General features: G+C 73.4%; 51 protein-coding genes and 3 pseudogenes (2 of these 54 only partly in view). 17 read left to right on the forward strand and 37 right to left on the reverse strand.

The annotated features are described in order from the left end of the window. A protein-coding gene (locus tag Sdia_RS26730; RefSeq protein ID WP_185393393.1) for a class I SAM-dependent methyltransferase crosses the window boundary here: on the forward strand, nt 1-717 show its 3' portion. 90 nt of this gene lie to the left of the window's left edge; 717 of the gene's 807 nt are visible here — the last part of the coding sequence; its start codon lies beyond the left edge, outside the window; the stop codon is at nt 715-717. Between the two features lie 188 nt (nt 718-905). After that, a complete protein-coding gene (locus Sdia_RS26735) occupies nt 906-1436 on the forward strand; it encodes a hypothetical protein (protein WP_115067986.1) in 531 nt (176 codons plus the stop codon). Nucleotides 1437-1458: 22 nt separating this feature from the next. On the opposite strand, the gene Sdia_RS26740 is transcribed toward Sdia_RS26735, so the two are convergent. Then, the gene (locus Sdia_RS26740) at nt 1459-2223 is read right to left on the reverse strand and encodes a hypothetical protein (RefSeq protein ID WP_181843954.1); all 765 of its coding nucleotides are present in this window, start codon (nt 2221-2223) and stop codon (nt 1459-1461) included. Nucleotides 2224-2503: 280 nt separating this feature from the next. On the opposite strand from Sdia_RS26740, the gene Sdia_RS26745 reads away from it, so the two are divergent. The 3 genes from Sdia_RS26745 to Sdia_RS26755 all read left to right on the forward strand — a co-directional run bounded on the left by Sdia_RS26745 (nt 2504) and on the right by Sdia_RS26755 (nt 5672). After that, nucleotides 2504-3775: a magnesium transporter MgtE N-terminal domain-containing protein gene (locus Sdia_RS26745; RefSeq protein WP_100454591.1), complete on the forward strand. Its 1272-nt coding sequence runs from the start codon at nt 2504-2506 to the stop codon at nt 3773-3775. Further along, nucleotides 3768-4385 carry a DUF1003 domain-containing protein gene (locus Sdia_RS26750; RefSeq protein WP_100454590.1) on the forward strand — a complete coding sequence of 206 codons (618 nt, stop codon included), beginning with the start codon at nt 3768-3770 and terminating at the stop codon, nt 4383-4385. The genes Sdia_RS26745 and Sdia_RS26750 overlap by 8 nt, the downstream gene beginning before the upstream one ends. A 150-nt stretch (nt 4386-4535) precedes the next feature. After that, nucleotides 4536-5672, forward strand: coding sequence for an Mrp/NBP35 family ATP-binding protein (locus tag Sdia_RS26755; protein ID WP_100454587.1), 1137 nt, complete (start codon nt 4536-4538; stop codon nt 5670-5672). Nucleotides 5673-5760: 88 nt separating this feature from the next. Here the strand turns inward: Sdia_RS26755 and Sdia_RS26760 are convergent, their stop codons facing one another. From Sdia_RS26760 to sigE, 5 genes are all read right to left on the reverse strand, one after another. Beyond that, a complete protein-coding gene (locus Sdia_RS26760; protein ID WP_115067985.1) occupies nt 5761-6552 on the reverse strand; it encodes a hypothetical protein in 792 nt (263 codons plus the stop codon). A gap of 157 nt (nt 6553-6709) precedes the next feature. Continuing rightward, nucleotides 6710-7153, reverse strand: a complete 444-nt coding sequence (locus tag Sdia_RS26765) for a sec-independent translocase (protein WP_100454582.1) — start codon at nt 7151-7153, stop codon at nt 6710-6712. A gap of 182 nt (nt 7154-7335) precedes the next feature. Further along, nucleotides 7336-9090, reverse strand: a complete 1755-nt coding sequence (locus tag Sdia_RS26770) for a S1C family serine protease (RefSeq protein ID WP_100454580.1) — start codon at nt 9088-9090, stop codon at nt 7336-7338. Between the two features lie 194 nt (nt 9091-9284). Beyond that, nucleotides 9285-10178: an anti-sigma factor family protein gene (locus Sdia_RS26775; RefSeq protein WP_100454578.1), complete on the reverse strand. Its 894-nt coding sequence runs from the start codon at nt 10176-10178 to the stop codon at nt 9285-9287. Continuing rightward, on the reverse strand, nt 10175-10984 hold the full coding sequence (gene sigE, locus Sdia_RS26780; protein ID WP_181843953.1) for an RNA polymerase sigma factor SigE: 810 nt from the start codon (nt 10982-10984) through the stop codon (nt 10175-10177). The genes Sdia_RS26775 and sigE overlap by 4 nt, the downstream gene beginning before the upstream one ends. Before the next feature lie 292 nt (nt 10985-11276). Here sigE and Sdia_RS26785 point away from each other — a divergent pair, with 292 nt between their 5' ends. After that, nucleotides 11277-11960: an O-methyltransferase gene (locus Sdia_RS26785; RefSeq protein ID WP_100455116.1), complete on the forward strand. Its 684-nt coding sequence runs from the start codon at nt 11277-11279 to the stop codon at nt 11958-11960. Nucleotides 11961-12048: 88 nt separating this feature from the next. Here the strand turns inward: Sdia_RS26785 and Sdia_RS26790 are convergent, their stop codons facing one another. Further along, nucleotides 12049-12216, reverse strand: a complete 168-nt coding sequence (locus Sdia_RS26790; protein ID WP_003966491.1) for a DUF3117 domain-containing protein — start codon at nt 12214-12216, stop codon at nt 12049-12051. A 342-nt stretch (nt 12217-12558) separates the two neighbouring features. Between Sdia_RS26790 and chcB the strand changes: the two genes are divergently transcribed. After that, on the forward strand, nt 12559-13359 hold the full coding sequence (chcB, locus tag Sdia_RS26795) for a 2-cyclohexenylcarbonyl CoA isomerase (protein WP_100454575.1): 801 nt from the start codon (nt 12559-12561) through the stop codon (nt 13357-13359). 68 nt (nt 13360-13427) lie between these two features. Here chcB and Sdia_RS26800 read toward each other — a convergent pair. From Sdia_RS26800 to Sdia_RS26810, 3 genes and pseudogenes are all read right to left on the reverse strand, one after another. Next, nucleotides 13428-13897, reverse strand: a pseudogene (locus Sdia_RS26800) (aminoglycoside 6'-acetyltransferase). 8 nt (nt 13898-13905) lie between these two features. Continuing rightward, a complete protein-coding gene (locus Sdia_RS26805; protein WP_100454573.1) occupies nt 13906-14532 on the reverse strand; it encodes a DNA-3-methyladenine glycosylase I in 627 nt (208 codons plus the stop codon). Beyond that, nucleotides 14529-14930: a DivIVA domain-containing protein gene (locus tag Sdia_RS26810; protein WP_100454572.1), complete on the reverse strand. Its 402-nt coding sequence runs from the start codon at nt 14928-14930 to the stop codon at nt 14529-14531. Before Sdia_RS26810 ends, Sdia_RS26805 begins: the two co-directional genes overlap by 4 nt. A 137-nt stretch (nt 14931-15067) precedes the next feature. Between Sdia_RS26810 and folP the strand changes: the two genes are divergently transcribed. Next, a complete protein-coding gene (gene folP / locus Sdia_RS26815; RefSeq protein WP_100454570.1) occupies nt 15068-15928 on the forward strand; it encodes a dihydropteroate synthase in 861 nt (286 codons plus the stop codon). Nucleotides 15929-15961: 33 nt separating this feature from the next. After that, on the forward strand, nt 15962-16906 hold the full coding sequence (locus Sdia_RS26820) for an arylamine N-acetyltransferase family protein (protein WP_100454568.1): 945 nt from the start codon (nt 15962-15964) through the stop codon (nt 16904-16906). A 14-nt stretch (nt 16907-16920) separates the two neighbouring features. Here the strand turns inward: Sdia_RS26820 and Sdia_RS26825 are convergent. Further along, nucleotides 16921-17124, reverse strand: a pseudogene (locus Sdia_RS26825) (DUF2000 family protein); the annotation flags it as partial. Here Sdia_RS26825 and Sdia_RS26830 point away from each other — a divergent pair. After that, nucleotides 17082-17393, forward strand: a pseudogene (locus tag Sdia_RS26830) (helix-turn-helix domain-containing protein); the annotation flags it as partial. The pseudogenes Sdia_RS26825 and Sdia_RS26830 overlap by 43 nt on opposite strands. 51 nt (nt 17394-17444) lie before the next feature. On the opposite strand, the gene Sdia_RS26835 reads toward Sdia_RS26830, so the two are convergent. After that, nucleotides 17445-18236 carry an LOG family protein gene (locus Sdia_RS26835; RefSeq protein WP_100454567.1) on the reverse strand — a complete coding sequence of 264 codons (792 nt, stop codon included), beginning with the start codon at nt 18234-18236 and terminating at the stop codon, nt 17445-17447. A gap of 155 nt (nt 18237-18391) precedes the next feature. Continuing rightward, nucleotides 18392-19471 carry a succinyl-diaminopimelate desuccinylase gene (dapE, locus tag Sdia_RS26840; protein WP_100454565.1) on the reverse strand — a complete coding sequence of 360 codons (1080 nt, stop codon included), beginning with the start codon at nt 19469-19471 and terminating at the stop codon, nt 18392-18394. A 62-nt stretch (nt 19472-19533) separates the two neighbouring features. Here dapE and Sdia_RS26845 point away from each other — a divergent pair, with 62 nt between their 5' ends. The 3 genes from Sdia_RS26845 to Sdia_RS26855 all read left to right on the forward strand — a co-directional run bounded on the left by Sdia_RS26845 (nt 19534) and on the right by Sdia_RS26855 (nt 21730). Continuing rightward, the gene (locus Sdia_RS26845; RefSeq protein WP_203604971.1) at nt 19534-20454 is read left to right on the forward strand and encodes a VldE C-terminal domain-containing protein; all 921 of its coding nucleotides are present in this window, start codon (nt 19534-19536) and stop codon (nt 20452-20454) included. Nucleotides 20455-20506: 52 nt separating this feature from the next. Further along, on the forward strand, nt 20507-20914 hold the full coding sequence (locus Sdia_RS26850; RefSeq protein ID WP_164495058.1) for a pyridoxamine 5'-phosphate oxidase family protein: 408 nt from the start codon (nt 20507-20509) through the stop codon (nt 20912-20914). 402 nt (nt 20915-21316) lie between these two features. Then, nucleotides 21317-21730, forward strand: a complete 414-nt coding sequence (locus Sdia_RS26855; protein ID WP_100454558.1) for an ATP-binding protein — start codon at nt 21317-21319, stop codon at nt 21728-21730. 85 nt (nt 21731-21815) lie between these two features. Here Sdia_RS26855 and dapC read toward each other — a convergent pair whose 3' ends face one another. After that, on the reverse strand, nt 21816-22934 hold the full coding sequence (dapC, locus tag Sdia_RS26860; protein ID WP_100454555.1) for a succinyldiaminopimelate transaminase: 1119 nt from the start codon (nt 22932-22934) through the stop codon (nt 21816-21818). Nucleotides 22935-23097: 163 nt separating this feature from the next. Next, entirely contained in the window at nt 23098-23418 is a 321-nt protein-coding gene (fdxA, locus tag Sdia_RS26865) for a ferredoxin (RefSeq protein ID WP_003950669.1), read from the reverse strand. A gap of 143 nt (nt 23419-23561) precedes the next feature. Here fdxA and Sdia_RS26870 point away from each other — a divergent pair, with 143 nt between their 5' ends. Further along, on the forward strand, nt 23562-24590 hold the full coding sequence (locus tag Sdia_RS26870) for a GNAT family N-acetyltransferase (RefSeq protein WP_428947829.1): 1029 nt from the start codon (nt 23562-23564) through the stop codon (nt 24588-24590). Continuing rightward, complete coding sequence (locus Sdia_RS26875; protein ID WP_100455115.1) at nt 24590-25423, forward strand: transglutaminase family protein; 834 nt, start codon at nt 24590-24592, stop codon at nt 25421-25423. Before Sdia_RS26870 ends, Sdia_RS26875 begins: the two co-directional genes overlap by 1 nt. Before the next feature lie 52 nt (nt 25424-25475). Here Sdia_RS26875 and Sdia_RS26880 read toward each other — a convergent pair whose 3' ends face one another. The 6 genes from Sdia_RS26880 to Sdia_RS26905 form a co-directional block, all read right to left on the reverse strand. Continuing rightward, entirely contained in the window at nt 25476-26576 is a 1101-nt protein-coding gene (locus Sdia_RS26880; RefSeq protein ID WP_115067980.1) for an aldose epimerase family protein, read from the reverse strand. Further along, complete coding sequence (locus Sdia_RS26885; protein ID WP_115067979.1) at nt 26573-27601, reverse strand: LacI family DNA-binding transcriptional regulator; 1029 nt, start codon at nt 27599-27601, stop codon at nt 26573-26575. The genes Sdia_RS26880 and Sdia_RS26885 overlap by 4 nt, the downstream gene beginning before the upstream one ends. 71 nt (nt 27602-27672) lie before the next feature. Next, nucleotides 27673-28743 carry an ABC transporter permease gene (locus Sdia_RS26890; protein WP_100454551.1) on the reverse strand — a complete coding sequence of 357 codons (1071 nt, stop codon included), beginning with the start codon at nt 28741-28743 and terminating at the stop codon, nt 27673-27675. Then, nucleotides 28740-29756: an ABC transporter permease gene (locus Sdia_RS26895; RefSeq protein ID WP_100454549.1), complete on the reverse strand. Its 1017-nt coding sequence runs from the start codon at nt 29754-29756 to the stop codon at nt 28740-28742. Before Sdia_RS26895 ends, Sdia_RS26890 begins: the two co-directional genes overlap by 4 nt. Beyond that, nucleotides 29753-31378, reverse strand: coding sequence for a sugar ABC transporter ATP-binding protein (locus Sdia_RS26900; protein WP_229830141.1), 1626 nt, complete (start codon nt 31376-31378; stop codon nt 29753-29755). Before Sdia_RS26900 ends, Sdia_RS26895 begins: the two co-directional genes overlap by 4 nt. Before the next feature lie 73 nt (nt 31379-31451). Beyond that, on the reverse strand, nt 31452-32534 hold the full coding sequence (locus Sdia_RS26905; RefSeq protein ID WP_100454546.1) for an ABC transporter substrate-binding protein: 1083 nt from the start codon (nt 32532-32534) through the stop codon (nt 31452-31454). Between the two features lie 812 nt (nt 32535-33346). Here Sdia_RS26905 and Sdia_RS26910 point away from each other — a divergent pair. Then, the gene (locus tag Sdia_RS26910; protein ID WP_115067977.1) at nt 33347-35725 is read left to right on the forward strand and encodes an AbfB domain-containing protein; all 2379 of its coding nucleotides are present in this window, start codon (nt 33347-33349) and stop codon (nt 35723-35725) included. A gap of 76 nt (nt 35726-35801) precedes the next feature. Here Sdia_RS26910 and Sdia_RS26915 read toward each other — a convergent pair whose 3' ends face one another. From Sdia_RS26915 to Sdia_RS26935, 5 genes are all read right to left on the reverse strand, one after another. Next, nucleotides 35802-36665 carry a TroA family protein gene (locus tag Sdia_RS26915; protein ID WP_115067976.1) on the reverse strand — a complete coding sequence of 288 codons (864 nt, stop codon included), beginning with the start codon at nt 36663-36665 and terminating at the stop codon, nt 35802-35804. Nucleotides 36666-36855: 190 nt separating this feature from the next. Next, nucleotides 36856-38925: a peptidoglycan binding domain-containing protein gene (locus Sdia_RS26920; protein ID WP_181843951.1), complete on the reverse strand. Its 2070-nt coding sequence runs from the start codon at nt 38923-38925 to the stop codon at nt 36856-36858. A 222-nt stretch (nt 38926-39147) separates the two neighbouring features. Then, complete coding sequence (locus tag Sdia_RS26925) at nt 39148-39606, reverse strand: DUF6113 family protein (RefSeq protein WP_100454541.1); 459 nt, start codon at nt 39604-39606, stop codon at nt 39148-39150. After that, the gene (gene mshB, locus Sdia_RS26930) at nt 39603-40541 is read right to left on the reverse strand and encodes an N-acetyl-1-D-myo-inositol-2-amino-2-deoxy-alpha-D-glucopyranoside deacetylase (RefSeq protein WP_100454539.1); all 939 of its coding nucleotides are present in this window, start codon (nt 40539-40541) and stop codon (nt 39603-39605) included. Before mshB ends, Sdia_RS26925 begins: the two co-directional genes overlap by 4 nt. Nucleotides 40542-40624: 83 nt before the next feature. Then, entirely contained in the window at nt 40625-40819 is a 195-nt protein-coding gene (locus Sdia_RS26935) for a hypothetical protein (protein ID WP_100454536.1), read from the reverse strand. A 214-nt stretch (nt 40820-41033) separates the two neighbouring features. Here Sdia_RS26935 and Sdia_RS26940 point away from each other — a divergent pair, with 214 nt between their 5' ends. Next, the gene (locus Sdia_RS26940; RefSeq protein WP_189499803.1) at nt 41034-43175 is read left to right on the forward strand and encodes a S9 family peptidase; all 2142 of its coding nucleotides are present in this window, start codon (nt 41034-41036) and stop codon (nt 43173-43175) included. A 186-nt stretch (nt 43176-43361) separates the two neighbouring features. Here Sdia_RS26940 and Sdia_RS26945 read toward each other — a convergent pair whose 3' ends face one another. The 11 genes from Sdia_RS26945 to typA form a co-directional block, all read right to left on the reverse strand. Then, nucleotides 43362-44597 carry an ABC transporter ATP-binding protein gene (locus Sdia_RS26945; protein WP_189499804.1) on the reverse strand — a complete coding sequence of 412 codons (1236 nt, stop codon included), beginning with the start codon at nt 44595-44597 and terminating at the stop codon, nt 43362-43364. Continuing rightward, nucleotides 44584-45564, reverse strand: coding sequence for an ABC transporter ATP-binding protein (locus Sdia_RS26950; protein ID WP_100454530.1), 981 nt, complete (start codon nt 45562-45564; stop codon nt 44584-44586). Before Sdia_RS26950 ends, Sdia_RS26945 begins: the two co-directional genes overlap by 14 nt. Before the next feature lie 13 nt (nt 45565-45577). After that, entirely contained in the window at nt 45578-46564 is a 987-nt protein-coding gene (locus tag Sdia_RS26955; RefSeq protein ID WP_100454528.1) for an ABC transporter permease, read from the reverse strand. Then, nucleotides 46557-47480 (reverse strand): ABC transporter permease, encoded by a 924-nt coding sequence (locus tag Sdia_RS26960; RefSeq protein WP_100454525.1) that lies wholly within the window; start codon nt 47478-47480, stop codon nt 46557-46559. Before Sdia_RS26960 ends, Sdia_RS26955 begins: the two co-directional genes overlap by 8 nt. Before the next feature lie 91 nt (nt 47481-47571). Then, nucleotides 47572-49203 (reverse strand): peptide ABC transporter substrate-binding protein, encoded by a 1632-nt coding sequence (locus Sdia_RS26965; protein WP_115067973.1) that lies wholly within the window; start codon nt 49201-49203, stop codon nt 47572-47574. Nucleotides 49204-49403: 200 nt separating this feature from the next. Beyond that, on the reverse strand, nt 49404-50552 hold the full coding sequence (locus Sdia_RS26970) for an ABC transporter ATP-binding protein (RefSeq protein ID WP_100454522.1): 1149 nt from the start codon (nt 50550-50552) through the stop codon (nt 49404-49406). Continuing rightward, on the reverse strand, nt 50545-51603 hold the full coding sequence (locus Sdia_RS26975; RefSeq protein ID WP_115067972.1) for an ABC transporter ATP-binding protein: 1059 nt from the start codon (nt 51601-51603) through the stop codon (nt 50545-50547). The genes Sdia_RS26970 and Sdia_RS26975 overlap by 8 nt, the downstream gene beginning before the upstream one ends. Nucleotides 51604-51614: 11 nt before the next feature. Next, entirely contained in the window at nt 51615-52583 is a 969-nt protein-coding gene (locus Sdia_RS26980) for an ABC transporter permease (protein WP_100454519.1), read from the reverse strand. Beyond that, a complete protein-coding gene (locus tag Sdia_RS26985; RefSeq protein ID WP_100454517.1) occupies nt 52576-53505 on the reverse strand; it encodes an ABC transporter permease in 930 nt (309 codons plus the stop codon). Before Sdia_RS26985 ends, Sdia_RS26980 begins: the two co-directional genes overlap by 8 nt. Nucleotides 53506-53642: 137 nt before the next feature. After that, nucleotides 53643-55265: a peptide ABC transporter substrate-binding protein gene (locus Sdia_RS26990; RefSeq protein WP_100454516.1), complete on the reverse strand. Its 1623-nt coding sequence runs from the start codon at nt 55263-55265 to the stop codon at nt 53643-53645. A 542-nt stretch (nt 55266-55807) separates the two neighbouring features. Then, nucleotides 55808-56023: the 3' end of a translational GTPase TypA gene (gene typA / locus Sdia_RS26995; protein ID WP_100454514.1), read on the reverse strand. 1692 nt of this gene lie beyond the right edge of the window; 216 of the gene's 1908 nt are visible here — the last part of the coding sequence; its start codon lies off the right edge, out of view; it ends in the stop codon at nt 55808-55810.

Raw genomic sequence — 56023 nt, forward strand, 5'->3', positions numbered from 1 at the left:
GAGGGCTGGGACTTCTCCTGGTTCGAGGGGCGGGCGACCGAGGAGCGCCCCTCCTGGGGCTACCAGCGGCTGCTGACCGCACGGCTGGCCGACCCGGCCGTCGGCGCCGCCCTCGACCTCCAGACCGGTGGCGGCGAGGTCCTCGCCGGAGCCGGCCCCTACCCGCCCGCCATGGCCGCGACGGAGTCCTGGCCCCCGAACCTGGCCCGCGCCACCCGGCTGCTCCGCCCGCGCGGTGTGGTGGTCGTCGCCGGCCCCGAGGAGCCCCCGCTGCCCTTCGCCGACGGCGCCTTCGACCTGGTCACCAGCCGCCACCCGGCCACGGTGTGGTGGACGGAGATCGCCCGGGTGCTGGCGCCGGGTGGCGCCTACTTCGCCCAGCACGTCGGCCCGGAGACCGTCTTCGAGCTGAGCGAGTTCTTCCTCGGCCCGCTCGGTCGCGAGGTGCGCCGGCTGCGCCACCCCGAGGTCGAACGGGACCAGGCCGAGCGGGCCGGGCTGGAGATCGCCGACCAGCGCACCGAGCGGCTGCGGATGGAGTTCCACGACGTCGGCGCCGTCGTCCACTTCCTGCGCAAGGTGGTGTGGACGGTGCCGGGCTTCACCGTCGAGGCGTACCGCGACCGGCTGCGCGCCCTGCACGAACGGATCACCGCCGAGGGCCCCTTCGTCGCCCACTCCACCCGCACCCTGGTCGAGGCCCGCCGCCCCTTCTGATCCGGGTGGTTCCGGGGCCGGCCGGCGCACCCGTGCGAGAGCGGCGGTGGTCGGCGCGTGCTCCCGACGCGCCGGACGAAGGTCCTCGGCCGGCCTCCCGCTCGCGGACGAAGCGGAGAGCCGGGGGCGCGTGCCGGGCGCCCTGGGCGCCGTGCGGGACCTGTCGGAAGCCCCCTAGGCTTACCGGCATGACGCGGACGACGCTGCTGGAGCGGGCCCTCATCGAGGAGGCCACCAAGAAGTCGGGGCTCATCTGGGTCCAGGGCGGAGCCGGGGGCCCCCGGCCGGTGTGGCACGCGTGGCTGGACGGCGCCGCGGTACTGGTCGGTGACGGCCCGGGCGAGCAGCCGCTGCCCGGGCTGGCGGACGGCGGCGAGGCGTCGGTGACGGTCCGCAGCAAGGACAAGGGCGGGCGCCTGCTGACCTGGCGGGCCGAGGTCGCCGAGCTGGCACCGGGGAGCGAGGCGTGGGAGGCGGCGGCCGCCGAGCTGAAGGGCAAGCGGCTCAACGCGCCCGACAGCGACCGCCTCACCGGACGCTGGGCCGCCGAGTGCCGGGTGGTGCGGCTCGCCCCGACCGGGGACCTCGACCCGCTCCCGGACTCCAGCCTGGCCGAGCCCCCGGCCGCCACTCCGGCGACCACCCGGGACGCGGTCCCGGCCGCGCTGCCCAGGCTGCTGTTCGGGCTGGGGCGGCGGAAGGCCCGCGGGGAGGGCTGAAGCGGCCGCCCGCGCCGGGGCGTCAGTCGGTGGGGAGTTCGCGGCCGTAGTCGACCATCTCGTCCTCGGCCGGGGCCTTGAGCGTGAAGGTCTTGTTCCAGTCGCTCATGCGCAGGGCGCCCGCGTCCCCGGCCCGGGTCAGGCGCAGCGGGTAGGCGGTGCCCTCCAGCGAGACGTCCAGGGTGCCGCCGGCGCCGCCGTCGCCGGAGACCGCGACGGTGCGGGTGCCGCCGACGCTGCCGCGACTGCCGGTGGCGACCTTGCCGTGCAGGGTGAGCAGCCCCTCCAGCAGGACGTCCTTGTCGGTGAAGGTGGTCAGCTGCTTGTAGGCGGGGTCGCCCTCGGGGACCTTGACGAACATGCCGTCCAGTTTGTCGGCGGCCTCGGAGTCCGCCTCGCTCGGCTTGCCGTCGCCCTGGTCGTGGGTCCAGAAGGCGGCCTTGGCCTTGAGGAAGAGCTGCTCGCCCACCCGCATGAGCTGGAACTCGCCGTTCTTCGAGGTGACCTTGCCGAGGCCGCCGTCCTCCTTCAGCCGCATGTCGAGCTTGAAGGTCTCGCCCTCGCTGATCAGGGAGCCGGTGAGACGGACGGTGGCGGAGGCGGCGGCCGCCTTCTTGGCCTTGGCGTGGATCCGGGTGGCGGAGAGCTTGCCGACACCGTTGGTGCCCTCGTCGGGGTCGGGCGAGGAGCAGCCGGTGAGCACGGTGATCCCGGCGAGCAGCCCGGCGCACAGGGCCGTCGTCCGCGGCGCGGCCTTGCGGGCACGGCCCAGGGAAATCACAGTCACGTCGGTCGCTGCCTCTCGTCGGTGGGCGTCGGGGTCGGCCGGGCGCGGCGGGTCCGGCCGGATGCCGTACGCGGCAGTACGGCAGCGTACCCGGGGTCACAGCCGCCGTCCGGAGCTCCCCCTTCCGCGGTCCGCCGGGGCCGCGCGCGGCACCTGCCCCACGGGCCGGACGGGCCTGCGGGCCGGGCGGCGGGGTTCCGGACGGGCTAGCCTGATTTCGTTCCCGATCTTGGGGAACGCGCGGTAGGTACCGGTCCCCGAGGAGGAGGTGGCGCGGCCCATGGCGGGAGGCACTCCGAGGATCTTCGTCTCGCACCTGTCCGGTGTCGCCGTCTTCGACCCCAACGGCGACCAGGTCGGCCGGGTGCGGGACCTGGTGGCGATGTTGCGGGTGGGGCGCAGGCCGCCGAGGCTGCTCGGGCTGGTGGTGGAGGTGGCGACGCGCCGCCGCATCTTCCTGCCCATCACCCGCGTCACCGGCATCGAGTCCGGCCAGGTCATCACCACCGGCGTGCTCAACGTGCGCCGGTTCGAGCAGCGGCCCACCGAGCGGCTGGTCATCGGGGAACTGCTCGACCGGCGGGTGCGGCTCCTGGAGACCGGCGAGGAGGCCACCGTCCTCGACGTGGCGATCCGCCAGTTGCCGGCCCGGCGCGACTGGGAGATCGACCGGGTCTTCGTCCGCAAGGGGCGCGGTGGCGCGCTGCGGCGGCGCGGAGAGACGCTGACGGTCGAGTGGTCGGCGGTCACCGGTTTCTCGCTGGAGGAGGAGGGCCAGGGCGCGGAGAGCCTGCTGGCCACCTTCGAGCAGCTGCGCCCGGCCGACCTCGCCAACGTCCTGCACCACCTGACGCCCAAGCGCCGTGCGGAGGTGGCGGCGGCACTCCAGGACGACCGGCTCGCCGACGTGCTGGAGGAGCTGCCGGAGGACGACCAGATCGAGATTCTCGGGAAGCTGAAGGAGGAACGGGCCGCCGACGTCCTGGAGGCGATGGACCCGGACGACGCGGCGGACCTGCTGGCGGAGCTGCCGGAGGAGGAGAAGGAGCGGCTGCTCACCCTGATGCGGCCGAGCGACGCGGCCGACGTGCGGCGGCTGATGTCGTACGAGGAGCGGACGGCGGGCGGTCTGATGACGACCGAGCCGGTGGTGGTGCGGCCCGACTCGACGGTGGCGGACGCGCTGGCCCGGGTGCGCAACCCCGACCTCTCGCCGGCGCTGGCCGCCCAGGTCTACGTCTGCCGCCCGCCCGACCAGACGCCGACCGGCAAGTACCTGGGCACGGTGCACTTCCAGCGGTTGCTGCGCGATCCGCCGTACACGCTGGTCAGCGCCATGCTCGACGACGACCTCCAGCCGCTGTCGCCGGACACGCCGCTGCGCGCGGTGGCCGGGTTCTTCGCGACGTACGACATCGTGGCGGCGGCCGTGGTGGACGAGAGCGGGTCGCTGCTGGGCGCGGTGACGGTGGACGACGTCCTGGACCACCTGCTGCCGGACGACTGGCGCGAGACGGAGTTCCTGCTGTCGGGGGAGGCGAACGATGAGTGAGCGGGGCAAGGAGACGCGGGAGGCGAGGGAGGCGCGGGAGAGCCGGGAGCGCGAGCGCCGGGTGAACGAGTCGGCACGCCCCCGCATCCGCCTCGACGTGCCGCGCGCACCGCGCCGCCGGGTGCTGCCGGAGTACGACCCGGACGCGTTCGGGCGGCTCTCCGAGCGGATCGCGCGGTTCCTGGGGACGGGCCGGTTCATCGTCTGGATGACGGTGATCATCATCATGTGGGTGGTGTGGAACGTCTCCGCCCCCGACTCGGTGCGCTTCGACGAGTACCCGTTCATCTTCCTGACCCTGGCCCTCTCCCTCCAGGCGTCGTACGCGGCGCCGCTGATCCTGCTGGCGCAGAACCGGCAGGACGACCGGGACAAGGTCAATCTGGAGCAGGACCGCAAGCAGAACGAACGGTCGATCGCGGACACCGAGTTCCTGAGCCGCGAGGTCGCGGCGCTGCGGCAGAACCTCGGCGAGGTGGCCACCCGGGACTGGATCCGCTCCGAGCTCCAGGACCTGCTGCGCGAGCTGGACGAGCGGGGCCGCCCGGCCGAGGAGGGCGCGGGCCACGGGGAGAACCGTTCCGGCGAGGGCGGCGCGACCGGCTCCTGAGCGGCGTGACGCATCAGACAGCCGGGCCCGGCGCCCGGCGGTGACCGGGGGCCCCGCCTCTACTGACCAGTAGCATCTGTTCCCGTTCCCGCCGGGGGCCCGTCCCCCGCCCTGCCCGAAAGCCTGGACGTCCCCCGTACTATCGGGGGTATGGCTGCTACGGAAGACGCGGTGCGCGAGGCACTGGCGACAGTGGACGACCCCGAGATCCATCGGCCGATCACCGAACTCGGCATGGTCAAATCGGTCGAGATCGGCGCGGACGGAGCGGTCGCTGTCACGGTGTACCTCACCGTCTCCGGCTGCCCCATGCGCGAGACCATCACCCAACGGGTCACCGACGCGGTGCGGGCCGTGGAGGGTGTCACCGCCGTCGAGGTGAGCCTCGACGTGATGAGCGACGAGCAGCGCCGCGAGCTGGCGAACGCCCTGCGCGGCGGCACCGCCGAGCGCGAGGTGCCCTTCGCCAAGCCGGGCTCCCTCACCCGGGTCTACGCGGTGGCCTCCGGCAAGGGCGGCGTCGGCAAGTCCTCGGTGACGGTCAACCTGGCCGCCGCGATGGCCGCCGACGGCCTGAAGGTCGGTGTGGTCGACGCGGACATCTACGGCCACAGCGTGCCCCGCATGCTCGGCGTGGAGGGCCGCCCGACCCAGGTCGAGGACATGATCATGCCGCCGTCGGCCAACGGTGTGAAGGTCATCTCGATCGGTATGTTCACCCCCGGCAACGCGCCCGTGGTGTGGCGCGGACCGATGCTGCACCGGGCGCTCCAGCAGTTCCTCGCCGACGTCTTCTGGGGTGACCTGGACGTCCTCCTGCTCGACCTGCCGCCCGGCACCGGCGACATCGCCATCTCCGTGGCCCAGCTGGTCCCCAACGCCGAGATCCTGGTGGTGACCACCCCGCAGCAGGCCGCCGCCGAGGTCGCCGAGCGGGCCGGTTCGATCGCCGTGCAGACGCACCAGAAGATCGTCGGCGTGGTCGAGAACATGTCGGGCCTGCCCTGCCCGCACTGCGACGAGATGGTCGACGTCTTCGGCACCGGCGGCGGCCAGGTCGTCGCCGACGGCCTGACGCGGACCACCGGCGCCACCGTGCCGGTCCTCGGCTCCATCCCGATCGACGTGCGGCTGCGCGAGGGCGGCGACGACGGGCGTCCGGTGGTGCTCACCGACCCGGAGTCCCCCGCCGGCAGCGCGCTGCGCTCCATCGCGGGGAAGCTCGGCGGCCGTCAGCGCGGCCTGTCGGGCCTCTCGCTGGGAATCACCCCGCGCAACAAGTTCTGACCGCGCGCCTTCGCGCACACGGAGTTCCGGGGCGCCTTCCCGTCGGGGAGGCGCCCCGTCCCGCGCTCCGGGGAGCACGGGAACGGTGTCACCGCGGGTCGGCGTAGTCCGCCACGTCCTTGACGACGGCGAAGCCGAGCCCGTACGCGCTGAGCCCCCGCCCGTACGCGCCGAGGTGGACGCCGCCCGGGGTGGAGCCGGCCAGGACCCAGCCGAACTCCGACTCGCGGTGGTGGAAGGGCGTGGAGACCCCGTCGACCGGGAGCATCAGCGTCGACCAGGCCGGACCGTCGAGGTCGTCGGCGAGCGCCCAGGCGGTCTCCGTCTGCTGCTCCAGCCAGTCGTCGCGCAGGGTGTGGTCCATCTGCGCGGGCCAGGTCACGGCGAGCAGGCCCTGCCCCGCCAGCCAGGCCGCCGACGCCTCGGAGGTCGCCTCCAGGACACCGGTGCCGTCCGCGCTGCGGCGGACCGGGCTGTCGCCGACCGTCACCACCACGGCGAACCTCTCACGGGGGCTGTCGGCGTCGCCGAGGTCGGCCCGGACCACCGGCTCGTCCCCGTGACCGAGCGAGCCGTGCTGGACGGTGCCGTCGGCGTCCTGCCCGATGTGGTGCAGGCGGCGCGGCCCGGTGTACGCCTCGTCCAGCGCGTACCAGGGGAACGGCGCGGCCAGGAAACCGTCGACGGGGACCCGGCGCTTGGGGCGCGCCGGGGCGGGTCGTTCCTCCTCGGGCTCCGGTCCGCCGCCCGCCTCGTCGGGGGCCGTGCCGTCACCGCTCAGCGCCTCGGCGCCGGACGCCTCACCGTTGCCCCCGTCCTCCGTGCCGGGACCGTCCAGGACGGTCGACGACTCACTCTGGGACTTGTCCGTGGTCTCCATCTTGCGGGCCCTTCCTCGCTCTCGTCCGTCCGGAGCGGCCCGCCCCCCTCGGGCGTCCTCGGTCCGGACAACAACAAAGGGAGAATAGCCACCCCGCTTCGGGGACACGGGATTGAACGGGCCGGGCGGGTGCCGGGTTGGTCCGGACGCCGGGCGATCAGGTGGCGTCGATGTCGAACGGCGGACGCTCGCCCGCCGCCACGGGGGCGCTCTTCTCCGGGCGCTTGGTGAGGTCCACGGGGCCGTCGGCGGCGGGCCCGGCGACCGACTCGGCCTCCTCGCGGCCGTTGACCGCGTCGGCGACGTCGCCCATCTCCTTGCGGAGGTCGAAGCTGTCGCGGATGTCCTTCAGACCGAGGTCGTCACTCTCCAGCTGCTTGCGGATGAAGGTCTTCGGGTTCAGGTCCTCGAACTCGAAGTCCTTGAACTCGGGGCCGAGTTCCTCCCGGATGTCCCGCTTGGCGCTGTCGGAGAACTCCCGGATCTTGCGGATGAAGCCCGCGACGTCCTGGATGACCTTGGGAAGCTTGTCGGGGCCGAAGATGAGCACGGCGAGCACGACGATCGTCAGGACCTCGAGTAGACCAATGTCGTTGAACACCTAGCAGCTCCTTGCGGCGGTCCGCGGCCCCACGGCTGGACATCACTCGACCGGGGCCCGGTCCACGTTACCCGGAGCGCCCCGGCGGGCGGTACCGTGCCGCCCCACCCGTCTCACCGTGCACCCCCCGTTCGCCCCCGCGCCGCCTTCCGTACGTCCCCGTGCGCGGGGTGCCGGGCGGCTCAGGAGGCGTCCGAGGAGCCCAGTTCGAGGGTGACCTCGCGGGGTTCGCCGGCGCGCTCGACGGTGAGGCCGAGGCGGTCGCCGGGCCGGTGCGAGCGGATCTTGATGATCAGTTCCTCGCCGGAGGCCACCGGGACTCCGTCGACCTCGGTGATCACGTCGCCGGCGACGATGTCCGCCTTGTCGGCGGGCCCGCCCGGGGTCACGGCGGAGCCTCCCCCGGCCGCCTGGCCGCCGACCTTGGCACCCTCGCCCTCGTACCCCATGTCGAGGGTCACCCCGATCACCGGGTGGGTGGCGCGGCCGTGGTTGATCAGTTCCTCGGCGACCCGTTTGGCCTGGTTGACGGGGATGGCGAAGCCGAGGCCGACGCTGCCGGCGGAGTCGTCCTGGCGGGCGGGGCCGCCGGGGGCGTGGATGGCGCTGTTGATGCCGATGACGCGGGCCCGCTCGTCGACGAGGGGGCCGCCTGAGTTGCCCGGGTTGATCGGGGCGTCGGTCTGGAGGGCGTCGACGTAGCTGATGTCGGTGCCGTCGCCCTTCTCGCCGCCCGCCGTGATGGGGCGCTCCTTGGCGCTGATGATGCCGGCGGTGACGGTGTTGGCCAGGTCGAAGGGGGCGCCGATCGCCACGACCGGGTCGCCGACGCGCACGTCGTCGGAGTCGCCGAGCGGCAGCGGGGTCAGCCCCGAGACACCGGAGACCTTCACCACGGCCAGGTCGTAGCCGGGGTCGCCGCCGACCAGGCGGGCCCGGGCGGTCTCGCCGCCGTTGAAGGTGACTCTTATCGAGCCTCCGTTCCCGGCGGAGTCCACGACGTGCTGGTTGGTGAGGATGTGGCCCCGGTCGTCCAGCACGAAGCCGGTGCCGAGCGCTCCGCCCTCGCCGCCGCTGACGTGCAGGGTGACGACGCCGGGCAGGGTCCGCGCGGCGATCCCCGCGACGCTGTCCGGGGCGCGTTCCCCGGCCTCCCCCGCCGCCTGCTCCAGCTCGACCGCCCCGAGGCCGCCGTGCCGCTCCAGCCGCATCCCGACGTATCCGCCGACCGAGCCCGCGACCAGCGCGAGCACCAGCGCCGCGCCCGCCAGCCGCCCCCGCCCGGCCCGCCGCTCCCGGCGCCGCTGTCCCGGCCCGCCGCCGGCCTCCGCGGCCGGCGCTCCCGGCGCCGCCCAGGGGTCGTAGCGGCCCCAGTCACCGCCGCCGCCCCGCTGGGGGCGGGCGCCCTCGGGGACGGGAGTGCCGTGTGCCGGGGTGCCGGGGTACTGCCCGGGCGGCAGACGGGTGCCGTGGGCCGGGGTCGGCACCGGCCGCTGGACCGGCGGGGCCGGGGCCCAGGGGCCCGGTTCGCCGTAGGGCGGCGTGCTGTACGGGTCGGGGGCGTGCAAGGGGCGCGGGCGTTCGGCGAAGGCCGGGGCGTCGGCCGCGCCGGGGGCGTCCGGGGCGGCCGCCGAGCGGGGGCCCGGAACGGTCGTCGTGCCCGCTGGCTTGCCCAGGTCGAGTCGCGGGGCGGTCGGCTCGGCGGCGTCCGGGGCCGTGTCGGACGTGGTCTCCGCAGCGACGGCGGAGCCGTGCGACGCCGCGCCCCGCTCCTCCCGGTCACCGCTCACCGGCGCGGTCCCGTCGCACGCGCCCCGGTCCGGACCGGGCTCCCGGAAGGCCCCCGGGGAGGTGCCGGTCATGGTGCGGGCCGTCTCGCCCCCGGCCGCCTCGGGGACGGCCTCGTCGGGCGTTCCGGTGGGCTTCGCCTGGTCCATGGTCTCCCCGCAGCCTGATGACGGGTGGGCGTACGGCGGACGCGCGGCGGCCCTGCTCCGTCGGATCGAGTGCCGGGCCCGCCCTGGCACAGGGGTGTCCGACGCGCCCCCGGCGGCCGGGCGCGGCCCCCGGAGAATTCAACCAGGTTCTCCGAGGGCCCGTGGCGGGCTCCGCGGGCGGGGTGGAGCCCGCGTCAGGGCGTGGCGGAGAGGCCGGGTCCGGCGGGGACACCGGCCGGGGGCGCGGCGGCGACCCCGGGGTCGGCGGAGTCCTGGCGCGCGGCGAGGGGCAGCGGTACCGAGCGGAGGTCCAGCGGCGCGGGACCGGGTGCCTTGAGCAGGGCGGCGGAGTACGGGTACGGCTCCAGCTCCTCCAGGAGCGGCGGCGTGCCCGGACGGCGCGGGGCGGTGGCGGAGACCTCGCCCCTGGGTCCGGAACGGGTCTCGCCCTGCGCGGCGAAGGCGGGCGGGGAGCCGCCCCGGCGGCCGCGGGAGTCGGGGGCGGCCTGCCCGGTGCCGGACTGGGTGCGCAGCGGGGTGACGTTGCTCTTGCTGCCGCCCGCGCGCTCCGTGGTGTCAACGGGGGTGCCCGCGGCGACCCCGCCGAGGGCCAGCGCGGCCAGCGAGACGGCCCCCGCGGCGGCGAAGGCGAACCGGCGCCCCCGCGAGGCGGAACGCTCGGCCTCGGCGCGCCCGATGTCGTGGATGCGGAAGCCCTTGCCCGGCTCGTCGGGGAGCGGCGGCGCGAGGGGGGCGTACCGGAAGGCGCTCGGAGCGGCACCGAAGTCGGAGCTGCCGAACGCCGGACCGGAGCCGAAGCCGGAACCCGAGTCGGTCGGCCCGTCGGGGCCGGCCGCCGGGAGCCCCTGGAGGCGGGCGAGGAAACTCTCGGTGGGGGGCGGGGGCGCCGCCGTGGCGAAGACCGACTTCAGACGGCGCTGGGCGTCGGCCTCGGCCTTGCACTTGCAGCAGGTCGCCAGGTGGGCCAGGACCCGCTCACGGGCCTCGTGGCCCAGCTCGCCGTCGACCAGTGCGGCGAGGCGGTCCCCCAGGTGCTGCTCGACAGGTGTCGGACGTGAACCGCTCACGTGGACGCGCCTCCTCCTCCCGGCATCGGAGCCACCGCCCCGGCCAGGGAGCGGCGCTCTGCGCGGGCCTCGGGCGAACGGTGCTTGAGCGCCTTGCGCAGTTGCGAGCGGCCCCGGTGGATGCGGCTGCGGACGGTGCCGAGCTTCACGCCGAGGGTGGCGGCGATCTCCTCGTACGACAGGCCCTCGATGTCGCAGAGGACGACGGCGGCGCGGAACTCGGGCGCGAGGGTGTCCAGCGCCTGCTGCACGTCGGCGTCGAAGTGGGTGTCCTGGAAGACCTGCTGCGGGGAGGGCTCGCGGCTGGGCAGCCGCTCGGCGGCGTCCTCGGCGAGGGCGTCGAAGCGGATGCGCTGCTTGCGGCGCACCATGTCCAGGAAGAGGTTGGTGGTGATGCGGTGCAGCCAGCCCTCGAAGGTGCCGGGCGTGTACGTCGACAGCGAGCGGAAGACGCGGACGAAGACCTCCTGGGTGAGGTCCTCCGCGTCGTGCTGGTTGCCCGTGAGGCGGTAGGCGAGGCGGTAGACGCGACCACTGTGGGTGCTGACGATCTCCTCCCAGCTGGGCGGCGTCCACGTCGGCGAGTCCGCGTCGGCGGCGAAGGTCGCGGTCTGCACGGATTCGGCGGCGGGCGCACCTCCCTGGGCTGCCGTACGGCGGCGCGGAAGGCTTCGGTCAGCGGTGTCGGTCACGGATTTCGGCTCGCCGGCCGACCTGAGAAGACGTCTGAGCACACCTCCCCGGTCACCGGCCGCAGCCGCACCTCCCCTGTCGGCTCTGGTGGTGTCCAGTGGAGCCCCTACCATAGCCACCCCTGCCGTTAGCTCGGGATAAGAGTTTTTACCAGGAATTGGTGCGGGGTGCGCGGACGCGCCCGGAGCCGTCCCGCGGATGCCCTCGCCGGCCTGCCCGGCCCCGGCCGGCATCACGAACGCGCTGCTCACAGCGGTGCGGGGCGCTCCCCGCGCCGCGCGGCAGGTCGTCGTCACCGCCTCCGCCACCGCCGTCATGGGCCACTCCTCGCGTCCGCCCGCCGGGACGCCTCGCGCGGCCCGCTCTCTCCCCTCCTCAACGCCCGGTCCCATCTGCGGGTTCCCGGTGCCAACGGTTACAGTCACCGCCAGGCAACTTTGGGGACAGGAGAGGGCCATTACCGGCAACCGGCAGACGAGCTGGACGTTCGCCGACGCCTTCGTAGCCGAGGACGAGGCGCTCCTGTGGGCCCGGGACCAGGCACACGCGGCGGGACTGCGGCCGGTCTCCCCCGGGACGGGGGCCGTGCTGCGGATGCTCTGCGCGACCCTCGACGCCAAAGCGGTGGCGGAGATCGGCACCGGCACCGGTGTCTCCGGCATCCACCTGCTCGGCGGGATGCGCCCCGACGGGGTCCTCACCACCGTGGACACCGAGCCGGACTGCCAGCAGTTCGCCCGGGAGGCGTTCCGCGCGGCCGGTTTCGCCGCGAACCGGGCCCGCTTCATCCCCGGCCGCGCCCTGGACGTGCTGCCGCGCCTCGCCGACGGCGGGTACGACCTGGTGTTCTGCGACGGAGACCGGATGGAGGGGCTGGAGTACCTCGCTGAATCGTTGCGCCTGCTGCGTCCCGGCGGGCTCGTCTGCTTCGAGGGCGTGCTGGCCGACGGCCGGACCGTGGAGTCGGGCCCGCAGCCGGTGGAGGTGGTGCGGCTGCGCGAGCTGGTGCGCGCGGTGCGCGAGAGCCCGGAGCTGATCCCCTCGCTGGTGCCTGTCGGCGACGGTCTGCTCTGCGGCGTCAGGCGCTGACACGGCCGGCCCCGACCCCGGGCACGACGCCGCCCCCGGTACCGCGTACGGTGCCGGGGGCGGCTTCACAGGTTCATCGCTATGTGTGTCAGCCGACGACCTTCTTGAGGGCATCGCCCAGTGCGTCCGCCTCGTCCGGGGTCAGCTCGACGACGAGTCGCCCGCCACCTTCGAGCGGAACCCGCATGACGATGCCCCGCCCCTCCTTGGTCACCTCGAGCGGGCCGTCACCCGTCCGCGGCTTCATGGCCGCCATGCTCGTTCCCCTTCCTGAAACCAGCTCGTCGCAGCCGGCGGCCCCATGACAGGCGCTGTGTCACCGGCATCGAACACATTGCTTCCCTGCCATTATCCCGCATCCCCGGACCCGATGACCAACATCGGCCGGCATCGCTTACGCAACGCGCTTGAGCAAAACCACCCAATTCGGCGATGCGGCTGCGATACTGCGCCGCCGCATACACCCTGGCGGCCCGATTTTCTTTGACGCAGGTCACACACCCCCGCGCCGCACGAGGCGGCCGCCCCTGGGGGATGCTTGCCCGGGAACCCGGTGCCGGGCCGGGACGCACACGCAGAACTTGTGAGGAGCAGGCTCATGGCCGACGCCGTGCTGTACGAGGTCAGTGACGGACTCGCGACGATCACCCTGAACCGACCCGAGGCCATGAACGCCCTCAACACCGAGGCGAAGGTCGCGCTGCGCGAGGCCCTGCTGGCCGCCGAGGCCGACGAGGCGGTGCGCGCCGTGCTGCTGACCGCCACCGGGCGGGCGTTCTGCGTGGGCCAGGACCTCAAGGAGCACGTCGGCAACCTGATGTCGGACAAGGAGTCCGGCACCGAGCTGACCATGACGACGGTGCGCGAGCACTACAACCCGATCACGCTGGCGATCACGCGGATGCGCAAGCCGGTCGTGGCCGCCGTCAACGGCGCGGCCGCCGGGGCCGGTTTCGGCTTCGCCCTCGCCGCCGACTACCGGATCGCCGCGGACACCGCGAAGTTCAACACCTCCTTCGCCGGGGTGGCGCTCTCCTCCGACTCGGGCCTGTCCTGGACGCTGCCCCGCGTCGTCGGCACCACCCGCGCCACGGAGCTGCTGTTCTTCCCGCAGAACATCACCGCCGGGCGCGCCCTGGAGCTGGGCATCCTGCACCGCGTGGTGCCCGCGGACGAACTGGCCGGGACCGCGCTGGAGCTGGCCCGGCGCCTCGCGGCCGGGCCGACGGTGGCGCTGGCCGCGATCAAGGAGGCGGTGGCCTTCGGCGCCGGGCACACGCTGGAGGAGTCCCTGGAGAAGGAGGACGAGCTCCAGACCCGCGCCGGGACCTCCGAGGACCACGTCATCGCGGTCCGCGCCTTCCTCGCCAAGGAGGAGCCGAAGTACCTGGGCCGCTGAGCCCGGGCCGCTCCGGCACCACGTACGGCCGTCCTGCCCCGAAGGGGGAGGGCGGCCGTCCGCGTCCCTCAGGTCAGCTCGGCCGCCGGCAGCTCCAGGAGCAGGCCCTTCTCCCACGCGCCGGTGCGGTGGTTGTGCCAGGAGGCGCGCACGGTCCCGACCGCGGCGAGGCCGACCTCGCGGTAGCCGCGGATGGCGTACGTGTCGGCGGCGGCCGGGTCGCTCACCGGCCGGTGGTGGCCGCGCTCGTCCACCAGCCACCGGGCCAGGGTGCGCACGGCGCCGGGGCCCGGGCCCTGCCCGTGTCACCGGACCGGCGGGAAGATGTCGGTGCGGCGTGGCGGAACTCCGGGGCGGTCTCCTCGCCGAACCGGATGGCGCCGGCCGCCTCGCCCTCGACGAGGACGGCGAGCACACGGGCGTGGTCCTCGGGCGGCGGCCGCCGCAGGGCGACCTCCGGCTCCCGGACGGTCCGGTCGAGGAGGTCGGCGCCGGCGGGGACGGTGGAGCGCAGGACGACCCGCTCCCCGCGCGGCACCGGGCCCGTCAGCGGCCGGCCGTTCCTCTGGCCACGCAGTCGGCGAGGTGGTCGTCGACCAGGCCGCACGCCTGCATGAGCGCGTAGGCGGTGGTCGGGCCGATGAAGCGGACGCCGCGCTTCTTCAGCTCCTTGGCCAGCGCGGTCGAGGCGTCGGTGACGGCGGGCACGTCGGCGAGGGTGCGCGGCGCCGGGCCCGCGCTCTTCGGGGCGTACGACCAGATCAGCGCGTCGAGTTCGCCCTCGGGCCAGTCGGCGAGGAGGCGGGCGTTGGCGAGGGTGGCGTCGACCTTGGCGCGGTTGCGGATGATGCCGGGGTCGGCCAGCAGCCGGCCCCGGTCGGCCTCGGTGAACTCGGCGACGGCGGAGATCTCGAAGCCGGCGAAGGCGGCCCGGAAGGACTCCCGGCGGCGCAGGATGGTGATCCAGGAGAGCCCCGACTGGAACGCCTCCAGGCAGAGCCGTTCGAACAGGGCGTCGTCCCCGTGGACGGGGCGGCCCCACTCGGTGTCGTGGTAGACGAGGTAGTCCTCGGCGGACAGACCCCAGGGGCAGCGCGGGGCACCGTCGGGGCCGGGCAGTGCGCCCTCGGCGGGGGCCGCGGGCCGGGCCGGGACGGTCGGCGTCTCGCTCATCGCCGCTCCCCCTCGCCCGGCGTACCGGCGGGGCCCTCCTCGCCCGTGTCCGGTTCGGGGGGTGGCGCGAGGAGACCGGGGCCGCCGACGGCGTGCGCCTGGTCGCCGGCGCGGGCGCTCTCCAGTTCGGCGATGCGGGCGTCCCGTTCGGCGAGTTCGGCGCCGAGGCGGCTGAGCGCGTCGTCCACCTCGGCCATCCGGTAGCCGCGCAGCACCACGGGGAAGCGCAGCGCGTCGACGTCGGCGCGGGCCAGCGGCCGGTCCTCGGGGAAGGTGTCGGCGACGGTCTCGGGTTCCGCCTCGGGCAGCACGGGCCGCGAGCCGCCGCCCACCGCGGCGAGCGTCACCGCCGCCACCACCACGACCAGCGCGATGACCAGGAACACGAACATGACCATCTCGGGGACTCCACCGCTCGTACGTTGTGAGGATCACGCGCGCGGGTCCGTGGCCCGTGCGCGCCGGACCCCGATCGTGCCATGCGCGCACGGCGGTTAAGGTCGCAGGCGACCATGAGCGAGAAGGAGTACGACGGATGCTGCGTCTGGGACGGCGTGAGTTCGCGCCGCACGAGCCGGTGATCATGGCGATCGTCAACCGGACCCCCGACTCCTTCTACGACCAGGGGGCGACCTTCGACGACCTGCCGGCGCTGGAGCGGGTGGACCGGGCGGTCGCCGAGGGCGCCGCCATCGTGGACATCGGTGGTGTCAAGGCCGGTCCGGGCGACGAGGTGGACGCCGAGGAGGAGGCGCGCCGCACGGTCGGTTTCGTCGCCCGGGTCCGCGAGCGCCACCCCGAGGTGGTGATCAGCGTCGACACCTGGCGCCACGACGTCGGCGAGGCGGTCTGCGAGGCCGGCGCCGACGTGCTGAACGACGCCTGGGGCGGGGCCGACCCGAAACTCGCGGAGGTGGCCGCCCGCCACGACGTGGGTCTGGTCTGCACCCACACGGGCGGCGCGCGCCCGCGGACCCGGCCGCACCGGGTCGCGTACGAGGACGTGGTGGCCGACATCCTCGATGTGACCACCGGGCTCGCCGAGCGGGCGGTCGCGCTCGGGGTGCGCCGGGACCGCGTCATGATCGACCCGGGCCACGACTTCGGGAAGAACACCCGGCACAGCCTGGAGGCCACCCGCCGCCTCGGCGAACTGGCCGCCACCGGCTGGCCCGTCCTGGTCTCCCTCTCCAACAAGGACTTCGTCGGCGAGACCCTGGACCGCCCGGTCAAGGAGCGCCTGCTCGGGACCCTCGCGACCACGGCCGTCTCGGCCTGGCTGGGCGCGCAGGTCTACCGCGTCCACGAGGTGGCGGAGACCCGCCAGGTGCTCGACATGGTCGCCTCGATCGCGGGCCGCCGGGAGCCGGCGGTGGCGCGGCGGGGGCTGGCTTGACCTCAAGCGCCCTCAAGGTACGAGGCTGAGGGCATGACCAGCCCGTCAGTCGACCTCGGGGGCGTGTCGAGCGCCGCCCCCGCCCGTGACCTGCCCAGCCCGACCGGCCACCGGCCCGACCGGTGGTCCGGCGCCCTGCTCGACCTCGACGCCTATCTGGCCCGGATCGGCTACGAGGGTCCGCGTGAGCCCACGCTCCCCGTGCTGCGGGCCCTCCAGCGCGCCCACACCACCGGCATCCCCTTCGAGAACGTGCACGCGGCCCTCGGCCGGGAGCTGCCGCTCGACCTGCCCTCCGTCGAGGCCCGGCTCGTCCACGGGAGGCGGGGCGGCTACTGCCTGGAGCACGCCGGCCTCTTCGCCGCCGCCGTGGAGCGCCTCGGGTTCCACGTCACCGGCCTGATGGGCCGGATCAGCCTCGGTGCGGCCAAGGTGCTGCCCGCCAGCCACGGCCTGCTCGCGGTGCGGGTTCCCGGCGAGGCCCGCACGTGGTTGTGCGACGTGGGCTTCGGTTCCGGTCCGCTCGGGCCCATCGAGCTGGCCGACGGGGCCCGTGCCGCGTACGACGGCTGGCGGCACCGGCTGGAGCGGCGGCCGGGCACCCACGGGATCGACCAGTGGTGGCTGTACCAGTCGGCACCCGGCACGGAGGCGGTCCCCGGCTCCTGGATCGACCGGCTCACCTTCACGCTCACCGCCCAGTACCCGGTCGACTACGCCGTCGCCAGCCACTACGTGGGCAGCCACCCGGGCTCCCCGTTCGTCCGGCGGCTCTTCGTCCAGCGCATGACCCCCGCGCTGCACCACGCCCTGGACGGCCTCACCCATGTCACCACCCGCCCCGACGGGACCACCACCGAGCGGGAGGTCGCGCCGGACGCCCTGGACGGGACGCTGCGCGAGGTGTTCGGGCTGGCCCTCGCCGAGGAGGAACTCCGCGAGCTGGCCGCCCGCCGGGACACGGCGCCGGAGGACTGACCGGGCGCCGGTGCTCAGGGGTGCGTCCGCGCGCCCTTGAGCACCTTGTCCACCGCGTTGCGCGGGCCGTGCACGGCGAGGCCCACCAGGTCCGGCCGGTCCTTGCCGACGGCCCGCACGGCGGCGCGGTTGTCGCGGTCGTGGCCGGTGGCGAAGAGGTCCGAGGTGAGGACGGCCCGGGGCAGCGCCCCGGCCAGCGCCTCGCCGTGGGCGGCGGCCGCGCCAGGGCCTGACCCTGGACGAGGCGGCCGGCCTGCCGCACACCCACCCCGCCCACCTGGTCCGTGCCTTCGGCATCGCGCCGCGCCAGTACCTGACGACGCCGCGCGTCGGCCGGGCCCGGCGCCTGCTGCTCGACGGACTGCCGCCGGGCGAGGTGGCGGTGGCGGCCGGCTTCTACGACCAGTCGCCCCTGGACCGGCACTTCAGGAAGGTGGTGGGCACCGCCCCGGGCCGCTACGCCCGCACCGGCGCCCCCGGCCGCTGACCCGGCCCCCCGCCGCCCCGGCCGGTACCGGGGCGGCGGGCCGGGGCACGGTCAGGAGCCGATGGCGACCGCCGGGCCCGAACCGGGGTGGCGGCGGGGCTCGGTCTCCTTGGTGACCAGGGCGACGGCCTCCTCGACGTCGTCGGTGAGGTGGAAGAGCAGCAGGTCCTTGGCGGCGCACTTGCCCTGCGCGACCACGGTGTCCCGCAGCCAGTCGACCAGCCCGCTCCAGTACTCCTTGCCGAACAGCACGATCGGGAACCGTGTCACCTTGCGGGTCTGCACCAGCGTCAGCGCCTCGAACAGCTCGTCCAGCGTGCCGAGGCCGCCGGGCAGGACCACGAACCCCTGCGCGTACTTCACGAACATCGTCTTGCGGACGAAGAAGTAGCGGAAGTTGACGCCGATGTCGACGTGCCGGTTGAGGCCCTGCTCGAAGGGCAGCTCGATGCCGAGGCCCACGGAGACGCCGCCGGCCTCGCGGGCGCCCTTGTTGGCCGCCTCCATGGCGCCGGGCCCGCCGCCGGTGATGACCGCGAACCCGGCCTCCACGAGGGCCTTGCCCAGCTCGACGCCGGTCTGGTACTCGAAGGACTCCGGGCCGGTGCGGGCCGAGCCGAAGACGCTGATGGCGCTGCCGAGTTCGGCGAGCGCGCCGAACCCTTCCACGAACTCCGACTGGATGCGCATGACCCGCCACGGGTCGGTGTGCACCCAGCTGGAGTCGCTCTTGCTGTCCAGCAGCCGCTGGTCGGTGGTGCCGGGCTGGATCTGCTCGCGCCGCCGCACGACGGGGCCGAGCCGCTGCTCCTCGGGCACATCCGCTGCTTGTGGAGTGGCCATGTACTCCCCTTCCCTTCCGGTACTCCGGCGCCGTCCGCCGGGGGTCCCGGCGTACGTCTTGCCATGTCAGCCTAGGCGGAGCGCTGTTACGGCGGGCGGAAGCGGCCGTGGCCGCCCGGAAGCGGTGAACGGGCGGGCGGGGGCCGGCCCGCGGCTCAGGCGGTGAGCCAGCTCGCCAGGCGCTTCTCGGCGTCCAGGATCCTGGCGGTGTCGACCCGCTCGTCGCGCCGGTGCGCGAGGTGCGGGTTGCCGGGACCGTAGTTGACGGCGGGGACGCCGAGCGCGCTGAAACGCGCCACGTCGGTCCAGCCGTACTTGGGCATCGGGGTGCCGCCGACGGCCTCGGCGAAGGCTGCGGCGGCCGGGTGGGAGAGACCGGGCAGGGCGCCGCCGCTGTGGTCGTCGACCACGAACTCACTCACGCCGCAGCCGTCGAAGACCTCCTTGACGTGGGCGAGGGCCTCCTCGGGGGTGCGGTCGGGGGCGTAGCGGAAGTTGACGGTGACGGTGCAGGCGTCCGGGATGACGTTGCCCGCGACTCCGCCCTCGATGCCGACGGCGTTGAGGCCCTCGCGGTACTCCAGGCCGTCGATGAGCGGGTAGCGCGGCTGGTAGGCGGCGAGCCGGTCCAGGACGGGCGCGGCGGCGTGGATGGCGTTCGACCCCATCCAGGAGCGGGCGGAGTGGGCACGCTCGCCGGTGGTGCGCAGCAGCACCCGCAGGGTGCCCTGGCAGCCGCCCTCGACCTGGCCGTCGGAGGGCTCCAGGAGGATGGCGAAGTCCCCCTCCAGCCAGTCGGGGTGGGCGGTGGCGACGTGGCCGAGACCGTTGAGGTCGGCGGCGACCTCCTCGTTGTCGTAGAAGACGAAGGTCAGGTCGCGGTTGGGCTCGGGGACGGTGGCGGCGATGCGCAGCTGGACGGCGACGCCGGACTTCATGTCGCAGGTGCCGCAGCCCCACAGGACGCCGTCCGGGTCGAGCCGGGAGGGGACGTTCCCGGCGATCGGCACGGTGTCGATGTGCCCGGCGAGGATGACCCGTTCGTCGTGGCCGAGGCGGGTCCGGGCGACGACGTTGTTGCCGAACCGGTCGACGGTCAGGTGCGGCAGCGGGCGCAGCGCCGCCTCGACCGCGTCGGCGAGGGCGCGCTCCTCGCCGCTCTCGGAGGGAAGGTCGACGAGGGCGGCGGTGAGGGCGGCGGCGTCGAGCGTGAGGTCAAGGGGAGTCTGAGCCATGACCGCGACCCTAACGCGGGGATCCCGGGCGCCCCGGCACTCCCCCGGGCCGCTCCAGTACCTTGGGCAGCGTGTCTGAGCCCTCCTTCTTCCGGCGCGGCCGTGTGCTGCGCGTCGGCGCGGCCCTGGTCGTGCTGCTGGCGCTCGCCGGGTACCTGGCGGCGCAGCAGCGCGGCGGTGCCCCGGCGAGCGCCCGGTGCGTGGTCCGGTCCGCCGACGACCCCGCCGAGACCTACGAGCTGAGCGCGGTGATGGCGGTCAACGCGGCGACCATCTCGGCGGTCGGCACCGGCAAGGGCATGCCCGAGCGGGCGGTGACGATCGCGCTGGCCACCGCCATCCAGGAGTCCTCGCTGCGCAACATCGACTACGGCGACCGCGACTCGCTCGGCCTCTTCCAGCAGCGGCCTTCGCAGGGGTGGGGGACACCCGAGCAGATCATGGACCCGGTCTACTCCTCGGAGAAGTTCTACGAGCACCTGGCCGAGGTCCCCGGCTACTCCCGGCTGCCGCTGACGGTGGCGGCCCAGCGGGTCCAGAAGAGCGGCTTCCCGCAGGCGTACGCCAAGCACGAGCGGGACGCCTCGCTGCTGGCGGCGGCCCTCACCGGCCGGGCCGCCGAGACGCTGACCTGCGGCGGCGCCACCGAGGAGCCCGGCGACGAGAAGGCGGTCCGCGCGGCGCTGACCCGGGACTTCGGCAAGGACGTGCTGCCGGCCGCCGGCGCGGCCGGTTCGGCGTCCGGCGCGGACGGGGCGGCGGACGGTCCCCGGGTGGTCGAGGTGCCCGTCCCCTCGGCGGACGGCAAGCGCCGTGGCTGGGAGCTGGCCCACTGGGCGGTCGCCCACGCCACGAAGCTCGGGGTGACCGAGGTCACCTACGCGGGCCGCTCCTGGCGCACCGGAGGCGGCTGGGAGACGGCGGCCCGGGAGGCGGCGGGCGACGGCACCGGCGAGGTGCGGATCGTGCTCTCCGCGGGCTGACCCGGCCTTTCGACGGGCCGGCGGCCACGGCGGCGGCCCTTACCGTTCGGACATGAGCTCTTTCGACGTGCACGACTTCCTGTCCCGCCCCCTGGTGGCCCGCGTCGCCACCGCAGGACCGACCGTGCGGCCGGTGTGGTTCCTCTGGGAGGAGAACGCGTTCTGGTGGCTCACGGGGGCGTACGCGCGGCTGGAGCGGCGGCTGGCCGAAGACCCCACCGTGGCCCTGGTGGTGGACACCTGCGACCTCGCCACCGGCCAGGTGCTCTCGGTGACCTGCCGGGGCACCGCCGAGGTGGTCGCGCTGGACCGGTCGCGCGCGGTCCGCAAACTGACCCGTTACCTCGGCCCCGAGGAGACGTGGCCGGCGCGGTTCACGGCGTCCCTGGACGACCCGGCGGCCCGGCTGGTGCGGTGCGTGCCGGAACGTCCGCCGGTGGTCCGGGACCTGTCGTGGTGAACGGCCCGGGCCCCGGCGAGGCGAGCCGCCGGGTGCCACCCGCAGTGGCCGAGCCGCACGTTCGGGGCCGCCGCGGACCGGCTGCACGTCCGTGCGAGGGGGTCGCCCGGACGGTGGGGTGTGCGGAGCGCCGGCCGGGGGTGCGCGGGCGGTCGCGGGGCGGCCGGGCGGGCGCGGATACGCCTAGTTCAGAGGCTGCGGAAAGCATTCGGCCGAGGAGCCACCGGGCCGCTTGTCGGGGAGGCCGACAATCTGACGCGTTACCGATTCGTGATCCCGTGGTGCCGCAACCTTCGCCGCTCCGGCGCGGTAGTCACGGCGTCGCAGGGCCGGGCGGACCGGCCCGGACGGCGCGACGGCCGCCTCACGGCCCGCGCCCCACGTCCCCCCAGAAGGAGCAACATGTCCCTCCCCCTGAGCCGCCGGATCGCCCGTGCCGCCCTCCTCGTCGCCGCCACCGCGGCGCCCGTGGTCGGCGCCGCCGGTGCCGCCAACGCCGTGGAGCTGCCCGCCGGGTCGAACCTGGGCGGGCTGACCGCCCTGGACGGCGAGGGCCTCGGCAACACCGTCGACGGTGCCGCCCAGGGTGCCACCGGCGCCGCCGGGAAGACCGGCTCCGAGGCCGTCGGCACCGCGCTGCCCGCCGCGGGCAAGACGCTCGGCCAGACCGGCAGGACCGTCGCCCCGGCCGCCCAGGACGCCGCCGGGACCCTCGCGGGCTCCGCGGGCAAGGCGGTCGGCGACACGGCCGGCTCCGCCGCCCAGAGCGGACTGCCCGGCAAGGGCCTGCCCGTCGGCGGCCTGCCGATCGGCTGACATCCCCTCGGCCGCGCGGCGAGCGGCTGAGCACGCGGGGCCCGGGGAGCGCTGACTTTCCGGGCCCCGCGGCGCACCCGGACCCTCAGGCGGCGGTGAGCCGGGCGACGGCCGCCGCGACGCGTTCGTCGGTGGCGGTGAAGGCGATCCGTACGAAGCGGTCCCCGGCCGGGCCGTAGAAGTCGCCCGGGGCGGCGAGGACGCCGAGCGTGGCCAGATGGGCGACGGTGTCCCAGCAGGGCTCGTCCCGGGTGGCCCACAGGTAGAGACCGGCCTCGCTGTGCTCCACGCGGAAGCCGTGGGCGAGCAGGGCCTCGCGCAGGGCGGTGCGGCGGGCCGCGTACCGCTCGCGCTGCTCGGCCACGTGCGCGTCGTCGCCGAGGGCCGCGACGGTGGCGGCCTGCACGGGGGCGGGCGTCATCATCCCGCCGTGCTTGCGGATCTGGAGCAGCTCGCCGAGGACGGCCGCGTCACCGAGGACGAACGCCGCGCGGTAACCGGCCAGGTTGGAGCGCTTGGAGAGCGAGTGCACCGCGACGAGCCCCTCGTGGCCGCCGCCGCACACCTCGGGGTGCAGGACGGAGACCGGGTCGGCCTCCCAGCCCAGTTCGAGGTAGCACTCGTCGCTGACCACGAGCACGTCGTGCTCACGGGCCCAGGCCACGATGCGGGCCAGTTCGTCCTTGCCGAGGACGCGGCCGGTCGGGTTGGACGGCGAGTTGAGCCAGAGCAGCTTGAGCGGCCCCGGGTCGAGGTCGGTGACCGGGTCGTCGTAGACCACCGGTTCGGCGCGGGCCAGACGGGCGCCGACCTCGTACGTCGGGTAGGCCAGCCGCGGGAAGGCGACGGTGTCGCCGGGCCCCAGGCCGAGCTGGGTGGGGAGCCAGGCGACGAGTTCCTTGGAGCCGACCACCGGCAGGACGTTCCGCTCGGTCAGCCCTTCGGCGCCCAGGCGGCGCCCGGCCCAGCCGAGGACGGCGGCGCGCAGTCCCGCGGTGCCCCAGACCGTCGGGTAGCCGGGGGAGTCGGCGGCGGCCGTCAGCGCCTCGCGCACCAGGTGCGGGACCGGGTCGACGGGGGTGCCGACGGAGAGGTCGACGAGGCCGTCCGGATGCGCGGCGGCGGTCGCCTTGTACGGCTGGAGCCGGTCCCAGGGGAACGCGGGCAGGAGGGCGGAGACGGGCGAGGACGCGGCTGCGGACACGGCTGCTCTTTTCGGGTCCTGGTGCGGTGGGGTCTGGTCGGGGTCGGGCCGGGACTCCGGACACCCGCTCCCGTGGGGCGATGGTGCCGGGAACGACGAGGTCCCGCCGGTGCGGAACCGGCGGGACCTCGTACGAACTGTCTGCGGAACCGGGCCGGGGCCCTTACTGGTTCTGCGGCGGCAGTTCGGCGATGAAGGGGTGGTCACGCTCGATGAGACCGAGCTTGCTGGCCCCGCCGGGCGAACCCAGCTCGTCGAAGAACTCGACGTTCGCCTTGTAGTAGTCCTTCCACTCCTCGGGAGTGTCGTCCTCGTAGAAGATCGCCTCGACCGGGCAGACCGGCTCACAGGCTCCACAGTCGACGCATTCGTCCGGGTGGATGTACAAGGACCGCTGGCCCTCGTAGATGCAGTCGACCGGGCACTCCTCGATGCACGCCTTGTCCTTCACGTCGACACAAGGCTGCGCGATGACGTAGGTCACGCTGTCGTTCCTCCTCGATAGGGCGCTGGCGGGCCGTCTCTACAGGCTCCGCCGCCTGGCGCGCGGGAGCGCGGCGTCGTCGATGCCCGCCCCTAGTATCTCCGTTCCGGGAGATGATCCGAACAGGAGGGGCGGCCGAAGCCGTGGAATTCACTGCCGGCGGACAGCTCGAAGTCCGCATCACCCCCGCTGACGTGGGAAAACGTGTATCGGTGCGTGCCTTCACCGACACCGGAACGGGGGACGCGCGGTTCACCGACACGGTGGGGGTTCTCACATCATGGACCGGCGGCGTGCTGAGCATCACACGCCGTTCCGGCGAGTCGGTGCGTGTCGCCGAGGCGGCGCTGGCCGCCGCGAAGACCGTCCCGGCGGCCCCCGCCCGCCGCCGCGGCCCGGCCGCCTCCTACCCGGAGCTGGCCCGCGTCGCCGCGCGCGGCTGGCCGCCCGTCGAGAGCGAGCGGCTCGGCGAGTGGCGGCTGCGCGCCGCCGCCGGTTTCACCCGGCGCGCCAACTCCGCGCTGCCGCTGGGCGATCCGGGCGTTGCGCTGCCGGAGGCGCTGGCGGCGGTGGCCCGCTGGTACGCCGCGCGCGGCCTGCCCGCCTACGTCCAGACCTCGACCGGCGGCGAGGGGACGCAGGAGCGGCTGGCGGCCCGCCTGGAGGAGCTGGGCTGGGCCCGGGAGGTCTCGGCCGAGCTGCGCACCGGCGCGCTGGCGCCGCTCGCCGACCGGGCGCCGGGCGCGGCCGTCCGGCTGACGCGCCGGCCGGACGCGGCGTGGCTGAGCCGCTGTCAGCGGGTGGGGACGGTACGGCCGGAGGTCACGGCGGTGCTGACCGGCGGGCCCTCGGTCTGGTTCGCCGTCGTGGACGGCGAACCGGGCGGCCCGGCGCGGGCGATCGGGCGGTGCGTGGTGGACGGGCGCTGGGCCGGGTTCGCGGCGGTCGAGGTCGATCCGGAGCGCCGACGGCACGGTCTGGCCTCGGACGTCATGGCGGCGCTGGCGTCCCGCGCGCTGGACGAGGGCGCCTCGGCGGCCTGGCTCCAGGTGGAGCGGGAGAACACGGCGGCCCGCGCCCTGTACGAGCGGGCCGGGTTCGGCGTGCACCACCACTACCACCATCATCGCGCTCCGGGGACGGGTGCGGCGGACCCCGGGGACCGGTGCTGATGGAACTCCCCGACCCGTTGCGGCTGCGGACCGAGTTCGCCGAGGAGGCCCGCTCCGAGCGGCCGGGGCTCGCACGGCTCTGCCTGCTCGTGGGGGCGGTCGCCGACCCCGCCCGGGGCGAGCCGGGCATCGACGCGGCCGAGGTGGAACTGGACCGGCTCGCCGGTGAACTGCCGTACCGGCCCGCCTCGCCGCGCGAGTGGGCGCTTGCGCTGGCGGAACTGCTCGGCACCCGTTACGGCTTCCACGGCACCGAGTCCGACTACCGGCGGCTGGAGTCCTCACTGCTCCAGGAGGTGCTGCGGCGCCGCCGGGGCCTGCCGATCCTGCTGTCGGTGGTGTGGCTGGAGGTGGCCCGCCGCGCGGGTGCCCCGGTGCACGGGGTGGCGCTGCCGGGCCACTTCACGGTCGGCTTCGGCCCGCCGGAGGACCTGGTGCTCGCCGACCCCTTCGACGGCGGCACGCTGCTCTCCCCCGCCGACGCCTCCCTCATCGTCACCGGCGTGACGGGAGCGCCGCTCGACCCCTCTCTCCTGCGCCCGGCCGATCCGCTGGAGGTGATCCGCCGGGTCCTGAACAACATCCGCGCCTGGGCGGCGGCCCGCCCCGAACGCACCGACGTGGCCCTGTGGGCCGTCGAGCTGTCACTGCTGCTCCCCTCCCACCCGGCGGACCTGCGCTACGAGCACGCACAACTCCTCGTGAAGTGTGCCGACTTCGTCGGGGGCGCCCGCGAACTGGAGTCGTACGCCGAGGTGGTGGCCGCCGTCGACCCGGAGGCGGCCGAGTTGATCAGGGGCCAGGCCCGGGCGGCGCGGGCACGGCTGAACTGAGCGGGTCGTCCGGGCGGCCCCGTCCCCGGTGCGGGCCGGTCCGGCGCACGGCTCAGGCCCCCGCGAGATGCGGGAAGCGGTAGGCGGTGCGGCTGCGGAGCTTCTGGCCGGGGCGGAGGACGGTGGTGGGGTACTCGGGGTGGTTGGGCGAGTCGGGCAGGTGCTGGGTCTCCAGGCAGACGGCGCGGTGGCGGGTGAGGGGGCGGCCGTCGGTGCCGGTGAGGGAGGCGTCGAGCTGGTTCCCGGTGTAGACCTGCACGGCGGGTTCGGTGGTCCACACCTCCATGGCGCGGCTGCCGTCGAGGGTGGCGAGGGTGGCGGCGGGGCGCAGGCCGTCGGGGCCCGGGGCGCCGTCGAGGAGCCAGGTGTGGTCGTACCCCCCGGCGGCGGCGAGCTGCGGGTGGGCGGCGACGGCCTCCGGGGTGAGGCGCGGCCCCAGCACGGTGGCCTCGCGCAGGTCGAAGGGGGTGGCGTCGACGGGTGCCGGCGGGCCGACCGGGATGGCCTCGGCGTCGACGGGCAGGTAGCGGGTGCCGGGGACGCGCAGGGTGTGGGCGGCCAGGCCGTCCTGGCCGGCCGTCAGGTCGAAGTAGGCGTGGTGGGTGAGGTTGACGACGGTGGGGCGGTCGGTGCGGGCCTCGTAGTCGAGGATGAGGGTGTGGTCGGCGCCGAGGCGGTAGGTGACGGCCACCTCCAGGGCGCCGGGGAAGCCCATGTCGCCGTCGGGGCTGAGCAGGGTCAGGCGGACGGCGGCGTGCCGGCCGGGGGCCGGGGTGGCCCGCCAGACGCGCCGGTCGAAGCCGTCGGGGCCGCCGTGCAGGGCGTGGCCCCGGTCGTTGGCGGGGACGGTGTGGCCGGCGCCGTCCAGCGGGAAGCGGCCGTGGGCGAGGCGGTTGGCGTACCGGCCGACCAGCGCGCCGAGGTAGGGGCCGCGCGCGGCGGCGTACGCCTCGGTGGTGGGCAGGCCGAGGACGACCGAGGCGCGGGTGCCGTCGGTGGCGGGCACGGTGAGGTGCTGGAGGATGCCGCCGTAGGTGAGGACGGCGGCGGTGGTGCCGGTGCCGGAGTCGAGGTGCCAGCGCTGGACCGGGGTGCCGTCGGGGGCGTAGCCGTGGGGTTCGTGGCGGACCGCGGGGGCCGTGGCGGCGTTCACCGCGGGCCGCCGGGGCGGGCGGGGGCCGACTCGCGGACGGCGAGGCGGTGGCCGGGGCGCGGGCGGCGCGGTCCGGTCGGCGGGGTGCCGTCCCTCAGCTGCGCGACGAGGCTGTCCACGGCGAGGCGGGCGATGGCCTCCTTGTCGGGGGAGACGGTGGTGAGGGAGACGGCGCCGTAGCGGGCTTCCTCGATGTCGTCGAAGCCGACCACGGCGATGTCGCCGGGGACGCTCAGGCCGCGTTCGGCGAGGGTGCGCATGGCGCCGATCGCGATGAGGTCGTTGTAGGCGAAGACGGCGTCGGGGGCGGCGCCGCGGTCCAGCAGGGCGGCCATGGCGTGCGCGCCGTCGGCCCGCCCGTACCCGTCGGTGACCACCACCAGCGAGTCGTCGGCGGGCAGGCCGGCCGCTTCCAGCTCCTCGCGCCAGCCCCGCAGCCGCAGGTGGGCGGGTTGGCGTTCGCGGCCGGTGCGGGAGCCGAGGAAGGCGATCCGGCGGCGGCCGAGGCCGAGCAGGTGGCGGACGGCCTCGCGGGCGGCGGCGACGTTGTCGATGGCGATGTGGTCGTAGGGCGCCTCGTACTCGCGCTCGCCGAGCAGGACGAGGGGGGCGGCGCCGGTGCGGCCGGTGAGGTCCTCGGTCTCCAGGTGGATGGGGCTGAGGATCAGGCCGTCGATGACCTGCGCCCGGAAGCCCTGGCTGACCAGGAGTTCGTTCTCGCGCAGCCCCGCGGTGTGGTCGACGAGCACGGTGTAGTCGTGGCGGGCGGCGGCGTCGATGACGGCGCCGGCCAGTTCGGCGAAGTACGGGTTGCCGAACTCGGGGACGGCCAGCGCGATGATCCCGGTGCGGCCCTTGCGCAGGTGGCGGGCGGTGAGGTTCGGGCGGTAGCCGAGTTCGTCGATGGCCCGCTGGACCTTGGCCCGCATACCGGGTGTGACGTGCTGATAGTTGTTGACGACGTTCGACACGGTCTTGACGGACACGCCCGCACGCTGCGCAACGTCCTTGAGACTGACGCCCACGGCACTCCTAGCTTCGTGACGCTTCTCGGCTGCTGCTCCGGGGAAACCGCCGCGGGGACGGTCCCGTGGGCTCAGGTGGATCTGCGGCCCCGGGCCAGGTAGCGCTGGGCCACCACGACCACCACGAGGAAGCCGCCGCTGACCACCGACTGGTACGAGGAGTTGAGCGAGCCGATCTGGTTGATGAGGTTCTGGATGACGGCGAGCAGCAGGACGCCCCACAGGGTGCCGCTGACCGATCCGGCGCCGCCGGTCAGCAGGGTGCCGCCGATGACGACCGCCGAGATGGCGTCGAGTTCCATGCCCACGCCGAGGATGGTGACACCGGAGTGGAGCCGGGCCGCGTTGAGGGCCCCCGCGAATCCGGCGAGCAGTCCGCTGAGCGTGTAGACGAGCACCTTGGTGCGGGCCACCGGCAGCCCCATCAGGGTGGCGGCGTCGCTGGAGCCGCCCACCGCGAAGAGGCCCTGCCCGAACGGGGTCCGCTGGAGCAGCAGCCCGCCCCCGCCGAACAGCGCCAGCGCGAGGAACAGCGGCACGCCGAATCCCCAGACGGTGCCCCCGCCGAGCCAGGAGAACGCGGAGTCCTTCGGCACGAGGTACGTGGTGGCGCCCTCGTCGGTGAAGGCGAGGAGCAGGCCGCGGGCGCCGAGCAGGGTGGCGAGGGTGACGATGAACGGGGCGAGGCCGGCCCGGCCGATGAGCAGGCCGTTGACGAGGCCGATGCCGCCGCAGACCAGCAGGGGGACGAGCAGGGCGGGCAGCAGGCCCCATGGGGAGGCCCAGGCGGCGAGTACCCCGCCGAGGGCGAAGACGGAGCCGACGGAGAGGTCGATGCCGCCGGTGATGATGACCAGCGTCATGCCGAGCGCGACGATCGCCAGGAAGCTGGCCTGCACGGTGACGCCGCGCGCGTTGTCGAGGGTGGCGAAGGACGGGTAGAGCAGCGAGGCGACGAGGATCACCGCGAGCAGCACGGCGAGGACGCCCTGGCGCTGGACGAGGCCGAGGAGGCGCTCGCGGCGGCCGGGGTCCTCGGTCCCGGCCCGGACCGAGGGGGCACCGGCGAGGGGCGCGGGGGCCGCCTTCGCGCGGGCGGGGGCGGGGGCGGCGGTCTGCTCCGCCGGGCGGGGTGCGTTCATCGGGACCGGCGCTCCCGGGCGATGTGGACGGCGGCGACGATGATGGCCGCCTGGGCGATCTGGGCGGTGGAGTCGGGCAGGTCGTGTTTGACGAGGGTGGCGCGGAGGAGCTGCATCAGCACGGCTCCGGCGACGGTGCCGAGCACCCGGACGGAGCCGCCGCTGAGCGGGGTGCCGCCGACGACGACGGCGGTGATGGCGGAGAGTTCCATCAGGGTGCCGAGCGAGGACGGGTCACTGGCGGTGAGCCGGGCGGTGGCGAGGACGCCGGCCAGGGCCGCGAAGGTGCCGCAGAGGACGTAGACGCCGGTCAGGACGCGTTTGACGGGGAGTCCGGCGAGCACGGCGGCCTCGCGGTTGCCGCCGACGGCGACGATCTGGCGGCCGAAGGTGGTGCGGGCGACCAGGAAGGCCACGGCGAGGGCGAGTCCGGCGGCGACGAGGACGACGACGGGGACGCCGAGCAGGCTCGCGGTGCCCAGCGAGAGCAGGTCGGGGTTGATGATCTGCTTGAGCCGGCCGTCGGCGAGGACCAGGGCCAGGCCCCGCCCGCCGACGAAGAGGGCGAGGGTGGCGACGATGGGCTGGAGCCCGACCACCGACACCAGGACGCCGTTGACCAGCCCGGTGACGGCTCCGGCGAGCAGCGCCAGCACCAGCGCCGGGACGAGTCCGTGGCCGAGGTAGAGCGGCAGCAGCGCGGCGGCCAGCGCCATCGCGGAGCCGACCGACAGGTCGACGCCCTCGGTGCCGATGACCAGGGCCATGCCGAGCGCCACGATGACGACCGGGGCGACCTGGACGAGCTGGGTGGTGAGATTGCCGGTGGTCAGGAAGCGGTCGGTGAACAGGGCGTTGAAGAGCAGCAGTACACCGACGGCGACGTACACGCCGTACGCCTGGTACCAGGCCGGGTCGCGGTACCAGGGCCGGGCCCGGCCGGCGGCCGGCGAGGACGGTGCGGACGCGGGCGGCGCGGCGGGACCGGGTGCGGTGGCGGGGGCCTGGGTCATCGGGGCTCGGCCTCCTCGGCGGGGCGGGGGGTGGGGGCGCCGTCGGCGAGGATCTCCAGCAGGGCGGGTTCGGTGACGGCGTCGCCGGCGAGTTCCCCGGCGAGGCAGCCGGCGCGCAGCACGACGACGCGGTCGGCGCCCTCGATCAGCTCCTCGATGTCGGAGGAGATGAGCAGGACGGCCAGCCCCTCCCGGGCCAGTTCGTCGATGAGCCCCCGCACCTCGGCCTTGGCGCCGACGTCGATGCCCCGCGTCGGCTCGTCGAGCAGCAGGACGCGCGGTTGCAGGCAGAGCCAGCGGGCGAGGAGCACCTTCTGCTGGTTGCCACCGGAGAGTTCGCCGACCTTCTGCTCGGGGCTGGACGCCTTGATGCGCAGCCGCCGCATGAAGATCTCCACGACCCGGTCCTGCCGGGCCCGGGAGACGATCCCGGCGCGGGAGAGCCGGGGCAGCGCGGCCAGCACGATGTTCTCCCGCACGGAGAGCCCCGGCACGATCCCCTCCGCCTTGCGGTCCTCGGGCAGCATGCTGATCCCGTGGGCGATGGCGGCGGCCGGGGTGACCCGGCGCAGCACCTTCCCGGCCACGGTGACCTCGCCGGAGTCCAGGGCGAGGCCCCCGGCGAGCGCCTTGGCGGTCTCGCTGCGGCCGGAGCCGAGCAGCCCGCCGAGCCCCAGCACCTCCCCGGCGTGGAGCGAGAGCGAGACCTCGTCGAGCTGGTGGCGGCGGGTGAGGCCGTCGGCGGTGAGGACGGGGGTGCGGGCGGCGGCGTGCCCGTCGGCGGCGAAGCCGGCGACACCGTCCCGGCGGACCTCGGCCATGTCCCGGCCGAGCATCATCGAGACCAGCCGCGTCCGCTCCAGGCCGGCCAGCGGCCCGGTGTGGATGTGGCGGCCGTCGCGCAGCACGGTGACCCGGTCGCAGATCCGGTACAGCTCGTCCATCCGGTGGCTGACGTAGACCACGGCCACGTCGCGGCCGCGCAGCTCCTCGATGACCCGGAAGAGGGTCTCGACCTCGCGGGGTTCGAGTGAGGAGGTGGGCTCGTCCATGACGACGACCCGGGCGCGGACCGAGACGGCCCGGGCGAGCGCCACCATCTGCTGGGTGCCGAGCCCCAGGGTGTGCAGCGGACGGCGCGGGTCGACCCGGACGCCGAAGCCGTCGAGGAGGGCGGCGGCCTCGCGGTTCATCCGGGGGAAGTCGATGAGCTTCAGGCGGGTGCGCGGTTCGCGGCCGAGGAAGATGTTGCGGGCCACGCTCATCAGCGGGACGAGGTTGACCTCCTGGTAGATCGTGGAGATGCCCGCCTGCTGCGCCTCGAAGGGCCGCTGGAAGCGGACCGGCTCCCCGGCCAGGCTCAGTTCGCCCGCGTCGGGCCGGTGGACGCCGGTCAGCACCTTGATGAGGGTGGACTTGCCCGCGCCGTTCTCGCCGACCAGCGCGTGCACCTCACCGGCCCGCAGGTCGAAGGAGACGTCGTCGAGGGCGACGACCCCGGGGAACCGCTTGCCGATCCCCCGCGCCCGGAGGACCGGGGTCCCGGCCGCCGGGGCGGTCGGCGCGCCGCCGGGGCCGGTCTCCTTCCGCACCCCGGGGGTGGCTGCTTCGGGTGGTGCCATGGGCTGCTGACCTTCCGGTGCGCGGGGCGGCTTCAGGGGTACGGGCGGGCCGGACGGCGGGCTCGCCCGGGGATCAGTAGGCGCCGCCGAGCGACTCCTCGGCGTTCTCCTGGTCGTACTCCCGGTCGGTGATCAGCACGTTCTCCGGGATCGGCTCTCCGGCGTAGAACTTCTCGGCGGTGGCGAAGGCGAGCGGGCCGAACCGCGGGTTGGACTCGATGACGGCGTTCATCTCGCCCTTGGCGAGGGCCTGGACGGCGTTGCGGGTGCCGTCGACGGAGACGATCTTGACGTCCTCGCCGGGCTTCTTGTTGTTGGCCTTGAGGGCGGTGACGGCCCCGAGGCCCATCTCGTCGTTCTCGGCGTAGACGCCGGTGATGCCGGGCTTGGACTGGATGAGCTGCTCCATCACCTGCTGGCCCTTGTCGCGGGCGAACTCACCGGTCTGCTGGGCGACGATCCTCAGGTCCGGCGCCTTCTCCTTCACCCGGTCCACGAAGCCCTTGGTGCGGTCGGTGGTGACGTTGTTGCCGGAGGCGCCGAGGAGGATCGCGACCTCGCCCTTGCCGCCGGTCGCCTCGATCATCGCGTCGGCCGCCCGCTCGCCCTGCTCCACGAAGTCAGAGCCGAGGAAGGAGAGGTAGTCCTCGCACGCCTCGGCGTTGACCTTACGGTCGATGGTGAGGACCGGGACCTTCTTGGCGGCGGCGGCCTTGAACGCGGGCTCGAGTCCGTCGGAGTTGAGTGGCGCGACGATCAGGAACTGGGCGCCCTGCGCGAGCATGTCCTGGATGTCGCTGATCTGCTTGGGCAGTTGCGACTGGGCGTTGGTGGTGAGCAGCTTCTTGACTCCGGCCTTGGCCGCCTCGTCCTTGATCGACTGCGTCTCGGCGATCCGGAACGGGTTGGCCTCCTTCTCCGACTGGGAGAAGCCCACCACGGCGTCCTTGAGGTCGAGTCTGGGCGCCCCGTAGGTCTCCAGGGAACAGCCCTTCCCGGAGGTGCCGGCGGGCCGGGTGGCCTGGGCGCCCGCGGCCGCGTCGCCCTTCGAGGTGTCGGCCGTCTCCGGTTTGGAGCAGCCGGAGGCGGCCAGCGTGGCCGTGGCGGCGAGCAGGCAGGCCAGGGCGAGAGTGCGGGTGCGGCGCGGGGTGTTCATCCTCGAACGCTCCTTGGGCGGGCCGGGAGGCTGTCAGGGCGGGACGGGCGTACGCCGCACGGCCGGGCGGCGGGGGCCATGGCCCGGCGTGCGGGGACGGGCGGCGGTACGGACGGTGCGCGGGCCCGACGCGGCCGCGCGGCGGCGTCGGGCGGTCGTACGGGCGGTGCGGCGGTACGCGGTGCGGGTCGTACGGGCGGAGCGGTCGTACGCGGTGCGGTGGCACGCAGTGCTGGGCCGGGCGGCGGGCCGACCCGCCGGGGGCGGGGCGGTGCAGGGGCGCCGCCCCGGCACGCGCCACCTGGGCCCGATTGCCGAAACTCCCTGGCCCGGCGGCGAGTTCGGGCCGTCCGGCGGCGCGATTTACAACGTTATACAGGCGGCCGGTCATGGCGGCAAGACCGTCGCCGGGAGATTTCCCCGAGCCCGGCCAGGCCCCTTCGGGGCCCTCTACGGCGGGGCGACGGGGCCTCACCCCCGCCCCTGCCGGATCTCTGGACAGCCGCCGCACACCGTGCTGTCATACCGCCGAGCGCCGGATTTCCAACGTTGCACAACCGGCCCCGGCCCCGCCGCCGCACCGGCACGGGGCACGGTCCGCCCTGCCCGGCGCCGCGAGCCGCACCGCCGCACCACGCCAGAGCCGCAGCAACGCGCCCTGCCCGTCCCCACCCGTCCGGGGCACGCCGCGCCCGGATCCGTCCCGGGCCTCACCCGGCGCCCGGGCCGTGCCCCGTCCCGTACCTCCTCGCAGGACCGCTCCCGGCCGACCGGCCGGGGCGCCCCCCACCGCCCGAGAAGGAGACCGACCGGTGACCGACACCCGCACCCCCGACCCCGGCCAGGGCGGCCGCCCCCGCTCACGGCCCTGGCGGCGGCTGACCACCGCGCTCGCCGCCTGCGCCCTGGCCGCCACCGGCCTGGCCGCGACGCCCGCCGGCGCCGCCGGCCAGGCCGCCTGGGAACCCGTGCCCGCCCCCATGACCACCCCGTGGACCGACCAGGTGCCGGTCGACGACCCGCTCCCGGAGTACCCGCGTCCGCAGCTGACCCGCCCCGACTGGGCCGGCCTCAACGGCCTGTGGGACTTCGCGGTCACCGACGCCGACGCGGGCGTCCCCGACTCCTTCGACGAGCAGATCCGCGTGCCGTTCGTGGCCGAGTCGGCGCTCTCCGGCATCCAGCGGAAGATCACCCCCGACGACAAGCTCTGGTACCAGCGGGAGTTCACCGTCCCCGAGGACTGGGACGGCCGGGATGTGAAGCTCAACTTCGGCGGCTCCGACTGGCAGACCACGGTCTGGGTCAACGGCGAGAAGGCCGGGGAGCACAAGGGCGGCTTCGACGCCTTCGACTTCACCGTCACCGACCACCTGGAGGCGGGCGCCAACACCGTCACCGTCTCGGTCTGGGACCCGACCCAGCACGGTGGCGGCGCCGTCGGCAAGCAGCGCCAGGACGACGAGCACGACATCGAGCCGCACCCGGGCGGCGGCATCTGGTACACCGCCGCCTCCGGCATCTGGCAGACGGTGTGGCTGGAGCCGGTCGCGCCCGCCCACATCACCCGCCTCGACCTCACCCCCGAGCTGGGCGACGAGACCCTGCGCGCCACCGTGCACGCCGAGGGCGCCGAGGGACGCGAGGTGAGGGTCACCGTCCTCGACGGCGGGAAGGAGGTCGGCACGGCCACCGGCGCGGCCGGCGAGGAGCTGTCGGTCTCCGTCCCCGACCCGCGCCTGTGGTCCCCGGACGACCCGTTCCTCTACGACGTGCGGGCGGAACTGCCGCCGGCGGGCGACGCCCCGGGCGACGAGGTCGGCAGCTACGCCGGGATGCGCTCGATCGGCCTGAAGAAGATCGACGGCGTCCAGCGCCCGGTCCTGAACGGCGAGTTCGTCTTCCAGACCGGCACCCTGGACCAGGGCTACTGGCCGGACGGCCTCTACACCGCGCCGACCGACGAGGCCCTCAAGTACGACCTCCAGGCCCACAAGGACCTCGGCTTCAACATGGTCCGCAAGCACATCAAGGTGGAGCCGCAGCGCTGGTTCCACTGGGCCGACAAGCTGGGCCTGCTGGTCTGGCAGGACATGCCGTCGATGGACACCGGCAAGGTCCCGGACGCGGCCGCCCGGAAGCAGTGGGAGAAGGAGTACCACCGGATCATCGACCAGCACCGCTCGTCGCCGTCGGTCGTCATGTGGGTCAACCAGAACGAGGGCTGGGGCCAGTACGACCAGGCCCGCATCGCCGACGAGGTCAAGGCGGCCGACCCCTCCCGCCTGGTCAACAACATGAGCGGGGTCAACTGCTGCGGCGCGGTCGACGGCGGCAACGGCGACGTGGTCGACAACCACGTCTACGTCGGCCCCGGCAACACCGCCCCCGAGCCTGGCCGGGCCGCGGTCCTCGGCGAGTTCGGCGGCCTGGGGCTGCGCACCGAGGGCCACGAGTGGTACCCGGGCGGCGGCTTCAGCTACGAGGACCAGGCCGACACGGCGGCGCTGAACGACCGCTTCACCGGGCTCCTCGACGGCATCCGCCAGGGCCAGATGCCGGCCGGCCTCTCCGCCTCCGTCTACACCGAGATCACCGACGTGGAGAACGAGGTCAACGGCCTGCTCACCTACGACCGACAGGTCGTCAAGGTCGACCAGGACCGGGTCCGCGCCGCCAACCAGGCGCTGATCGACGCCTCCCGCGACCTGCCCGGCGCGGTCACCCTGCCCACCGGCGAGAACCGCTCCCTGCGGGTCACCACCGAGGGCCACACCGAGAGGTTCCTCCGCCACGAGGACGGCCTCGCCTGGACCGCCCCGGTCACCGAGGAGAGCGGCGCCACCCTCAAGGCCGACGCCACCTACAAGGTGGTCCCCGGCCTCGGTGACGAGACCTGCTACTCGCTCGAATCCCGGAACCACCCGGGTGAGTACCTGCGCCACCGCGAGTCCCGGGTCCGCCGCGACGCCGACGACGGCACCCGGCTGTTCGAGGCCGACGCGACCTGGTGCGCCGTCCCCGGCGAGGGCGGCGTCCGCCTCTCCAGCCTCAACATGTCCGGCAGCTACCTGCGCCACCACGACTCCGAGGTCTGGCTCGCCACCCCCGGCGGCAAGCAGCCCTACGACACCCTGAGCAAGTTCACCGCCGACACCACCTGGGCCCTGGAAGCCCCCTGGGCCCCCTGACCGCCCCCACGGGAAGCGGCCCCGCCCCCGGTACAGGTCCTGGTACCGGGGGCGGGGCACGACCTGCTCGGGCTGCTCAGACCGGCCCGGCCAGCCCCTCCAGCGCCTCGGCCACCTCCTCCAGGAAGGCGGCGGTGGCCCGGCGGCTGCACGGCAGCTCGGGGTTCCACGGCAGCACCGGGGCGTCGGCGGTCAGTGTGCGCCAGGCGGCCGACCCCGCCGGTGTCCGGGGCTGCTCGGCGTTGCTACGGGCGTCGCTGAGGACCAGGTTCGGGGTGAGTCCGACGGCCTTGTCCCAGGCCGTCGTACGCCAGTTGACGCCACCCTCCTCACCGGGGTCGGTGAGCCGCACCCCGAGGTCGGCCAGGCGGCGCAGCTCCGGCCAGGCCGACGGACGGGCCAGGTGGACCTTCTCCGGCCCCGCCGGGGAGAGCGCCAGCACGCGGACCCCGGGAGCGCGCCGGGCGGCGGCGGCGAGCCGCTCCTCGGCGGCCACCAGCCGTTCCGCGCCCTCCTCGGCCCGCCCGCCGAGGGCCACCGCCAGCTCGGCGAACCGCTCCAGCAGCCGGGCCTGCGGCACCTCTCCGGCGACCGACAGGGCGATGACCGGCAGGTGCGCCCGCTCGGCCGTCCCGTCGTCCACGGCGTAGGCGTGCTTCCCGTCGTACGTCACGTCCACGATCAGTTCGGGGCCCTCGCTCAGCAGCCGTTCCTCGTCCAGCGCGCCGGACGGCCCGAGGTAGGGCACGTCCGCCGGGGCGTCCGCGCCCCACTTGGCCGGATCAGGACGCTCCCCGTCGTGCCCGGAACCGAACACGGCGACGGGCCGCACCCCCAGATCGGCCAGGACCGCGCCCGCCCTGAGGTAGGCCGCCACCCGCCGCGGCCTGTGCTCCGACCGCACCGTGACACCCCGGTCGTCGGTGAACTCCCACGCCATACGCCACCCGCCCCTTCGCACACTCGCCCGGTTCCTGCCGGGCTCCACCATCCGCCCGCCGATGGCTCCGCACAACCCCCGCCTGACGCCCGCCCCCCTTGACCGGCCATTCGGCCGGCACATGCCCGCTGGGCGGGAAGCCCGACGGCCGCCCACCCCCGGGAGGGGTGGGCGGCCGTCGTGGGCTCGGTCAGCTCGCGTCGGTCTCGATGACGCCGACGCGCTCCTCGGGCGTCGTCCCGAGCAGCGCCTGGCGCATCGCGCCGATGACGTCCTCGGGGGTGACGGGCGTCCTGTCGCCGGTACCGCGGGTGATCATGATTCCGTCGAAGGTGTTGCCGTACAGCTTCTTCAGCGCGGCCTGGTCGTACTTCTCGACCAGCTTGCCGTCGACCGCCTGCACGCTGAGGATCTGCGGCAGCGAGCGCTCGGGGCCGAACGGGATGGAGGCTTCCCCGGCCTTGACCGTCACGATGCCGGACATCGCCGGGACGGCGAACTCCTTCATCATGCGGTCCACCTCGGTTTTGGAGACGGTCGGTTCGCGGGTCGCCATCGGCACCGCCACCGGTGCGCTCTCCCCGCTCGCCACCTGCGTGCGGTACGCCTGCTCGACGGCGTTGACCGAGCCCTTCACGTCGAGGGTCTTGCCGGCCTTGCCGTAGACGGGGACGGGTTCGCCGCTCTTGAAGGAGATCGAGCCCTCCACGGCGGACCCGGCCGTGCCCGCGAGCCGGTCGAGGGCGTCGGCCAGCTTCTCCTTGTCGACGGGCATCGTCGGTTCGACCACCCGCTCCTGGCCGAAGAGCGAGCCCACGACGGTGACCGGGTTGTAGTCGCTGGCGGCGGCGGACCGGGCGGTCGCCTCGCTGTCCAGCGAGAGCCCGGCCTGTGCCGGCTTCAACTCGGCCTGCTTGCCGTCCACGTCGAGGGCGAGCGGCAGGGCGGTGCGCTCGCCGAAGGCGGCGTCGAGCTTCTTGACCGCCTCGTCGTGGGTGGAGCCGCCGATGTCCACCCCGAGGACGGTGGTGCCCTTCGGCACGTCGGCGTGGCCCATGAGCAGCCCCGCGCCGTACAGCCCGGCGCCGACCACGACCACGGCCGCGCCGAGCAGGACCAGCTTGTTGCGGCCTTTCCTCTTCGCCGGGCGGGAGGTCTCCGGCTCGGGCTCGCCGAGCGGCTCGGGCAGCCGGGGCGGGGTGTGCGGCAGCGGCCCGTCGCGGTGGGCGCCCGGCCCTCCGGGGCCGCCGGGTCCGAACGGTCCGCCGGGGGCGTCCGCGGCGGGGCCGGGCGGGACGACGGGCAGGCCGCTGGTGAGCGTGTCGCCGGAGACGTGCTCACGTTCGGCGGGCCGCTCCGGGGCGGGCTTCTGCGGGGTGAGGACCGCGGTGTCGTCGCTCATCGGTCCCGCCGGGCCGCGGGGGCCGCCGGGGCGCGGAGGGCTCCCGGTGTCGCCGACACGCGGCACACCGCCCGTGTCGCCTTGCCCGCCGGGGGCCCGGCCGCCGTCGGAGAGCACCGGGCGGACCGTCGAGTCGCCGCTAACCGGGCCACCGGTGGGGCCGTCCGGACGGGCGGGGCCCGGGCCCAACGGCCCCTGGGCGACGGCCCGGGAGACGTCGAACGACCCGGTGGTGCCGTTACGGCCGGGGGTGCCGGTCGGGCCGGTGTCGCCGGTGGCGCCCGAACCGTAGGACGCCTGCCCGGAACCGCCCGGCCGCTTACCGGCGCCGGGACCACCGGGACCGCCGGCCGCGGCGCCGGCGGGACCGGCGGAGGCCGGTGTTCCGCCGCTCTGGCCCGCGCCGCCGCCGGTGGCGGCCGGACGACCGGCGCTCTTGCGCGGGGCGAACCAGTCGCTGGTGGGCTTCTCGGCGGCGCGCGGCGCCTCTTCGGCGGGTGCCTCGGCACCGGGGTTGCCGCCGGGGCGCTCCCCGCCGCCCCTGGCGGACGGGCCGGACCGCTCGGCGGCGGGCGCGGGCGCAGCCGTCTCGCCCGTCTCGGCGTCGGCGTCCTTCTCGGCGACGGGGGTACGCATGACGACCGGCGGGATGGGCCGCGATCCGGGGATGTTGATCCGGATACGCGTCGTCAGCGTGGTCTCGGTCTTCCGTTCGGCGTCGCCCCGGTCGGCCGCGGCCGGGCCGCGCTCGTCGGCGCCGCCCGCGGCGGACGCCCCGTACGGCGGGGTCCCCGAGGGGTAGGCGGTGTTGTCGCGGCCCTGGGGTCCGGACGACGAACTGTCAGTTTCACGACTCAAGGCAGGTTCTCCCGATCGGCTCCACCGCCCCTGTCGGCCTTGCTCGGGGTTTGTCAGACACCCCCTGGGGCGGTTCGGCGGCGCGCACCACCATACTGGCCGCCACCGGTCCGCAACGTGCGCCTGGCGTTCAAACCATCCGTGGGGCTCATGGTGCTCATGTGGGGGAAGTGGTAAGTCCGTGCCCAACTGGGACGGCTCGGGCGCTCGGACGCCGTGGCGTCAGGCGCCGCCCGGGCTCGGACGCCAGACGGTGGCGCACATCACAGCCAGCGCCATTCCGCCGAGGAGGAACAGGTACGAGCCGCCGCCCGCCGCGAAGACGAAGTCGCCCTCGGGGCGCGTGGTGGTGAGCAGGATGACCGCGAGCATCCACCCCGCGGCCGAGGAGACCGCCCCGCCCCGCGCCCGCGCCAACAGCCCCGAACCGGTGAACGCCCCCACGGCGGCGACCAGGGCCAGCAGCAGCCCGCCGGGGAACCAGGCCGCCTGGAGCAGGCTCCCCGCCACGCCGACGACGGCGCCGAGCAGGAACAGCGGGACGTACAGGGCCAGTCGGCGCGCGGAGAAGCCGCCGCCGGAGAAGCCGAGCAGCTGTGCCGCGGACGGCGGCGCCTGCCCCGCCCCGGCGCGGGTGGCTCCGGAGGGCCGGGGAGCGGAGCCGCCGCGGGCGGCGCTCATCGCGCGCTCCCGGCGTCGGCCGGGGCGCCGTCCGCTCCGTCGGCCGGGTCGAGCCCGGCGAACAGGTCGGTCTCCCACGGGTCCGTGGGTGCCTGGGGCGCGGGGACGACCCGCTCGTAGTACTCGACGGCGAAGAGCGGCTGGGCCCGCTCGTTGGAGAGGACGAAGAGCGGTTCCGCGACGGTGATCTGGGTGGCGTGCGCGCGCATCGCGGCCGCCTTCGCGCCGGCGTACGCGGTGCCGTCCACCACGGTGGTGACCTGTGCGTCGGCGACCGCCCCGGGGAGGTCGGCGACCTCCCCGGCCTGGGTGAACGGGGAGTCGGCCAGCGCCTCGGGCAGCGCCGCGAACGCCTCGTCCGCCACCGAGCGCGGTACGCGGTTCCAGTAGATCCGGGTGATCCGGTGGGCCGGGCCGAGCTCGGGGCGCAGCCCGGGGTCGGCGGCCAGCTCGGCGGCGCGGTGGGCGACCCGGTGGGCCTGGATGTGGTCGGGGTGGCCGTAGCCCCCGTCGGGGTCGTAGGTCACCAGGACCTGCGGGCGGACCTCGCGGATCACCTCGACCAGGTGGAGCGCGGCCTCGTCCACGTCGGCGCTCCAGAACGCGCGGGGCGCGGTGTTCTGCGGCAGGCCCATCATCCCGGAGTCGCGGTAGCGTCCGGCGCCACCGAGGAAGCGGTGGTCCTGCACGCCGAGTTCGCGCATGGCGGCGGACAGCTCGCCGACCCGGTGCGGGCCGAGCGCGTCGTCCCGGTCGGCGGCGAGCCGCGCCAGTTCGGGCGGGATGACCTCGCCCTCCTCGCCGAGGGTGCAGGTCACCAGGGTGACGTGGACCCCCTCGGCGGCGTAGCGGGCCATGGTGGCGCCGTTGTTGATGGACTCGTCGTCCGGGTGCGCGTGGACGAGCAGGAGTCGGCGGGCGGGCAGATCCGTCATGGGCCCACCCTACGAGGCGGCGGGGCGCACGGCGGAGCAGCCCGGGGTGGCGGCGCCGGGCCGCGCCGCCACCCCGGACGGCGTCAGAACTTGATGCCGCCGATCATGCCCGCCACGTTCGAGGTGAAGTCCCCGATCATCGGGCCCACGGACGAGCTGGCCAGGTAGAAGCCCAGCAGGACGCAGACCAGGGCGTGCGCTCCCTTGAGACCCGATTTGCGGATCAGCAGGAAGACGACGATCAGCAGCAGCACCACCGCCGAAATCGAGAGTGCCACGGCGGATCACCTCCGGTTTCCTCGGTGGACCGATCTCTTGGATCTGGGACGCCGTCCCGGGCGGGGCGGCGCGGTCAACTCGTGTGCGGGCAGGGCGGAACAGCCCGGTACGCAGATACCTACCCACCAGGCGCTACGGATCATAACTATCCGTACACGCGCGTGGATCGGCGCACGGCAGCACAAGGGGGCGCTTGAGCCATAGTCTCCTGGCATGTCTACCGAACACCTCACCTTCCCGCGGCAGCACGCGCGGACCCAGCGGTTCACCCTGGGGGCGCCCCGGGCCTTCACCGTGGCCCCGGACGGCTCCCGCGTCGCGTTCCTGCGCTCCGCCTCCGGCACCGAACGGGCCCAGGGCCTCTGGGTGCTGGATCTGGACGCAGACGCCCACGAGCGTCCCGTCGCCGACCCGGCGGCCCTGCTGGCCGGTGCCGGCGAGCAGCTCTCGGCCGCCGAGCGGGCCCGCCGCGAGCGCAGCAGGGAGGGCGGCGCGGGCATCGTCGGGTACGCCGTGGACGAGGCGGTCGAGACGGCCGCGTTCACCCTCTCGGGACGGCTGTACGTGGCCGACCTGCGCGCCGAGGGGACCGCTCCGGCGCCGGTGCGCCAACTCGACGTGCCCGGCCCGGTGATCGACCCGCGCCCCTCGCCGGACGGCCGGTACGTGGCGTACACGGTGCGCGGGGCGCTGCGGGTGGTGGCGGCCGACGGCAGCGGCGACCGGCCGGTGGCCGAGCCGGAGTCGGAGTCGGTGACCTACGGCCTCGCGGAGTTCGCGGCGGCCGAGGAGATGGACCGCTCGCGCGGCTTCTGGTGGGCGCCGGACAGCTCGGCGCTGCTGGTGGAACGGGCCGACGACGCGCCCGTGGCCCGCTGGTGGATCGCCGACCCGGCCCGCCCGGCGGCGGAACCGGCCCGGGTGGCGTACCCGGCGGCGGGCACCCCCAACGCCGAGGTGCGCCTCTTCGCGTACCCGCTGGACGGCACCGCCCGCACCGAGATCGGCTGGGACCGGACCCGTCATCCGTACCTGGCACGCGTGCTGTGGGACGCGACCGGTCCGCTGCTGCTGGTGCAGGCCCGTGACCAGCGCGAGCAGCTCTACCTGGCCGCCGATCCGGCCACCGGCGCGACGCGGATGATCCACGCCGACGAGGACCCGAGCTGGCTCGACCTGCACGCGGGTGCCCCGGCCCGGACCCCGGACGGGCGGCTGGTGCGGATCGCCGACGAGGGCGGCGCTCGCGTGCTGGCCGTCGGCGACCGGCCGCTGACCGGGGACGCCTTCCACGTCCGGGGCCTGCTCGACGTCGGCGCCGACGACCTGCTGGTCTCGGTCTCGGCGGGGCCGGGCGCCGAGGAGCCGGAGACGGGCGAGGTCCACGTCCTGCGCGTCAACGAGCTGGGCACGGAGCGGGTGAGCACCGGACCGGGGGTGCACGGCGCGGTCCGCGGCGGCCCGGTCACCGTGCTGGTCTCCTCGGTCCTCGACCGGCCCGGGCAGCGGGCCCGGGTGCTGCGCGGCGGCGAGGAGGTCGCCGTCATCGCCTCGCACGCAGAAAGTCCGGTAATCGCCCCTCGGCCGACGCTCACCCTGGCCGGCGAGAGCCGGATCCCCGCCGCCGTGCTGCTCCCCTCCGGCCACCGGGCGGGCGACGGGCCGCTCCCGGTGCTCCTGGACCCCTACGGCGGCCCGCACGGCCAGCGGGTGCTCGCCGCCCACAACGCCCACCTCACCTCCCAGTGGTTCGCCGACCAGGGGTTCGCGGTGGTCGTCGCCGACGGCCGGGGCTCCCCGGGCCGCTCCCCCGCCTGGGAGAAGGCGATCCGCCACGAGTTCACGGCCACCCTGGACGACCAGGTGGAGGCGGTGCACGCGCTGGCCGAGGAGTTCCCGCTGGACCTGACCCGGGTCGGCATCCGCGGCTGGTCGTACGGCGGATACCTGGCGGCGCTCGCCGTACTGCGCCGCCCCGACGTCTTCCACGCGGGCGTCGCCGGGGCCCCCGTGACCGACTGGCGGCTCTACGACACGCACTACACCGAGCGGTACCTCGGCGACCCCGCGGAGGCCGGCGGGGAGGTCTACGCCCGCAACTCGCTGGTCACCGACGAGGGACTGTCCGGCGCCGCCGGCCCGCACCGCCCGCTGATGATCGTGCACGGCCTCGCCGACGACAACGTGGTGGCCGCGCACACCCTGCGCCTGTCCAGCGCCCTGCTGGCGGCGGGCCGCCCGCACGAGGTGCTGCCGCTCTCCGGCGTCACCCACATGACCCCGCAGGAGCAGGTCGCGGAGAACCTTCTCCTGCTCCAGGTCGACTTCCTGAAGCGCTCGCTGGGCATCGTCTGACGCGCGCCGGGCGCCCCGGAGGCATCGCGGGAGCGAGAAGGCGGACCGACCGGAGCGCGGACGCTCCGGTCGGCCTACGGCACCCGCACGGCCGTACGCTGTCGACTCTGCACCGTCCGTACGTCGCGACCGTGTCCGTCATGTTGCCGTCGCGTCAACGCGGTTGCTCCGGAATCGTCCTCCCCGTCAGGAGTCCGCCGGACCGGCGCCCCGCCCGTCGTCCCCCTCGCCCCCGGCCTCGCCGCCGGACTCCTCCCCGGCCTGCACCACGATCTGCTTCTCCTCCGCGAAGTGGCACGCGGAGGGGTGGGCCGCGGGGCCCTTGGCGCCCTGGAGGACGGCGGGGACGACGAGCAGCGGCTCCTCCAGGGCGCACCGGTCCTGCGCCTTCCAGCAGCGGGTGCGGAAGTGGCAGCCCGAGGGCGGGTTGGCGGGCGAGGGGACGTCGCCGGTGAGGATGATGCGCTCGCGGCGCTCGCGGGCGCCCGGGTCGGGGACGGGGACGGCGGAGAGCAGGGCCTGGGTGTAGGGGTGGGTGGGGTGCTGGTAGATCTCCTCGTCGGTGCCGGTCTCGACGATCTTGCCGAGGTACATGACGGCTACCCGGTCGGAGATGTGCCGCACGATGGACAGGTCGTGCGCGATGAAGACGTAACTGAGGTCGAACTGGTCCTGGAGCCGCTCCAGGAGGTTGACGACCTGCGCCTGGACGGAGACGTCGAGGGCGGAGACCGGCTCGTCGGCGACGATGATCTCCGGGCGCAGGGCCAGGCCCCGGGCGATGCCGATGCGCTGGCGCTGCCCGCCGGAGAACTGGTGCGGGTACCGGTTGATGTACTCCGGGTTGAGCCCGACCACGTCGAGGAGTTCCCGCACCCGCTTGCGCCGCGACCCCTTGGGGGCCACCTCGGGGTGGATCTCGTACGGTTCGCCGATGATGTCGCCGACGGTCATCCGCGGGTTGAGCGAGGTGTACGGGTCCTGGAAGACCATCTGGATGTTCCGGCGGACCGCCCTCAGCGCGCGGCCCGACAGGCGGGAGACGTCCTCGCCCTTGTAGCGGATCTCGCCCGCGGTCGGGCGCTCCAGGTGGACCAGCATCCGGGCGACGGTGGACTTGCCGCAGCCGGACTCGCCGACGATGCCGAGGGTCTCGCCCTCGTGCAGGGCGAACGACACCCCGTCGACCGCCTTGACCGCGCCGACCTGGCGGCGGAAGACGATGCCCTGGGTCAGCGGGAAGTGCTTGACCAGGTGGTGGACCTCCAGGACGGGTTCGCCGGCCGCCCGGGTGGACTCCAGGCGGGAGCGGGTCAGCAGGTCCTCGGTGGACGGGGGCTGGTTGCGGACGGTCGCGTCGTCACGGGTCGCGCCGGTGTTCGCCGCGCCCTCGTCGGGGCCGGGCCGCTCATCGGGGTCCATCGAGCGTCTCCTTCCAGAAGTGGCAGGCGCTCCGGCGGCGCGGGTCCACCTCGTAGAGCGGCGGCACGTCGGTGCGGCAGACCTCGCGGGCCTGCGGGCAGCGCGGATGGAAGGCGCAGCCCGGCGGGATGGCCAGCAGGTTGGGCGGCAGCCCCTTGATCGCGTACAGCTCGCGGCCCTTCTGGTCCAGGCGCGGGATGGAGTCGAGCAGGCCGCGGGTGTAGGGGTGGGCGGGGGCCCGGTAGATGTCGTCGACGGGGGCGGTCTCGACGATCCGCCCGGCGTACATCACCGCGATCTTGTCGGCGACGTCGGCGACGACACCGAGGTCGTGGGTGATGAGGATGAGCCCCATGTTGTACTCGCGCTGGAGCTCCGCGAGCAGCTCCATGACCTGGGCCTGCACCGTCACGTCGAGCGCCGTGGTGGGCTCGTCGGCGATGATCAGCTTGGGCTCCAGCGCCATCGCCATGGCGATCATGATGCGCTGGCGCATACCGCCGGAGAACTGGTGCGGGTACTGGTTGACGCGTTCGGCGGCCGCCGGGATGCGGACCCGGTCCATCAGCTCGACCGCCTTCGCCTTGGCGTCCTTGCGTGACATGCCGCGGTGCACCGTGAACATCTCGCCGAGCTGGTCGCCGACGGTGAGCACCGGGTTGAGCGAGGAGAGCGCGTCCTGGAAGATCATCGCCATCTCCGCGCCGCGCACCTTGCGCCGCCGGTCCTCCTTGAGGGGCAGCAGGTCGCGCCCCTCGAAGAGGATCTGGCCGCCGGTGATGTGCCCGGGCGGGGTGTCGAGGATGCCCATGACGGCCTGGGCGGTGACGGACTTGCCGGAGCCGGACTCACCGAGGACGGCCAGCGTCTCCCCCGCGTCGACGGAGTAGGAGACGCCGTTGACGGCCTTGGCGACGCCTTCCCTGGTGTGGAACTCCACCTGGAGGTCGCGCACGTCGAGCAACATCGGCAGCAGCTCCTCAGCGCAGTTTGGGGTCGAGGGCGTCACGGACGGCGTCGCCGAGCATGATGAAGGCCAGCACGGTGATGGCGAGCGCCCCGGCCGGCCAGAGCAGCATGTGCGGGGCGTTGCGGACGTTGGCGGAGGCGTCGGAGATGTCGATGCCCCAGGAGACCGTGGGCGGCCGCAGCCCGACGCCGAGGAAGGAGAGCGTCGCCTCCAGCGCGATGTACGTACCGAGCGCGATGGTGGCGACGACGATGACGGGGGCCACCGCGTTCGGCGTGATGTGGCGCAGCAGCATCCGGGTGTTGGACGCGCCGAGGGCCCGCGCCGCCTGCACGTAGTCGTTCTGCTTGGCGGTGATGACCGAGCCGCGGGCGATGCGGGAGATCTGCGGCCAGCCCAGCAGCACCATGAAGCCGATGACGGGCCAGATGGTGGTGGAGGTGACCACGGAGAGCAGGACGAGTCCGCCGAGGACGACCGGGATGGCGAAGAACATGTCGGTGATCCGGGAGAGGACCGCGTCCCAGACGCCGCCGAAGAAACCGGCGAGGCCGCCGAGGACGCTGCCGAGGACGGCGACGCCGAGGGTGGCGAGGACGCCGACGGCGACCGAGGTGCGGGCGCCGTAGACGGTCCGGGTGTACACGTCGCAGCCCTGCTGGTTGAAGCCGAAGGGATGGCCCGGCTGGGAGCCCTCCTGGGACTTGGCGAGGTCGCAGGAGAGCGGGTTCCCGGAGGCGATGAGCGAGGGCCAGACCGAGATGACCACCAGGAAGAGGATGATCAGCGAGGAGATCAGGAAGACCGGGTTGCGGCGCAGGTCGCGCCAGGCGTCCGACCACAGGGAGCGGGGCCTGGTGTCGGGACCGCCGTCCTCGGGATCGCGTCCCTCCAGGCTGATGCCCTCGCTCATGGCCATGTCGGTGGCGGCGCCCGCCCCGGCCGCCGAGATGGCCGACTTGTCGTCCGGGAGGCCGGGCTGCTGCGGGTCAGGCATAGCGGATCCTCGGGTCGAGTACGGCGTAGAGGAGGTCGACGATGAGGTTGGCGACGAGGAAGACGAGGACCAGGATCGTGACGAAGCCGACCACGGTCTGCGTGTTCTGCCGCAGGATGCCCTGGTAGAGCTGGAAGCCGACGCCGTGGATGTTGAAGATCCGTTCGGTGACGATGGCGCCGCCCATCAGGGCGCCGATGTCGGTGCCGATGAAGGTGACGACGGGGATCAGCGAGTTGCGCAGCAGGTGCCGGGTGATGACGCGGCGCCGGGGCAGCCCCTTGGCGACGGCGGTGCGGACGTAGTCGGCGCGCCGGTTCTCGGCGATCGAGGTCCGGGTGAGCCGGGTGACGTACGCCAGCGAGACCGAGGCGAGGACGAGGCCGGGGACGAAGAGTTCACCGAAGGTGGCCTCTGCGGAGACGGCCGGCTTGATCCAGCCCCACTTGACGCCGAGCAGCAACTGCACGAGCAGGCCGGTGACGAAGGTCGGGACGGAGATCACCACGAGGGTGAGGACGAGGACGCCGGTGTCGACCGGCTTGCCGCGGCGCAGGCCCGTGACGACGCCGAGGGCGATCCCGATGATGATCTCCAGGACGATCGCCACGATGGTCAGCCGGATCGTCACGGGGAACGCGGTGCCCATGAGTTCGGTGACCTTCTGGCCGTTGAACGCCGTCCCGAAGTCACCGGTGAAGACGTTCCCCATGTACGTCAGGTACTGCTGCCAGACGGGCTTGTCGAGGCCGAGGTCGGTGCGGAGCCGCTGGGCGGTGGCGGGGTCGCACTGCCGGTCGCCGCAGAGCCCGGCGACGGGGTCGCCCATCACGTTGACCATCAGGAAGATCAGCAGCGTGGCGCCGATGAAGACGGGGATCATCTGCAACAGGCGCCGGATCACATAACGTCCCATGGACGGCTCCGGGTTCGGATCGGGCGGCGGGCGGGTACGGGGCGCCCGGCCCGGTGCCGCGCGGGGCGGCGGCCGGGCCGGGCGGGGGCGCTCAGCCGACCTTGATCTCGTTGTAGACGGGGACGCTGAAGGGGTTCAGCTCGACGTTGGAGATGCGCTCGGAGTAGCCCGCGCTGCCGTTCTGGTACCAGAGCGGGATGGCGCCCATCTCGTCCCGCAGGACCTCCTCGGCCTGCTGGAACTTCTCCACCGCCTTGGTGGTGTCGGACTCGGCGTTGGCCTCGTCGACCAGCTTGTCGAACTTCTCGTTGGACCACTCGCCGTCGTTGGAGGAGGCGTTGGTGTAGTAGAGCGGCTGGAGGAAGTTCTGGATCAGCGGGTAGTCCATCTGCCAGCCGGCGCGGAACGGTCCGGGCATCTTCCGGTCGCCGATCTTGTTGCGGAAGTCGGCGAAGGTGCCGGTGGGGTCGCCGACGCAGGCGCGGTCCTGGCCCAGCGCGTTGTTGATGCTGTTGCACACCGCGTCGACCCAGTCCTTGTGGCTGCCGGTGTCGGCGTTGTAGCCGAGCCGGATGGTGCCGCCGGGGATGCCGCCCCCTTCCTTGACCAGGCGCTTGGCCGCCTCCGGGTCGTACTCGCAGGCCTCGCCGCAGAGCCCTTCCTTGTAGCCGCCGTCCTTGCCGAGAACTGGTGAGGTCCAGTCGGTGGCGGGGGTGCGGGTGTTCTGGAAGATGGTCTTGGTGATCTGCTCCCGGTTGATGGCCCGGGAGATGCCCTGGCGGAGCTTGGCTCCGTCGGGGGTGTTCCACTCCTCGTCGTAGAAGGGGAACGACAGGGTCTGGATGATGCCGGCGGGGGTGTTGAGGTACCGGTCGCCGAGGTCGTTCTTGGCGTTCTTGAGCTGGGAGGCGGGGATGTCGTCGACGAGGTCGAGGTTGCCCGCGGTCAGGTCGGTGTAGGCCGTGTTGTTGTCGGTGTAGACCTTGAGGTCGACGCCGCCGTTCTGCGCCTTGTCGTCGCCGGGGTAGTCCTTCCAGGTGCGCAGCGACATCTGGGAGCCCTTGGCGTAGTTGTCCACCGTGTACGGGCCGTTGCCCACCGGCTTGGCGAGCCAGCCGTCGTGGTCCTCGAAGAAGGCGGTCGGCAGCGGCGCGAAGGCGGCGTAGCCGAGCGTCTCGGGCCAGGTGGAGAACTTCTGGTTCAGCTTGACGGTGAAGGTGCGCTCGCCGGTGACCTTCAGCCCGGAGAGGGTGCGCGCGGTGGCGTCGCCCTCCTCGGGGTGGACCTCGTCGTAGCCGTCGATGTAGCCGAAGAAGTAGGCGTTCTTCTGGTTGTTGTCCAGGTGGGCGCCGTAGTTCCAGGCGTCGACGAAGGACTTGGCGGTGACCTTCTCGCCGTTGGAGAAGGTCCAGCCGTCCTTGACGGTGATCCGGTAGTTGACCGAGTCGTCGGTCTCGATCTTCTCGGCGAGGGCGTCCTCGGCGGCACCGGTCTTCGGGTTGTACCGCTTGAGACCCCGGAAGATCATGTCCAGGACCTTGCCGCCCTGCACCTCGTTGGTGTTGGACGGCTCCAGCGGGTTCTGGGGGTCGCCCCAGGAGGAACTGACGATCCCGGCACCGTCTCCCCCTCCCCCGCCGTTCCCGCCCCCGCCGCACCCCGTGGCCGCGAGCGTGACGGCGACGGCGACGGCGGTCCACCTGGCGTGCGTGGCTCCGCGCATGAGGTGCCTCCCTCTGGGGTCCGGTGCTGATGCACTCCGGCCCCCATACCACCGCGAACCCGGCCGTACCGCACGCGCACCGGGCCCGTCCGGGGGAGCCCGGCCGGGCCGTCCCCCGCCGGGCGGCGCACGAAAGGGGCGCCCCCGGCCGCGTACGGCCGGGGGCGCCCCGTGTTCGGTGCGGAAGCTGGTCGACCGCCTCAGGCGGCGTTGACCACGTCCTTCTCCTCGGCGAAGTGGCACGCCGACTCGTGCGCGGCCGGGGTGTCCTTCCCGGTGAAGCGCTGCGGCACCGCCAGCAGCGGCTCCTCGGTGGCGCACCGCTCCTCCGCCTTCCAGCAGCGGGTGCGGAAACGGCAGCCGGACGGCGGGTTGGCGGGCGAGGGCACGTCACCGGAGAGGATGATGCGCTCGCGCCCCTCGCGGGTGGCGGGGTCCGGGACCGGCACCGCGGAGAGCAGCGCCTGCGTGTAGGGGTGGGTGGGGTGGTCGTAGATCTGCTGGTCGGAGCCGATCTCGGCCATCTTGCCCAGGTACATCACGCCGACCCGGTCGGAGATGTGCCGCACGATGGACAGGTCGTGCGCGATGAAGAGGTAGGAGAGGTTGAACTCGTCCTGGAGCTTCTCCATCAGGTTGACGACCTGCGCCTGCACGGACACGTCGAGCGCGGAGACCGGCTCGTCGCAGACGATGATCTCCGGGTTGAGCGCGAGGCCGCGGGCGATGCCGATGCGCTGGCGCTGCCCGCCGGAGAACTGGTGCGGGTACCGGTTGATGTACTCCGGGTTCAGCCCGACCACGTCGAGGAGTTCCTGCACCCGCTTGCGGCGGTCGCCCTTGGGCGCCACCTCGGGGTGGATCTCGAAGGGCTCGCCGATGATGTCGCCGACGGTCATCCGCGGGTTGAGCGAGGTGTAGGGGTCCTGGAACACCATCTGGATGTTCCGGCGGACCGCCTTCAGCGCCCGGCCCGACAGCTTGGTGATGTCGGTGCCCTTGTAGAAGACCTCACCGGAGGTGGCGGTCTCCAGGGTCATCAGCAGCTTGGCGACGGTGGACTTGCCGCAGCCCGACTCACCGACGATGCCGAGCGTCTCGCCCTGGTACAGGTCGAAGGAGATCCCGTCGACGGCCTTGACCGCGCCGATCTGCTTCTTGAAGAGGATGCCCTGGGTCAGCGGGAAGTGCTTGACCAGGTTCCGCACCTGCAGGATGGGCTCGCCGCGCTCGACCGGCGCGGTGATGGCCTCGATGGCCTCGTCCTTGGTGGGGTCGGCGACCACGTCGACGTCGGAGACGTTCGGGGTGGCGTCGGCCGGCTCGTTCTTCTTGGCCATGTCAGCCATGGATCGTCTCCTTCCAGAAGTGGCAGGCGCTGCCGCGGCCGGGCAGGTCCGTGCCGTCCTGCTCGGTGACGGGGGCCAGCGGCGGCACCTCGGTCCGGCAGATGTCCTGCGCCATCGGGCAGCGCGGGTTGAAGGCGCAGCCGGACGGGATACGCGTCAGGTTGGGCGGCAGCCCCTTGATCGCGTACAGCTCCTGGCCCTTCTGGTCCAGGCGCGGGATGGAGTCGAGCAGACCCCGGGTGTAGGGGTGCGCCGGGCGGGCGTACAGCTCGTGCACCGGGGCGGTCTCGACGATCCGCCCGGCGTACATCACCGCGATCTTGTCGGCGACGTCGGCGACGACACCGAGGTCGTGGGTGATGAGGATGAGCCCCATGTTGTACTCGCGCTGGAGCTCCGCGAGCAGTTCCATGACCTGGGCCTGCACCGTCACGTCGAGCGCCGTGGTGGGCTCGTCGGCGATGATCAGGTCCGGCTCCAGGGCGAGCGCCATGGCGATCATGATGCGCTGGCGCATACCGCCGGAGAACTGGTGCGGGTAGTCGTTGACCCGCTCCCTGGCGGCCGGGATCTTCACCCGGTCCATCAGCTCGATCGCCCTGGCCTTGGCCTCCTTCTTGGAGAGGCCCTGGTGGACGCGGAACATCTCGCCGAGCTGGTAGCCGACGGAGAGCACCGGGTTGAGCGAGGAGAGCGCGTCCTGGAAGATCATGGCGATCTTCTGGCCGCGGATCTTCCGCCGCTCCTCCTTGCCCATGGTGAGCATGTCCTGGCCGCGGAAGAGCACTTCGCCCTTGGGGATGCGGCCGGGCGGCATGTCGAGGATGCCCATGATGGCCTGGGCGGTGACGGACTTGCCGGAGCCGGACTCACCGAGGACGGCGAGGGTCTCGCCGGCGTCGACGGTGTAGTTGACCCCGTTGACGGCCTTGGCGACACCGTCGCGGGTGTGGAACTCCACGTGCAGGTCGCGGACTTCGAGCAGGTGGCCGTCGTGGTCGGCGGCCGCGCGCGGTCCGGGGACCGTCGCGGTCTTGGCGGTGGTGGTCACGTACGCCTCCCTCAGCGCATCTTGGGATCGAGGGCGTTGCGGACCGCATCGCCGAACATGAGGAACGACAGCACCGTGATCGCGACCATGACGGACGGGATCATCAGGACGTACGGCGCGTTGCGCAGCTGGTCCTTGCCGGACGCGACGTCGATACCCCACGAGACCGTCGGCTCGGCGAGACCGATACCGAGGTACGAGAGGGTCGCCTCGGCACCGATGTAGCCGCCGAGCGCGATGGTGGCGACCACGATGATCGGCGCCATGGCGTTGGGCAGGATGTGCTTGAACATGATCCGGCTGGTGGAGGCACCCAGAGCCCGGGCCGCCACCACGTAGTCGGACTGCTTGATGGTGATCACCGCGCCGCGGGCGACACGGGCGATCTGCGTCCAGCCGAGGAAGGCCAGGGCGAGGATGACCACCCAGACGGCGCGCTCCTCGAAGGTGGTCAGGATGACCATGGCGCCGACGATGAACGGCACACCGAAGAAGACGTCGGTGATGCGCGAGAGCACGCTGTCCACCCAGCCGCCGAAGTAGCCGGCGATCATGCCGACGATGGTGCCGATGACCGTCACCGCGAGGGTGACGACGACGCCGACGGCGATCGAGGCGCGGGCTCCGTGCACCACCCGGGCGTAGATGGAGCGGCCCTGCGGGTCGTATCCGAACCAGTCGGCCTGGAAGAAGTGGGACCAGTTCGGGGGCTGGAGGAAGTGGTTCTTCAGGTCGGCGTCGCGCGGGGAGGCGTCGGTGAACAGGCTCGGCCAGATCGCCATGACGATCAGGAAGAGGATCAGCAGCGCGGAGACGATGAAGAGCGGGCTGCGCCTCAGGTCGTGCCAGGCGTCCGACCAGAGCGAACGCGGCTTGCCGGGCGCGGGACCGGCGTCCAGCGTCAGCGGGACCTCGGTGGAGGAAGGCATCACGGCCTTCTCCTCGGTCTTCTTTTCCAGGTCTGCGGTCTTGTCAGGCATACCGGATCCTCGGGTCCAGGACCGCGTAAAGCAGGTCGACGATCAGGCTGGCGAGGAGGTAGACGATCACGATGACGGTGACGACGCCGACGACGGTCGCTCCCTCGCGGTGGCCCAGAGCCTCGTAGATGAGTCCACCGACGCCCTTGATGTTGAAGATGCCCTCGGTGACGATCGCACCGCCCATGAGGGAGCCGATGTCGGTGCCGAGGAAGGTGACCACGGGGATCAGCGAGTTGCGCATCAGGTGGACGCCGATGATGCGGCGCTTGGGCAGTCCCTTGGCGACCGCTGTACGCATGTAGTCGGCTCGCAGGTTCTCCGCGATCGAGGTACGGGTGAGCCGCGCCACGTACGCCAGGGAGAGCGAGGCCAGCACCATGGCCGGCATCAGCATCTCGTCCCAGGAGGGTTCGAGTCCGACGTTGGGGGGAACCAGTCCGAGCTTGAACGAGAAGACGAACTGCGCCGTGTAACCGGTCACGAAGGACGGGACGGCGATGAGCAGCAGGGTGAGACCGAGCAGGCCGCGGTCGCGGACCGAGTTCGGCTTGAGGCCGGCGATCAGGCCGAGCAGGATGCCGGCGACCACGATGAAGGTGAACGCGAAGAGCGCCAGCTGGATCGTGATCGGGTAGGCGTCGAGAATGACCTCGGAGATGGGGCGCTGGCTCGCGATCTGCGTGCCGAAGTCGCCCTGGAAGACGTTCCCGATGTACGAGGCGTACTGCACCAGGATCGGCCGGTCGAGGCCGAGTTCGGCCTTGAGCGCGGCGATCTGTGCCTGGTCGACGGCCTGCTCTCCCGCCAGCGCTCTCACGGGGTCGCCGGGCAGCGCGAACATCATCAGGAAGATCAGCAAGGTTGACCCGATGAAGACCGGGATCATCTGGAGCAGTCGTCGTGCGACATAACGCCCCATGGGGTGCCTCCGTGTGGATAACTGGGGCCGGGGGCCGTCCCCGAACGTACGGGAACGGCCCCCGGTCCCCCCGGCACCGGGTCAGCGGCCCGGTGCCGGGGTGATGGCCGAAGTGGGGAATTGGCCCGTGGGCGCGCTTACTTGACCGTGACCTCGGTGACCTCGAAGTCACCGTGGAAGTCGACCTTGACGTTGTCGACGTCCTTGCTGTGGCCACCGTTGATCTGGTACGTCCAGAGCGGGATGGCGGGCATCTTCTCGACCAGGACCTTCTCGGCCTCCTGGTAGAGCTTGATGGACTCCTCCAGCGTCTTGGCGTTGTCGCCCTTCTTGAACAGGTCGTCGACCTCCTTGTCGGAGAATCGACCGTTGTTCGCCTCGGCCGTGGTGCCGTACAGCTCACGCATGAAGTTGACGTTCAGCGGGTAGTCGGCGACCCAGCCACCGCGGTAGAACGACTTGACCTCGTCGTTGTCGCGCGCCTCGAGGTCGGTGGCGAAGTCGGGCTTGGCGTCGCCGAGGCACTCGACCCCGGTGGCGTTGCGGATGGACTCGCAGACCGCGGTCACCCACTCCTTGTGCCCACCGTCGGTGTTGTACTGGATGAAGATCTTGTTGTCCGGCACACCACCGCCTTCCTTGATGAGCTTCTTCGCCTCGTCCGGGTTGTAGTCGAACACCTCGGTGTCGAGGTCCTGGTTGCCCTTGACCTGCGGCGGGGTGAAGCTCTTCGCCGGCTTGCGGGTGTTGTTGAGGACGGTCTTGGTGATCGTCTCGCGGTCGATCGCCATCGACAGGCCCTGCATGACCTTGGGGTCGACGTCCTTCCACTGCTTCGTGTAGAAGGCGGGGACGATCGACTGGACGGCCGCGTACTCCTGCTCGACGGCGCCGTCACCGAGGTCGGACTTGTACTTCGGCAGGTCCTTCGGGCCGACCTGGCGGATCATGTCCAGGTTGCCGGAGAGGACGTCCTGGTAGGCGGCCTCGACGGTGGCGTAGTTCTTGAACTGGACGCCCTTGTTCTTGGCCTTGTTCGGACCGGTGTAGTCCGCGTTGGCCTTGACCTGGATGAGCTTGCGGTGCGTCCACTTCTCGAACGAGTACGGGCCGTTGCCGACCGGCTTCTGGCCGAACGCCTTCGGGTCGTCGAAGAAGACCTTGGGCAGCGGGGCCCAGGTGGCGTAGCCGAGCTTGTACTCGAAGTACGGGACCGGCTTGTCGAGCTCGATGGTGAAGGTGGTGTCGTCCACGGCCTTCAGGCCGGACATCTCCTTGGCCTTGGGCTTGGCGCCCTCACCGTCGGGGTGGACGTCCTCGTAGCCCTTGATGTCCTCGAACCAGAACGCGTTCTGCATCTTGTTCTCGATGTTCGCGGACCAGTTCCACGCATCGATGTAGGACTGGGAGGTGACGGGGGTGCCGTCGTGGAACTTCCAGCCCTTCTTCAGCTTCACCGTCCAGGTCTTCGAGTCCTTGGTCTCGATCGACTCGGCGTTGGTGTAGACGATGTTGCCCTCGGAGTCGAAGTCCAGGAGCTGGGTGAAGAGCGACTGGATGACGTACGAGCCGAGGGTCTCGTTGGTGTCGGCCGGGATCAGGGCCTTCTGCGGCTCGCCGACGTCGATCGAGACGTAGCCGGCGGGCTTGCCCGACGCCTTCGGCTTGTCGCCACCGTCGTCGTTGCCACCGCAGGCGGTCGCGGCCAGGGCGACGACTATCGCACCCGCGACCCACTTGGCGCTCTTGGCACCACGCATGGGTTCCTCCTCATGAGTCCACTTGTTCACTGCGAGAGAGGGCACAGGACGATCCGCCGACACCCCTGACGGCGAAGATCGAGTGCCCCAGTGTGCTCGTGAGTCGGCGCTCCCCACAGCGCGTGACCCATTGACCCGAGCTCTACGCGCTCAACTATTAGCCATGGTGTTCGGCCCGACCACACCCTTTTGGTCTCGGTTCGATCACACCTGACACTCACAACTTCCAAAATCCGGACAAACCGATCCGAGATAGATGGTTGCGAAACGGACTCGTTACACATCTATCGGGCGTGACTGTCCGGATAGCGGACACTCCGGCCTGGAAATCCGGTTGCCGGGCCACGGAGAGGCGACCGTCGCCGCGCGCGCGGCGGTCGGCTGGCGGGCCGCGCCGCCGCGAGGACTGTGAGCATCTTTCAGCCCGCGCCCGCGAAACGCATCCCCTTCGCCCAACTCCGCGGCCGCGAAAGGCCGGTGCCCGGCACCGCACCACCCGTGAGGGGGCGCGGTGCCGGGCACCGTCGGGCCGGCGGTGCGGCTCAGCCGTGCTTGGCCTTGGAGGCGGCGCGGGCGCGGGTACGCGCGTCCAGGTTCACCTTGCGGATGCGGACCGACTCCGGCGTCACCTCGACGCACTCGTCGTCGCGGCAGAACTCCAGCGACTGCTCCAGGGAGAGCTTGCGCGGCGGCACCAGCGACTCGGTGACGTCGGCGGTGGAGGAGCGCATGTTGGTGAGCTTCTTCTCCTTGGTGAT

Origin of the sequence: Streptomyces diastaticus subsp. diastaticus, from assembly GCF_011170125.1 — a bacterium.
GTDB classification, from domain to species: Bacteria; Actinomycetota; Actinomycetes; order Streptomycetales; family Streptomycetaceae; genus Streptomyces; species Streptomyces diastaticus.

Excerpts from the sequence above, each read along its gene's own strand:
- Sdia_RS26810 (WP_100454572.1), bottom strand. The coding sequence starts at position 14,930 with ATGGTCATGTTCGTGTTCCTGGTCATCGCGCTGGTCGTGGTGGTGGCG.
- folP (WP_100454570.1), top strand. The coding sequence starts at position 15,068 with ATGCTGCGTCTGGGACGGCGTGAGTTCGCGCCGCACGAGCCGGTGATC.
- Sdia_RS26835 (WP_100454567.1), bottom strand. The coding sequence starts at position 18,236 with ATGGCCACTCCACAAGCAGCGGATGTGCCCGAGGAGCAGCGGCTCGGC.
- Sdia_RS26760 (WP_115067985.1), bottom strand. The coding sequence starts at position 6,552 with ATGGAGACCACGGACAAGTCCCAGAGTGAGTCGTCGACCGTCCTGGAC.
- Sdia_RS26960 (WP_100454525.1), bottom strand. The coding sequence starts at position 47,480 with ATGGGACGTTATGTGATCCGGCGCCTGTTGCAGATGATCCCCGTCTTC.
- Sdia_RS26925 (WP_100454541.1), bottom strand. The coding sequence starts at position 39,606 with ATGAGCGCCGCCCGCGGCGGCTCCGCTCCCCGGCCCTCCGGAGCCACC.
- Sdia_RS26915 (WP_115067976.1), bottom strand. The coding sequence starts at position 36,665 with ATGGCGTGGGAGTTCACCGACGACCGGGGTGTCACGGTGCGGTCGGAG.
- Sdia_RS26790 (WP_003966491.1), bottom strand. The coding sequence starts at position 12,216 with ATGGCGGCCATGAAGCCGCGGACGGGTGACGGCCCGCTCGAGGTGACC.
- Sdia_RS26955 (WP_100454528.1), bottom strand. The coding sequence starts at position 46,564 with ATGCCTGACCCGCAGCAGCCCGGCCTCCCGGACGACAAGTCGGCCATC.
- Sdia_RS26755 (WP_100454587.1), top strand. The coding sequence starts at position 4,536 with ATGGCTGCTACGGAAGACGCGGTGCGCGAGGCACTGGCGACAGTGGAC.
- Sdia_RS26735 (WP_115067986.1), top strand. The coding sequence starts at position 906 with ATGACGCGGACGACGCTGCTGGAGCGGGCCCTCATCGAGGAGGCCACC.
- sigE (WP_181843953.1), bottom strand. The coding sequence starts at position 10,984 with ATGGTAGGGGCTCCACTGGACACCACCAGAGCCGACAGGGGAGGTGCG.
- dapE (WP_100454565.1), bottom strand. The coding sequence starts at position 19,471 with ATGGCTCAGACTCCCCTTGACCTCACGCTCGACGCCGCCGCCCTCACC.
- Sdia_RS26985 (WP_100454517.1), bottom strand. The coding sequence starts at position 53,505 with ATGGGGCGTTATGTCGCACGACGACTGCTCCAGATGATCCCGGTCTTC.
- Sdia_RS26950 (WP_100454530.1), bottom strand. The coding sequence starts at position 45,564 with ATGTTGCTCGACGTGCGCGACCTCCAGGTGGAGTTCCACACCAGGGAA.
- chcB (WP_100454575.1), top strand. The coding sequence starts at position 12,559 with ATGGCCGACGCCGTGCTGTACGAGGTCAGTGACGGACTCGCGACGATC.
- Sdia_RS26875 (WP_100455115.1), top strand. The coding sequence starts at position 24,590 with ATGGAACTCCCCGACCCGTTGCGGCTGCGGACCGAGTTCGCCGAGGAG.
- Sdia_RS26855 (WP_100454558.1), top strand. The coding sequence starts at position 21,317 with ATGTCCCTCCCCCTGAGCCGCCGGATCGCCCGTGCCGCCCTCCTCGTC.
- Sdia_RS26805 (WP_100454573.1), bottom strand. The coding sequence starts at position 14,532 with ATGAGCGAGACGCCGACCGTCCCGGCCCGGCCCGCGGCCCCCGCCGAG.
- Sdia_RS26900 (WP_229830141.1), bottom strand. The coding sequence starts at position 31,378 with ATGGCACCACCCGAAGCAGCCACCCCCGGGGTGCGGAAGGAGACCGGC.
- mshB (WP_100454539.1), bottom strand. The coding sequence starts at position 40,541 with ATGACGGATCTGCCCGCCCGCCGACTCCTGCTCGTCCACGCGCACCCG.
- Sdia_RS26990 (WP_100454516.1), bottom strand. The coding sequence starts at position 55,265 with ATGCGTGGTGCCAAGAGCGCCAAGTGGGTCGCGGGTGCGATAGTCGTC.
- Sdia_RS26980 (WP_100454519.1), bottom strand. The coding sequence starts at position 52,583 with ATGCCTGACAAGACCGCAGACCTGGAAAAGAAGACCGAGGAGAAGGCC.
- Sdia_RS26890 (WP_100454551.1), bottom strand. The coding sequence starts at position 28,743 with ATGAACGCACCCCGCCCGGCGGAGCAGACCGCCGCCCCCGCCCCCGCC.
- Sdia_RS26770 (WP_100454580.1), bottom strand. The coding sequence starts at position 9,090 with ATGGACCAGGCGAAGCCCACCGGAACGCCCGACGAGGCCGTCCCCGAG.
- Sdia_RS26750 (WP_100454590.1), top strand. The coding sequence starts at position 3,768 with ATGAGTGAGCGGGGCAAGGAGACGCGGGAGGCGAGGGAGGCGCGGGAG.
- Sdia_RS26970 (WP_100454522.1), bottom strand. The coding sequence starts at position 50,552 with ATGGCTGACATGGCCAAGAAGAACGAGCCGGCCGACGCCACCCCGAAC.
- Sdia_RS26905 (WP_100454546.1), bottom strand. The coding sequence starts at position 32,534 with ATGAACACCCCGCGCCGCACCCGCACTCTCGCCCTGGCCTGCCTGCTC.
- Sdia_RS26745 (WP_100454591.1), top strand. The coding sequence starts at position 2,504 with ATGGCGGGAGGCACTCCGAGGATCTTCGTCTCGCACCTGTCCGGTGTC.
- Sdia_RS26820 (WP_100454568.1), top strand. The coding sequence starts at position 15,962 with ATGACCAGCCCGTCAGTCGACCTCGGGGGCGTGTCGAGCGCCGCCCCC.
- Sdia_RS26850 (WP_164495058.1), top strand. The coding sequence starts at position 20,507 with ATGAGCTCTTTCGACGTGCACGACTTCCTGTCCCGCCCCCTGGTGGCC.
- Sdia_RS26945 (WP_189499804.1), bottom strand. The coding sequence starts at position 44,597 with ATGGACCCCGATGAGCGGCCCGGCCCCGACGAGGGCGCGGCGAACACC.
- Sdia_RS26965 (WP_115067973.1), bottom strand. The coding sequence starts at position 49,203 with ATGCGCGGAGCCACGCACGCCAGGTGGACCGCCGTCGCCGTCGCCGTC.
- Sdia_RS26895 (WP_100454549.1), bottom strand. The coding sequence starts at position 29,756 with ATGACCCAGGCCCCCGCCACCGCACCCGGTCCCGCCGCGCCGCCCGCG.
- Sdia_RS26940 (WP_189499803.1), top strand. The coding sequence starts at position 41,034 with ATGTCTACCGAACACCTCACCTTCCCGCGGCAGCACGCGCGGACCCAG.